The organism is Azospirillum oleiclasticum (genome assembly GCF_013423485.1).
In the GTDB taxonomy this organism is placed as follows: Bacteria; Pseudomonadota; Alphaproteobacteria; order Azospirillales; family Azospirillaceae; genus Azospirillum; species Azospirillum oleiclasticum.
The window spans coordinates 112,275-167,651 of record NZ_JABFFR010000015.1; the positions used below are offsets into that span (position 1 = coordinate 112,275).

General features: G+C 69.7%; 54 protein-coding genes and 2 pseudogenes (1 of these 56 cut by a window edge). 26 read left to right on the forward strand and 30 right to left on the reverse strand.

What is annotated here, in order from left to right:
- Window positions 1-162: 162 nt before the first annotated feature.
- The 6 genes from HL658_RS17905 to HL658_RS17930 all read right to left on the reverse strand — a co-directional run bounded on the left by HL658_RS17905 (window position 163) and on the right by HL658_RS17930 (window position 6,725).
- Window positions 163-1,134: an acetamidase/formamidase family protein gene (locus HL658_RS17905; RefSeq protein WP_180284995.1), complete on the reverse strand. Its 972-nt coding sequence runs from the start codon at window positions 1,132-1,134 to the stop codon at window positions 163-165.
- Window positions 1,135-1,164: 30 nt separating this feature from the next.
- Window positions 1,165-1,881, reverse strand: coding sequence for an urea ABC transporter ATP-binding subunit UrtE (gene urtE / locus HL658_RS17910; RefSeq protein WP_246337674.1), 717 nt, complete (start codon window positions 1,879-1,881; stop codon window positions 1,165-1,167).
- A gap of 15 nt (window positions 1,882-1,896) precedes the next feature.
- Window positions 1,897-2,646: an urea ABC transporter ATP-binding protein UrtD gene (gene urtD, locus HL658_RS17915; RefSeq protein ID WP_180284994.1), complete on the reverse strand. Its 750-nt coding sequence runs from the start codon at window positions 2,644-2,646 to the stop codon at window positions 1,897-1,899.
- Window positions 2,643-3,758, reverse strand: coding sequence for an urea ABC transporter permease subunit UrtC (gene urtC, locus HL658_RS17920; RefSeq protein ID WP_180284993.1), 1,116 nt, complete (start codon window positions 3,756-3,758; stop codon window positions 2,643-2,645). Before urtC ends, urtD begins: the two co-directional genes overlap by 4 nt.
- Entirely contained in the window at window positions 3,755-5,404 is a 1,650-nt protein-coding gene (urtB, locus tag HL658_RS17925) for an urea ABC transporter permease subunit UrtB (protein WP_180284992.1), read from the reverse strand. Before urtB ends, urtC begins: the two co-directional genes overlap by 4 nt.
- Window positions 5,405-5,474: 70 nt before the next feature.
- The gene (locus HL658_RS17930; RefSeq protein WP_180284991.1) at window positions 5,475-6,725 is read right to left on the reverse strand and encodes an urea ABC transporter substrate-binding protein; all 1,251 of its coding nucleotides are present in this window, start codon (window positions 6,723-6,725) and stop codon (window positions 5,475-5,477) included.
- A gap of 313 nt (window positions 6,726-7,038) precedes the next feature.
- On the opposite strand from HL658_RS17930, the gene HL658_RS17935 reads away from it, so the two are divergent.
- Window positions 7,039-8,289 (forward strand): ROK family transcriptional regulator, encoded by a 1,251-nt coding sequence (locus HL658_RS17935; RefSeq protein WP_180284990.1) that lies wholly within the window; start codon window positions 7,039-7,041, stop codon window positions 8,287-8,289.
- Between the two features lie 381 nt (window positions 8,290-8,670).
- On the opposite strand, the pseudogene HL658_RS37165 reads toward HL658_RS17935, so the two are convergent.
- Window positions 8,671-8,862, reverse strand: a pseudogene (locus tag HL658_RS37165) (ISKra4-like element ISAzba1 family transposase); the annotation flags it as partial.
- Here HL658_RS37165 and HL658_RS38205 point away from each other — a divergent pair.
- Entirely contained in the window at window positions 8,859-9,044 is a 186-nt protein-coding gene (locus tag HL658_RS38205; RefSeq protein ID WP_425485348.1) for a hypothetical protein, read from the forward strand. The pseudogene HL658_RS37165 and the gene HL658_RS38205 overlap by 4 nt on opposite strands.
- A gap of 177 nt (window positions 9,045-9,221) precedes the next feature.
- Here the strand turns inward: HL658_RS38205 and HL658_RS17945 are convergent, their stop codons facing one another.
- On the reverse strand, window positions 9,222-10,127 hold the full coding sequence (locus tag HL658_RS17945) for a LysR family transcriptional regulator (protein WP_180284989.1): 906 nt from the start codon (window positions 10,125-10,127) through the stop codon (window positions 9,222-9,224).
- A gap of 134 nt (window positions 10,128-10,261) precedes the next feature.
- On the opposite strand from HL658_RS17945, the gene HL658_RS17950 reads away from it, so the two are divergent.
- The 4 genes and pseudogenes from HL658_RS17950 to HL658_RS17965 all read left to right on the forward strand — a co-directional run.
- Window positions 10,262-11,608, forward strand: a complete 1,347-nt coding sequence (locus HL658_RS17950; protein WP_180284988.1) for an amidohydrolase family protein — start codon at window positions 10,262-10,264, stop codon at window positions 11,606-11,608.
- 69 nt (window positions 11,609-11,677) lie between these two features.
- Window positions 11,678-12,877: an arabinose transporter gene (locus HL658_RS17955; RefSeq protein WP_180284987.1), complete on the forward strand. Its 1,200-nt coding sequence runs from the start codon at window positions 11,678-11,680 to the stop codon at window positions 12,875-12,877.
- Between the two features lie 24 nt (window positions 12,878-12,901).
- Window positions 12,902-13,675, forward strand: coding sequence for an SDR family NAD(P)-dependent oxidoreductase (locus HL658_RS17960; RefSeq protein ID WP_180284986.1), 774 nt, complete (start codon window positions 12,902-12,904; stop codon window positions 13,673-13,675).
- Between the two features lie 133 nt (window positions 13,676-13,808).
- Window positions 13,809-13,997, forward strand: a pseudogene (locus HL658_RS17965) (IS3 family transposase); the annotation flags it as partial.
- 187 nt (window positions 13,998-14,184) lie between these two features.
- Here the strand turns inward: HL658_RS17965 and HL658_RS17970 are convergent.
- Window positions 14,185-14,778 (reverse strand): TetR/AcrR family transcriptional regulator, encoded by a 594-nt coding sequence (locus HL658_RS17970; protein WP_180284985.1) that lies wholly within the window; start codon window positions 14,776-14,778, stop codon window positions 14,185-14,187.
- A gap of 147 nt (window positions 14,779-14,925) precedes the next feature.
- Here HL658_RS17970 and HL658_RS17975 point away from each other — a divergent pair, with 147 nt between their 5' ends.
- Window positions 14,926-15,768 (forward strand): alpha/beta fold hydrolase, encoded by an 843-nt coding sequence (locus HL658_RS17975; protein WP_180284984.1) that lies wholly within the window; start codon window positions 14,926-14,928, stop codon window positions 15,766-15,768.
- Between the two features lie 24 nt (window positions 15,769-15,792).
- A complete protein-coding gene (locus HL658_RS17980; RefSeq protein ID WP_180284983.1) occupies window positions 15,793-16,713 on the forward strand; it encodes an alpha/beta fold hydrolase in 921 nt (306 codons plus the stop codon).
- Between the two features lie 16 nt (window positions 16,714-16,729).
- Here HL658_RS17980 and HL658_RS17985 read toward each other — a convergent pair whose 3' ends face one another.
- The 11 genes from HL658_RS17985 to HL658_RS18035 all read right to left on the reverse strand — a co-directional run bounded on the left by HL658_RS17985 (window position 16,730) and on the right by HL658_RS18035 (window position 26,810).
- On the reverse strand, window positions 16,730-17,542 hold the full coding sequence (locus HL658_RS17985) for a sugar phosphate isomerase/epimerase family protein (protein ID WP_180284982.1): 813 nt from the start codon (window positions 17,540-17,542) through the stop codon (window positions 16,730-16,732).
- The gene (locus tag HL658_RS17990) at window positions 17,539-18,342 is read right to left on the reverse strand and encodes a shikimate dehydrogenase family protein (RefSeq protein ID WP_180284981.1); all 804 of its coding nucleotides are present in this window, start codon (window positions 18,340-18,342) and stop codon (window positions 17,539-17,541) included. Before HL658_RS17990 ends, HL658_RS17985 begins: the two co-directional genes overlap by 4 nt.
- Window positions 18,339-19,229, reverse strand: a complete 891-nt coding sequence (locus HL658_RS17995; protein ID WP_180284980.1) for an intradiol ring-cleavage dioxygenase — start codon at window positions 19,227-19,229, stop codon at window positions 18,339-18,341. Before HL658_RS17995 ends, HL658_RS17990 begins: the two co-directional genes overlap by 4 nt.
- A gap of 17 nt (window positions 19,230-19,246) precedes the next feature.
- The gene (locus tag HL658_RS18000) at window positions 19,247-20,314 is read right to left on the reverse strand and encodes a maleylacetate reductase (protein WP_180284979.1); all 1,068 of its coding nucleotides are present in this window, start codon (window positions 20,312-20,314) and stop codon (window positions 19,247-19,249) included.
- Window positions 20,311-20,940: a nuclear transport factor 2 family protein gene (locus HL658_RS18005; RefSeq protein WP_180284978.1), complete on the reverse strand. Its 630-nt coding sequence runs from the start codon at window positions 20,938-20,940 to the stop codon at window positions 20,311-20,313. The genes HL658_RS18000 and HL658_RS18005 overlap by 4 nt, the downstream gene beginning before the upstream one ends.
- Window positions 20,941-21,001: 61 nt before the next feature.
- Window positions 21,002-21,958, reverse strand: coding sequence for an aldo/keto reductase (locus HL658_RS18010; protein WP_180284977.1), 957 nt, complete (start codon window positions 21,956-21,958; stop codon window positions 21,002-21,004).
- Window positions 21,955-22,794 (reverse strand): sugar phosphate isomerase/epimerase family protein, encoded by an 840-nt coding sequence (locus tag HL658_RS18015; protein ID WP_180284976.1) that lies wholly within the window; start codon window positions 22,792-22,794, stop codon window positions 21,955-21,957. The genes HL658_RS18010 and HL658_RS18015 overlap by 4 nt, the downstream gene beginning before the upstream one ends.
- A 123-nt stretch (window positions 22,795-22,917) precedes the next feature.
- The gene (locus HL658_RS18020; protein ID WP_180284975.1) at window positions 22,918-23,697 is read right to left on the reverse strand and encodes an IclR family transcriptional regulator; all 780 of its coding nucleotides are present in this window, start codon (window positions 23,695-23,697) and stop codon (window positions 22,918-22,920) included.
- Window positions 23,698-23,783: 86 nt separating this feature from the next.
- Window positions 23,784-25,292 carry a tripartite tricarboxylate transporter permease gene (locus HL658_RS18025; RefSeq protein WP_180284974.1) on the reverse strand — a complete coding sequence of 503 codons (1,509 nt, stop codon included), beginning with the start codon at window positions 25,290-25,292 and terminating at the stop codon, window positions 23,784-23,786.
- A 9-nt stretch (window positions 25,293-25,301) separates the two neighbouring features.
- On the reverse strand, window positions 25,302-25,772 hold the full coding sequence (locus HL658_RS18030; RefSeq protein WP_180284973.1) for a tripartite tricarboxylate transporter TctB family protein: 471 nt from the start codon (window positions 25,770-25,772) through the stop codon (window positions 25,302-25,304).
- Between the two features lie 39 nt (window positions 25,773-25,811).
- A complete protein-coding gene (locus tag HL658_RS18035; RefSeq protein ID WP_246337675.1) occupies window positions 25,812-26,810 on the reverse strand; it encodes a Bug family tripartite tricarboxylate transporter substrate binding protein in 999 nt (332 codons plus the stop codon).
- 470 nt (window positions 26,811-27,280) lie between these two features.
- Here HL658_RS18035 and HL658_RS18040 point away from each other — a divergent pair, with 470 nt between their 5' ends.
- The 11 genes from HL658_RS18040 (at window position 27,281) to HL658_RS18090 (ending at window position 38,383) form a co-directional block, all read left to right on the forward strand.
- Entirely contained in the window at window positions 27,281-28,009 is a 729-nt protein-coding gene (locus HL658_RS18040; protein WP_246337676.1) for an HpcH/HpaI aldolase family protein, read from the forward strand.
- A gap of 268 nt (window positions 28,010-28,277) precedes the next feature.
- Window positions 28,278-29,072, forward strand: a complete 795-nt coding sequence (locus HL658_RS18045; protein WP_180284971.1) for an IclR family transcriptional regulator domain-containing protein — start codon at window positions 28,278-28,280, stop codon at window positions 29,070-29,072.
- Window positions 29,069-31,147 carry a hydantoinase/oxoprolinase family protein gene (locus HL658_RS18050; RefSeq protein ID WP_180284970.1) on the forward strand — a complete coding sequence of 693 codons (2,079 nt, stop codon included), beginning with the start codon at window positions 29,069-29,071 and terminating at the stop codon, window positions 31,145-31,147. The genes HL658_RS18045 and HL658_RS18050 overlap by 4 nt, the downstream gene beginning before the upstream one ends.
- A 26-nt stretch (window positions 31,148-31,173) precedes the next feature.
- Window positions 31,174-32,721, forward strand: a complete 1,548-nt coding sequence (locus HL658_RS18055; protein ID WP_180284969.1) for a hydantoinase B/oxoprolinase family protein — start codon at window positions 31,174-31,176, stop codon at window positions 32,719-32,721.
- A gap of 56 nt (window positions 32,722-32,777) precedes the next feature.
- Window positions 32,778-33,920, forward strand: coding sequence for an ABC transporter substrate-binding protein (locus tag HL658_RS18060; RefSeq protein ID WP_180284968.1), 1,143 nt, complete (start codon window positions 32,778-32,780; stop codon window positions 33,918-33,920).
- Window positions 33,917-34,675, forward strand: a complete 759-nt coding sequence (locus tag HL658_RS18065; protein WP_180284967.1) for an ABC transporter ATP-binding protein — start codon at window positions 33,917-33,919, stop codon at window positions 34,673-34,675. The genes HL658_RS18060 and HL658_RS18065 overlap by 4 nt, the downstream gene beginning before the upstream one ends.
- Window positions 34,644-35,642, forward strand: a complete 999-nt coding sequence (locus tag HL658_RS18070) for a branched-chain amino acid ABC transporter permease (RefSeq protein WP_180284966.1) — start codon at window positions 34,644-34,646, stop codon at window positions 35,640-35,642. Before HL658_RS18065 ends, HL658_RS18070 begins: the two co-directional genes overlap by 32 nt.
- Entirely contained in the window at window positions 35,639-36,409 is a 771-nt protein-coding gene (locus HL658_RS18075) for an ABC transporter ATP-binding protein (protein ID WP_180284965.1), read from the forward strand. The genes HL658_RS18070 and HL658_RS18075 overlap by 4 nt, the downstream gene beginning before the upstream one ends.
- Window positions 36,410-36,426: 17 nt before the next feature.
- Window positions 36,427-37,302: a branched-chain amino acid ABC transporter permease gene (locus tag HL658_RS18080; protein ID WP_180284964.1), complete on the forward strand. Its 876-nt coding sequence runs from the start codon at window positions 36,427-36,429 to the stop codon at window positions 37,300-37,302.
- 29 nt (window positions 37,303-37,331) lie between these two features.
- Window positions 37,332-37,664: a cupin domain-containing protein gene (locus tag HL658_RS18085; RefSeq protein WP_180284963.1), complete on the forward strand. Its 333-nt coding sequence runs from the start codon at window positions 37,332-37,334 to the stop codon at window positions 37,662-37,664.
- A 383-nt stretch (window positions 37,665-38,047) separates the two neighbouring features.
- Window positions 38,048-38,383, forward strand: a complete 336-nt coding sequence (locus HL658_RS18090) for a hypothetical protein (RefSeq protein WP_180284962.1) — start codon at window positions 38,048-38,050, stop codon at window positions 38,381-38,383.
- Window positions 38,384-38,395: 12 nt separating this feature from the next.
- Here the strand turns inward: HL658_RS18090 and HL658_RS18095 are convergent, their stop codons facing one another.
- Window positions 38,396-39,211 (reverse strand): quinoprotein dehydrogenase-associated SoxYZ-like carrier, encoded by an 816-nt coding sequence (locus tag HL658_RS18095; protein WP_246337677.1) that lies wholly within the window; start codon window positions 39,209-39,211, stop codon window positions 38,396-38,398.
- A gap of 11 nt (window positions 39,212-39,222) precedes the next feature.
- The gene (locus HL658_RS18100) at window positions 39,223-40,131 is read right to left on the reverse strand and encodes a quinoprotein relay system zinc metallohydrolase 2 (RefSeq protein ID WP_180284960.1); all 909 of its coding nucleotides are present in this window, start codon (window positions 40,129-40,131) and stop codon (window positions 39,223-39,225) included.
- Window positions 40,132-40,360: 229 nt separating this feature from the next.
- Here HL658_RS18100 and HL658_RS18105 point away from each other — a divergent pair, with 229 nt between their 5' ends.
- Entirely contained in the window at window positions 40,361-41,365 is a 1,005-nt protein-coding gene (locus HL658_RS18105) for an ABC transporter substrate-binding protein (protein ID WP_211109781.1), read from the forward strand.
- The gene (locus HL658_RS18110; RefSeq protein WP_211109782.1) at window positions 41,362-42,102 is read left to right on the forward strand and encodes an ABC transporter permease; all 741 of its coding nucleotides are present in this window, start codon (window positions 41,362-41,364) and stop codon (window positions 42,100-42,102) included. The genes HL658_RS18105 and HL658_RS18110 overlap by 4 nt, the downstream gene beginning before the upstream one ends.
- 25 nt (window positions 42,103-42,127) lie before the next feature.
- On the opposite strand, the gene HL658_RS18115 is transcribed toward HL658_RS18110, so the two are convergent.
- Window positions 42,128-43,159 carry a hydantoinase/oxoprolinase family protein gene (locus HL658_RS18115; RefSeq protein WP_180284958.1) on the reverse strand — a complete coding sequence of 344 codons (1,032 nt, stop codon included), beginning with the start codon at window positions 43,157-43,159 and terminating at the stop codon, window positions 42,128-42,130.
- On the reverse strand, window positions 43,141-44,154 hold the full coding sequence (locus tag HL658_RS18120; protein WP_180284957.1) for an ATP-grasp domain-containing protein: 1,014 nt from the start codon (window positions 44,152-44,154) through the stop codon (window positions 43,141-43,143). Before HL658_RS18120 ends, HL658_RS18115 begins: the two co-directional genes overlap by 19 nt.
- A 22-nt stretch (window positions 44,155-44,176) precedes the next feature.
- Between HL658_RS18120 and HL658_RS18125 the strand changes: the two genes are divergently transcribed.
- The gene (locus tag HL658_RS18125) at window positions 44,177-44,884 is read left to right on the forward strand and encodes a HisA/HisF-related TIM barrel protein (protein ID WP_180284956.1); all 708 of its coding nucleotides are present in this window, start codon (window positions 44,177-44,179) and stop codon (window positions 44,882-44,884) included.
- A gap of 41 nt (window positions 44,885-44,925) precedes the next feature.
- Here the strand turns inward: HL658_RS18125 and fae are convergent, their stop codons facing one another.
- From fae to HL658_RS18155, 6 genes are read right to left on the reverse strand one after another with little or no spacing between them, the layout of a single operon-like run.
- Entirely contained in the window at window positions 44,926-46,377 is a 1,452-nt protein-coding gene (gene fae / locus HL658_RS37805; RefSeq protein ID WP_281378814.1) for a formaldehyde-activating enzyme, read from the reverse strand.
- Window positions 46,374-47,264, reverse strand: a complete 891-nt coding sequence (locus HL658_RS18135; protein ID WP_180284954.1) for a RimK family alpha-L-glutamate ligase — start codon at window positions 47,262-47,264, stop codon at window positions 46,374-46,376. The genes fae and HL658_RS18135 overlap by 4 nt, the downstream gene beginning before the upstream one ends.
- Window positions 47,265-47,269: 5 nt before the next feature.
- Entirely contained in the window at window positions 47,270-48,250 is a 981-nt protein-coding gene (gene mch, locus HL658_RS18140) for a methenyltetrahydromethanopterin cyclohydrolase (RefSeq protein WP_180284953.1), read from the reverse strand.
- Window positions 48,247-49,380 (reverse strand): ATP-grasp domain-containing protein, encoded by a 1,134-nt coding sequence (locus HL658_RS18145; protein ID WP_180284952.1) that lies wholly within the window; start codon window positions 49,378-49,380, stop codon window positions 48,247-48,249. Before HL658_RS18145 ends, mch begins: the two co-directional genes overlap by 4 nt.
- A complete protein-coding gene (locus HL658_RS18150; protein WP_180284951.1) occupies window positions 49,355-50,254 on the reverse strand; it encodes an NAD(P)-dependent methylenetetrahydromethanopterin dehydrogenase in 900 nt (299 codons plus the stop codon). The genes HL658_RS18145 and HL658_RS18150 overlap by 26 nt, the downstream gene beginning before the upstream one ends.
- A gap of 28 nt (window positions 50,255-50,282) precedes the next feature.
- Window positions 50,283-51,290: a beta-ribofuranosylaminobenzene 5'-phosphate synthase family protein gene (locus HL658_RS18155; RefSeq protein ID WP_180284950.1), complete on the reverse strand. Its 1,008-nt coding sequence runs from the start codon at window positions 51,288-51,290 to the stop codon at window positions 50,283-50,285.
- 134 nt (window positions 51,291-51,424) lie between these two features.
- Between HL658_RS18155 and HL658_RS18160 the strand changes: the two genes are divergently transcribed.
- The 4 genes in view from HL658_RS18160 to fhcD are tightly spaced (at most 10 nt apart) and all read left to right on the forward strand, a layout consistent with a single transcriptional unit that may run on beyond the window.
- Entirely contained in the window at window positions 51,425-51,802 is a 378-nt protein-coding gene (locus tag HL658_RS18160; RefSeq protein WP_180284949.1) for a 4a-hydroxytetrahydrobiopterin dehydratase, read from the forward strand.
- Window positions 51,803-51,812: 10 nt separating this feature from the next.
- Window positions 51,813-53,045 (forward strand): formylmethanofuran dehydrogenase, encoded by a 1,233-nt coding sequence (locus HL658_RS18165; RefSeq protein WP_180284948.1) that lies wholly within the window; start codon window positions 51,813-51,815, stop codon window positions 53,043-53,045.
- Window positions 53,039-54,700 carry a formylmethanofuran dehydrogenase subunit A gene (locus HL658_RS18170; protein WP_180284947.1) on the forward strand — a complete coding sequence of 554 codons (1,662 nt, stop codon included), beginning with the start codon at window positions 53,039-53,041 and terminating at the stop codon, window positions 54,698-54,700. The genes HL658_RS18165 and HL658_RS18170 overlap by 7 nt, the downstream gene beginning before the upstream one ends.
- Window positions 54,700-55,377 carry the 5' portion of a formylmethanofuran--tetrahydromethanopterin N-formyltransferase gene (gene fhcD / locus HL658_RS18175; RefSeq protein WP_180284946.1) on the forward strand. Its footprint extends 219 nt past the window's final position, so only the first 678 of its 897 coding nucleotides appear in the window; it begins with the start codon at window positions 54,700-54,702; its stop codon lies off the right edge, out of view. Before HL658_RS18170 ends, fhcD begins: the two co-directional genes overlap by 1 nt.

Below are 55,377 nucleotides of genomic sequence, written 5' to 3' on the forward strand. Positions count from 1 at the left end.
GGTGCCGGCGGACAGCGCGGCCGCACCACCGTGACGCCGAAGGCGCTCTTCAGGAAGCAGCGCCTTCAGCCTTCAGCTCGTCCAGCAGCTTCTGCCGGTCCAGCGCGTCGTCGGGAGAGGTCGGATCATTGCCGGAGCATCAACTCTCCCGGATCGCCTAGCTTACTGCAGACCGCCGAGGTAGGTCTTGGGGAAGAGCATGTGCACGCCCTTGTTGATGTCGACGAGCTGCGTCACGTGCAGGTCGGCGACCAGGCTGCACATCATGTAGGCCTCGTTCCGGGTGAGACGGGAGCGCTCGCAGACCAGCCGCACCATCTCGCGCACCGCCTGGCGGGCCGCCTCGTCGAGGTCGACATTGAGCCCGATCGACATCAGGTGGCTGGGCGTCTCGGCGAAGGGCTGGGTGATCCGCATGTCCTTGCGCACGGTCAGGCGGAAGGTGCCGTTGAGCGCCGTCTCCAGCGCGGTGATGCAGACTTCGCCGTGGCCCTGGCAGCCGTGCCCGTCGCCGGCGGAGAACAGCGCCCCCTCGTTGAAGACCGGCAGGTAGAGCGTGGTGCCCGGGCGCAGGTCCTTGTTGTCCATGTTGCCGCCGAAGGCGCGCGGCTCGGGCGAGCCGACCCGCCCCCATTCCTTGGGCGGGGCGACGCCGAGGATGCCGAAGAAGGGATCGAGCGGCACCGCGGTGCCCCAGGGCAGCACCCCCACCCGCCGCGCGCGGTCCACCATGATGTGGATGCGCTCGTAGTCCGTGAACTCCTCCGGCAGCGTGCCGAGCAGCGGCAGGATGGCGCAGAAGCCCCAGTCCTGGCGCAGTTCGACGTCCAGGATGTCGACCTGCAGGACGTCGCCGGGCATGGCGCCCTTCACGTGGATCGGGCCGGTGACCATGTGCGGCCCGACCGGACCGACCACCACCTTGGAACCGTCGCCCCCGGGGGTCAGCGTCTCGATGGCGGCGCGGTGGTCGGGGGTGACCAGCGACGCGTCGGGCGGCAGGTCCTCCGGGAAGCAGGCGGGCAGCGTGTGGATCTTCACCACCGCGCCGGACTCCACCGTCATCACCGGCGGCGTGTCGGCGTCGAAATAGCCCCAGAACACATTCTCGGGGGTGGCGAGCAACTCATGCATGGATGAATCTCCGGGTCCACGGGTGTGGGGTCAGACGGAAACGAAGGATTTGATGCGGTCGTGGTCCATCTCGGCCGAGGCGCCGCTCTCGATCACGGCGCCGCGGGACAGCACGACGTAGCGATCGGAAATGCTGCGGGCGAAGTCGAGGTACTGCTCGACCAGCAGGATGGCGATGCGCTGCTTGAGCGAGGCGATCACCTCCTCGATGCGTTGGACGATGGACGGCTGGATGCCCTCCGTCGGCTCGTCGAGGATGAGCAGCGACGGCCGCGTGGCCAGCGCCCGGGCGATGCTGAGCTGCTGCTGCTGCCCGCCCGAGAGGTCGCCGCCGCGGCGGTTGCGCATCTCCCCCAGCACGGGGAACAGCGCCACCACCTCCTCGAAGGCGGCATCGACGTCGGACCGGGCCGCCCCGGTGGCGCGCGCCGCGATCTCGACGTTCTGGCGGACGGTCAGGTTGGTGAAGATCTCCCGCCCCTGTGGCACATAACCGAGGCCGGTGCGGATGCGCCGGTGAGGCGGCAGCCCGGCGAGCTCAACCATGCCGTAGCGGATGCTGCCGGAGCTGGCCGGCAGCAGTCCCATCAGGCAGCGCAGCAGCGTCGTCTTGCCCGCACCGTTGCGGCCCAGCACCGCCAGGCACTGGCGCTCCGCCATGGCGAAGGAGACGTTGCGCAGGATGTGGCTGCTGCCGTAGTGCTGGTTGAGGGCGTCGACGGTCAGGGTCATGGCGGTCAGGGTCATGGCGGTCCCTCCTTCTCAGCGGCCGAGGTAGACGTCGCGGACGCGGGCGTCCGCCTGGACGCGCGCCATCGAACCCTCGACCAGCGTGCGCCCCTCGTGCAGCACGGTGACCACGTCGGCGATGCGCTCGACGAAGGACATGTCGTGCTCGATGACGACGATGGCGCGGTCGGGCGCGCGCAGCGACAGCACCAGCTCGGCGGTGCGGTCGGTCTCGCTGTCGCTCATGCCGGCGACCGGTTCGTCGAGCAGCAGCACCCGCGGCTCCTGGAGCAGCAGCATGCCGATCTCCAGCCACTGCTTCTCGCCGTGGGAGAGCACGCCGGCCCGCCGGGCGCCCATGCCGGCCATGCCGATGCGCTCCAGCATGGCCTCGGCGCGCGCCTCCTCCGCCGCGCCCAGGCGGTGGCCCATCTCGGCGAAGATCGAGCGGCCGGGCGCGCGGAGTGCCAGGCGCAGGTTGTCGCGCACGCTGAGCGCCTCGAAGACGCTGGGCTTCTGGAACTTGCGGCCGACGCCGGCGAGCGCGATCTGCGGCTCCGACATGGCGAGCAGGTCGAGCCCGCCGTCGAGCAGCACGGTGCCGGTGTCGGGCCGCGTCTTGCCGGTGACGATGTCGAGCAGCGTCGTCTTGCCGGCCCCGTTGGGGCCGATGATGGCGCGGATTTCGCCGCGGTTGACCAGCAGCGACAGGTTGTCGATGGCGCGCAGCGAGCCGAAGCGGACCGACAGCCCGTCGACGTAGAGGGCGGGACCGTCCGTCATGCCCGGCCCTCCCCGCCGGCGGCGCGCCGCCGCAGCCGGGCCAGGGCGCCGCCGGCGTCGAGGAAGCCGTTGGGCAGGGTGATGACCACCACCAGCACCAGGGCCGACAGCACGAAGGGCCACAGCACCGGGATCCAGGCGGTCAGCAGGAACTTCAGCGTGGTGATGACGACGGCGCCGAGGAAGGCGCCGACCAGCGTGCCGCGCCCGCCGATCGCCACCCACACGGCGATCTCCAGCGACAGCTCGGGCGACAGGACCCGCGGGTTGACGATGCCGACCTGTGGCACGTAAAGGGCGCCGGCGACCGCCGCCAGCACCGCCGAAAGGCACCACACCGCCAGCTTGATCCACAGCGTGTCGTAGCCGAGGAAGCGCAGCCGCGCCTCGTCGTCGCGCACCGCCACCAGCATGTGGCCGAAGCGCGAGCGCACCAGCCGGTCGAGCCCGAACAACGCCGCCGCGGCCGCCAGCAGGGACAGCGCGCAGAGCACGGCCACCGTGCCGCGCTCCGACAGCGGCTGGCCGGCGATGTGGGTGAAGCCGGTCATTCCGTTGTTGCCGCCGAAGCCGGTGTCGTTCCGGAAGAACAGCAGCATCGCCACATAGACGAGCGCCTGGGTGATGATCGCGAAATAGACCCCGGTCACCCGCGAGCGGAAGGACACCAGCCCGAACAGGAAGGCCACCAGCGCCGGCAGCAGCAGGATCAGCGCGGCGCTGTAGCCCAGCATGTCCATGCCCGCGTAGTAGACGGGAAGCTCCGTCCAGCCCATGAAGAGCATGAAGTCGGGCGGCGTGCCGCTGGTGTGGAAGGCGACGGTCACCAGATGCATGGCGATGAGATAGCCGCCGATGGCGAAATAGAGCCCGTGCCCCAGGCTGAGGATGCCGGCGTAGCCCCAGATCAGGTCGAGCGCCACCGCCAGCAGGCCGTAGACCGCCGCCTGACCCACCAGGTTCATCAGGTAGACCGAGGGTCCGGCATCGGTCCGCCCGGCGACGACGACCGCGACCGCGGCGGCGGCGAGGACGGCGGCCACCGGCCCGGCCAGCCCCTGCGGCACGGCAAAGCCGCGGCGCCGGACGATGGTGGGAGCGAGAGCGTTCATCGGCGCCCTTTCACGGAGAAGATGCCTTCGGGACGGAACTGGATGAACAGGATGATCATCAGCAGCACGATCACCTTGGCCGCCACCGCGCCGTAGAGCGGCTCGATGACGATGTTGATCTGACCGATGCCGAGTGCGGCGATCAGCGTCCCGGCGAGGTTGCCGACGCCGCCCAGCACCACGACCAGGAAGGAATCGACGATGAAGTTCGTGCCCATCGTCGGATTGACGTTGTAGATCGGCGTCAGCGCCAGCCCGGCGAGCCCGGCCAGCCCGGAGCCGACGCCGAAGCTCAGCAGATCGATGCGGCGGGTGGAGACGCCGACGCATTCCGCCATGTCGCGGTTCTCGGTCACCGCCCGCACGAAGAGGCCGAGCGGCGTGCGGTGCAGCACCAGCAGCGCCAGCGCCAGTATGCCGACCGCGAAGGCGATGGCGAACAGCCGGTTCCAGGTCACCATGAAGTCGGCCACCACCCGCGTGCCGCCGGCGAGGAAGGCCGGGGTGACGAACTCCAGGTTCTGGGTGCCGAACAGCACCTGCACCAGGTTGACCAGGAACAGGCTGATCGCCCAGGTCGCCAGCAGCGTCATCAGCGGCCGGCGGTAGAGGTGGCGGATCACCGTGGCCTCCATCGCCATGCCCACCGCCGCCGCCGCGGCGAAGGCGACGGGGACCGCCAGCAGCAGGTACCAGTCGAGCAGCGCCGGGGCCAGGGCGCGCAACGCCTCCTGCACCAGCCAGGTCGCATAGGCGCCGATCATGATCAGCTCGCCCTGGGCGAGGTTGATCACTCCCATCAGCCCGAAGATCACCGCCAGCCCCAGCGCCGCCATGAACAGGATGCTGGCGTAGCTGAGCCCGCTGAACAGCACCGCCCCCACCTCGCCCACCCGCAGCCAGGTGTCGATGTGGGCCATGGCGGTATCGAGCGCCGCGCGCACCGCCGGGTCGGCGGCATAGTCCGGCCGCGCCGCCAGCGCGGCCAGCAGGGTACGGTTGCGGGCGGTGGGATCGCCGGCGATGGTGGCGATCGCCGACACCCGCGCGTCTGCCGACGGCGCCTCCAGCGACTGCAGCGCGCGCACCAGCAGCAGCCGGTCGCGCAGGTCGGGCGCCGGCTGGCGCTCCACCAGGGCGGCCAGCGCCGTTTCCGGCACGATGGCGTACTGCTTCTCCAGTACCGCCACCTGCGCCGAAGCCGCCGCCCCTCCCGGCTCGGCGAACAGGGCGAGCGCGGCGGTCGCCACCTCGACCCAGGCGCGGGTGCGCAGGTTGACGAAGGGGGCGTTCGGCAGCCGGTCCGGCGCCACCGCCTCCCGCCCGGTCACCGGGTCGCGCAGGACGGCGCCGTCGCGCAGCAAGCGCGGGCCGGCGGGGGCGCACAGCAGCCGCTTGCCGTCAAGCGCGGCGACGATCCGGGCCCCCCAGGCCGCCTCCTCCCGTCCGGCGGCGACCGCCGTCAGCAGCGCGCCGATGGCCTGCGCCATCGGCTCGGACTTCGCTTCGCACAGGTGCCGCACCACCGCATCACGCCCGTAGGACTCGTCGGCACGGGCCGGGGCGGCCAGCAGCGCCGCGAGCGCCAGCAGCGCGTGGGCGAGTTGGCGCCAGGGCGGCGGGCGGTGACGTGGACGTTCGCTCATGTCGCTCCGACGGACGGCAGCGGGAAGCCGGAGCCCCGCCGCCGTCCGCTCCCAGGTCTAGCGTAGGGGGTCAGGCGTAGGGGCTGAAGGGCACCGGCTTCGGCGCGCCGTCCGACTGCCAGAGGATGTCGAAGGCCTGCTGGTCGTTGACCGAGCCGATGAAGACACCGCGCGAGACGTAGGTGTTCTCCGCCGACATGCCGATCTTGTAGCCCGACGGGCAGTCGAAGGTGAGCCCGGCGAAGGCCGCCCGCACCGCGTCGGTGTCGGTGGTGCCGGCCTTCTGGCAGGCCGCCGCCCACAGGTGCACGCCGTCGTAGGTCGACACCATCGGGTCGATGACCACGTTGTTGCGGAAGGGCAGCCGGTTGGTGTCGACGTAGCTCTTCCACGCCGCCTTGAAGCGGTCGTTGTGCGGCGAGCTGGCGTTCTGCAGATAGGCCCAGCAGTTCAGGTGCCCGACCATGGGGGCGGTGTCGAGCCCCTCCAGGTCGGCTTCCAGCACGTCGAGGCCGAGCACCGGGATGTCGGTGGCGCGGATGCCCTGGCTGATGATCTCCTTGAAGAAGGCGGGGATGGAGTCGCCCACCACCGTGAGCACGATGATCGGCTGGCCGCCCGGCTCGCTGGCGAACTTGCGGATGTCGTTGACGATGGTCTGGAAGTTGGAGAAGCCGAAGGGCACGTACTGCTCGCGCCAGCTCGTCTCCTTGAAGCCCTTGGAGGTCCAGTAGCCCTTGCAGATCTTGTTGATGGTCCGCGGCCACACGTAGTCGGAGCCCAGCATGTAGAAGCGCTTGGCCTTGCCGCCGTCGTCGCTCATCAGGTACTCCAGCGCCGGCAGCACCGAGCTGGCCGGGGGGGAGTTGAGGTAGACGACGTTCTTGGAGTTCTCCTCGCCCTCGAAGTGGAGGGGGTAGAAGAGCAGCCCGTTGTTCTGCTCGACCACCGGCAGCACCGACTTGCGCGACACCGAGGTCCAGCAGCCGAACAGGCTGGCCACCTTCTCCTGGAGCAGGAGCTGGCGGCCGAGCTGGGCGTAGAGCGGCCAGTCCGACGCCGGGTCGGTGACCGTCACCTCGACCGGTCGGCCGAGCACGCCGCCCTTGGCGTTGATCTCCTGCGCCGCCATCCGGCAGACGTGGCTCAACCGCCCCTCGATGTTTGCCATGGTCCCGGATGAGGAGAACAGGCAGCCGATCTTGACCGGCTCAGCCGCCGCCGCGCTGCGGATGATCGCCGGCATGCTGAGCGCGCCGCCCACCGCGGCCGCCGTCTTCAGCAACGTCCTGCGCCCGATCGCTGACGTGATGCGCATCATGGATGACCTCGCTTCTTGCCAATGTCCCGCGCCGACCTTATCAGCAAGCCTCGTGCCATATTTCTTACAGAGTGTAAGAATATTTAAACCACTGATTTTGAATAGTTTCTTATTCCTCATGGAAAATGGCCGCGCATGTCCACCCTGGCGCCGCCGGCGCCGGGACGCCCAAAATTCATGCAAGCGCATGCCCGATGGACAATCCGCCCACATCGTGACCATTGTTCCGGCGCGATCCGGCAGCGCCTTGACAGGCCGGGACAGTCGGCTCAGCCTTGCGCCACCCACCCGTCCTTATGATTCCGTGTCTGCGATGCCGTCGGCGACCGTTTCCCCGAATTCCCAGCAGATACGGCACCTCAACCGCTCCCGCATTCTTTCGGAGATCCGCCGCCTGCCGGGCGTCTCGCGCAGCCAGCTCGCCAAGCGAACCGGCCTGACGGAGGCGTCGCTGTCGCGCATCGCCCGCGACCTGATCGCCGACGGGCTGGTCATGGAGATGGAGCCGCCCGCCGCCCGGCCGGCGCGCGGCCGTCCCAACGTCGGGCTGTGGCTGCGCGACGACGGCGTCTATGTCCTGTGCGTGGCGCTGACCGCCTATGAACACAAGTTCTCGGTGGTCGGCTCGACCGGGCAGCGGGTGCTGGAGGGGTCCATTCCCGGCCTGCCGGGCGCCACCGCGGACGAGGTGGTGGCCTACCTGCGCCAGCAGGTGGAGGCGGTGCAGAAGCGGCCGGACGTCAAGGCGGACCGGCTGGGCGGGGTGGCGGTCTCGATCTCGGGCGATGTCGACGCCCGGCGGCGCTCGGCGGTGAGCGTGCCGGGCATCGGCTGGCACGACCGCCCACTGGGCGCGCTGGTGGAGGACGCGCTGCACGTGCCGGTGCGCCTGCAGAGCGTGTCCAACGCGCTCCATATCGCCGAGGCCCGTTACGGCGAGGGGCGGATCACGCCGCACAGCCTGCTGCTGCACGCCGGGCTCGGCATCAGCGCCAGCCTGATGAGCAACGGCCTGCTTACGGTGGGGGCCGAGCACGAGAGCGGCATCGAGGGCATCCTGGTCGGCGGCGTGGGCGGCGAGCCGTCGCGCCTGACCGACGTGGCCTCCGGCCGGGCGATCCTGCGCCAGCTGGGGCACCCCGGCGGCATCGACGGATCGCCAACCGCCGACGTCGGCCTGCACCTGGGCCTGCCGCACGCCATCCGCCAGGCCAACGCCGGCGATCCCAACGCGGTGGCGGTCTTTGCCGAGGCCGGCCATCAGCTTGCCCGATGCTTTCTCAGCGTGGTGGCGCTGGTGCATCCCGAGCAGATCATCCTGGCCGGCCCGCTGGCGGCGGCCCGCCCGTTCGTGGAGGCCATCCAGCGGGCGCTCGAGGCGTTCACCGGGCCGAGCCAGATCCCGGTGCCCGCCTTCATCGTCAGCCGCATCAGCTACCTGCGGGCCACCGAGCTGATGGGGCTGGACGCCTTCCTGTTCGCCCAGACGGTCGACGGCCGCGCCGGCCGGCCGGCCGCCGGGACCGGGGAGTGGTCGGGCGAGGAAGCGGCGGCGCTCGGGTAAAGGGAACGTGGGCGGCGGTGTTCAATGCCAATAAAGTTTGCGCATAGGGGCTGGCTAATTCTTTGTAATAACATAATAATGTCGGTGTGTGAAAAGTCGGATGTATGAAGTTTACGCCTGATTGCTGAACTTGGCGCCAAGCTGGAGCTGCATCTGTACAAAATTATCTGCACCCAGCCGTCGCACCTGTCCCTTACATCTCTCGCTTGCCACCTGCTTGTAGCCGCAGAGGTTGTCGGTGGACAGGAGCCCGCCTTCCCTTGACTTTGGCCATTCATGCTGGATGGCTTCGCGCTCGGGCTGCGTTGCAGACACCCTGCTTCACCGGGCCGGTCGAGGGCAGGATCAACCGGCTGAGAGACCGTTGAGGACCTGGAGGTGTCACGCGGCTCGGTGATGTGGAGGTCGAGCGAACGGCTCGGCAGCATGGACATCGGCGTCGAGTGTACCGTTCATCGCTGGGGTCCTCACAGTCAGCACAAGGTGCGCACCGCGGGATGACCAGCGCATCTGCTGGCCCGCCGCCACCCGTTTCCTGATCGGCACTGGCCTACCAGACCTACGGGCCGCTGCTCGGCGTCCGCCTTGACAACACCGCTCGTCTCACCGAAGGCTTCGACCTCGTCCGGTTCCGCCCCATCGCGCTGGCGGTGGAAGAACGGCTGCCGCCTCTGCTGGACACCCTGCGCGCGGTGAAGTCGGACGTCCGGTCGGTCAGCGCACCTACTCCGACTTGGCGATCCTCACGGCGCTGATGCTGCGCGCGGTGTACCGCTTGGGGAGTTGTTGAAGGAAACGCCTCCACTGCCAGAGCCGGTATCGCTGCTCTATCCGAGAAGCTGGTAGCTGTCTCCGCGTGCGCGCGTCTTTATGGATTGGGCGGCGCGTCAGTTCAGCGGCAGGGATCGGCCTGCGCCGAAGCTGGCCGCCAACTAGAGGCTCCGGGCGACATCCTCGCAAAACGAGATGAAGGCGCGGACCTTGGCCGGCGGATGCTGACGCGAGGGATGATAGGCATAAAGCGGGAAGCGCTCGCCATGCCAGTCGGGAAAGAGATCGATCAAGTCGCCGGCAGCCAGCCGCACACCGACACCCCAGCCGATGACCTGGGCGATGCCGGTCCCGGCAAGGCATTCCTCCAGCATGGATTTTGGGTCGGTGAACGTGAGAGGTCCCGTGGTCGGCACATCGATCTTCTCGTTCCCGTGGATGAACTCCCACTCGAAGGGGCGGCCTGATGCCGGATCGAGAAACTGCAGGCAGCGATGCCGGGCAAGTTCGGAGGGATGCCCCGGCCGGCCGAAACGCTCGAGATAGGCCGGGGACGCGAGCGTGAGGATCGGCGCCTCGATCAGTTTGCGTGAGATGAGCGTTGCGCCGCGCGGCTGGCCGAAGCGGATCGCGAGATCGATGCCGTCCGCGACGAGATCGCCGATATAGTCGCGTGTCAGGAACTCCACTATCAGATCGGGATAGCGCTCGCAAAACCCCCCGAGCCGCCCGGCGAGCACCAGCGGCAGAAAGAAGGGGTCGATGTCAACCCGCAGGCGCCCTCGCACGGCGGAGGCTGCTCCGGATACTGCCACGGCAGCGTCTTCAATTGCGTCGAGATGGGGCTTGGCCTCCTCGTAGAAGCGGTGGCCCTCGTCAGTCAGCGCGACCGAGCGGGTCGTGCGATCGAGCAGGCGCACGCCCAGACGAGCCTCCAACCGGCTGATCGAGCGACTGACGCCGGAATCGGTAATGCCGATCAACTCAGCCGCTTTGACGAAGCTGCCGCCCTCGACCACGGCCGCCAGCACGCTGACGCCGGACAGGATTCTTCCATCGAACGCCATGCGGACCAACACTCCAATACATCAACGTCTGATTTTTTGTCAGGAATGATCTGACACAATCGCACTTAATTCAAGGATGGAGGCGCGCGATATCGCTTGGGAGCCCAAGGTCGAAATTAAGAAAGGATTGGATCATGAGCACGCAAGGCCATACCCGCACCCTCTTCAGCGGCGGCACGATCATCACGATGGACAAGGCCGTCGCCACACCGCCGGTCGGCGACGTGCTGGTGGAGAACGGGCGGATCGCCGCCATCGGCGCGAATCTTCAGGTGGCGGATGCCGAGGTCATTGACGCCCGCGGCGGCATCGTCATGCCCGGCCTCGTCGATGCGCACCACCACATGTGGCTCGGCGTGATGCGCCGCATGATGCCGAACGTCGACGATCTCTTTGCCTATATCCACGTCGTCGTCGAGAAGCTGGGCTCCCATTATCGCCCGCTCGACATGTATCTCAGCACCAAGCTGACGGCGCTTGCCTGCCTTGATGCCGGCATCACCACGGTTATCGACGCCTGCCATTCGTCACGTAGTTCCGCGCACACTGATGCGGCGCTCGACGCGCTCGACGACAGCGGCATCCGGGCCCTGCATATGGTGGGTGCCGCGATGGACAAGCGGGCCTCGTCCGCACACATTCCTGGCGATCTGAAACGTCTGGCCGACAACTGGAACCATGGCGAAGGGCTGGTGCGGGTCGGCCTGTTCGGCCAGCTCAATGTCGACTGGTGGCGCACGGCGCGGGCGCTCGACATGCGCATTCTTACCGAGTTCATCGGCGATCTGGCAAAGCTTGGGCCGGAGTTCGATGAGCCAGGCCTGCTCGGGCCTCACAACATCTTCAACCACTGCACGCGCGTGCCGGAAGAAACCTGGAAGCGTCTCGCCGCCGCTGGCGTGAACGTGACGATCAATCCACGCTCGGATGCGCTGTTCGGCTTCGACGACGAAAGTTTTGCCTATCAGCAGGCGATCGACCATGGCCTGACGCCGGCGCTCGGTATCGATCTCGACACAGCCTTCGGCAGCGACCTGTTCGGCGAGATGCACGCACTGTTCGGCCAGCAGCGCTCGGCTATGCGCTATCGCCGGTTCCGCGGCGAGGAGAGCGTACCGGCGCCGATCTCGGTCCAGGCGGTGCTCGATGCCGCGACCGTCAACGGCGCCCGCGCCGCGGGCCTTCAGGACCGCATCGGCTCGCTCGTGGTCGGCCGGGAGGCGGACCTCATCATGGTGCGTACCGACGGTGTCGCAGTCTTCCCGGTCACCGACGCAGTAGGGACCGTCGTCCAGGCGGTGGAACGCTCAAATGTCGACATTGTCATGGTCTCGGGCGAGATCCGCAAGCGCGGCGGCAGGCTGATCGGCGTCGATCTGCCGAAGCTGCAGACTGAGGTGAATGGCTCGCTCGACTATCTGCTCGAGGTCAGCGGCTATCGGCCGGAAGGGTCCAGCGCGCGCACGAAGGCGGCCGCCTGAACTGCCATGGACGCCGCCACGCGACAGAGGCGGCGCCTTCAAATCCCAACTCGTCTCACGAAGGCTGTCATGTCAGCACTCGCCGTCAATGGTGCGGGTCAGCCCACCGCCGCACCGCAATTCCTCACCCGTCCCGCGCCGGGCATCATCGCCGCGCTCTTCTGCGGCTATCTCGCCGTCGGACTGCCGCTGCCGGTGATCCCGCTCTTTGTCCATGATAAGCTCGGCTTCAGCACGCTCGTCGTCGGTCTGGTGATCGGGATCCAGTTTCTGGCGACCGTGCTGACGCGAGGCTATGCAGGCCGTCTCACCGACCAGCATGGCGGCAAGCGCTCGGCGCTGCAGGGCGCGGCGGTCAGCGCGCTCGCAGGCCTGCTCTATTTCGTTGCGGCGATGCCCGGTCTTTCTCCCACAGCCAGCCTTGCGATCGCCGTCGTGGGCCGGCTTGCGGCCGGTCTCGGCGAGAGCCAATTCGTCACCGGCTGCGTGTCCTGGTCGATCGCCTCGGTGGGGCCCGGGCGCGCCGGCATGTCGATGTCCTGGACCGGCATCGCCATGTTCGCCGCGCTCGCCATCGGCGCACCGATCGGCATGCTGCTCTACCAGAGCTATGGCCTCGAGGTTGCGATGATCGCCTGCATCGTCGCGCCGCTTGTGGCCGCCGCCGTCGCGATACGCGAGATCTCTTACGCCACGCCCGCCGGTCCCCGGCTGCCCTTTTACAGGGTCATCGGCCAGATCTGGCGTGAGGGGCTTGGCCTGATGCTGCAGGGCGTCGGCCTCTTGGGCCTGACGGCCTTCTCCTCGCTCTATTTCGCGGCGCGACACTGGGACAATGCCGGTCTCGTCATGACCGCCTTCGGCATCGGCTTCATCTTCGTGCGGGGCGTCCTCGGACATCTGCCCGACCGGATGAGCGGCTATCGCGTCGCGCTGTGGTCGCTGGTGATCGAAGCTGTCGGCCAAGCGATGATCTGGTTCGCCCCTAATGACGTGATGGCGCTTGCCGGCGCGCTGGTCACCGGGCTCGGCTGCGCGCTCATTTTCCCGTCCCTCGGCGTCGAAGCGCTGAAGCGCGTGCTGCCGGCCAATCGCGGCAGCGCCATGGGCGCCTTCGTCGCCTTCCTCGACATCGCCTACGGCTTCTCGGGGCCGGTTGCGGGCGTCATTGCCGGGCGGTTCGGCTACGCCGCCGTCTACCTCTTCGGCGCGGGCTGCGCATTGGCAGGTGCGACGTTGGTCGTCACAGCCCGCAGTCCGCAATCCTGAAACACTCCCGAAAGGAGAAAACTCGTGTCACGCATTTTCATTTCCGGCTCTTCTGCGGGCCTCGGGCTGATGGCCGCGGAATTGCTTGTCGAGAAAGGTCACGAGGTCGTCCTCCATGCCCGCAATAGCGATCGGGCGAAGAACGCCCGCAAGGCACTGCCGGAAGCCGATGCGATCGTCACGGGTGACGTCGCGACCATCGCCGGTGCCCAGGACATAGCCGCGCAGGTCAATGCCCTCGGCAAGTTCGACGCGATCATCCACAATGCCGCCGTCGGCTACCGCGAGGCGCACCGCGTGACCGCCGATGGCCTGCCGCATGTCTTTGCGATCAACACGCTATCCGCCTACATCCTGACGGCACTGATCGAGTGCCCGAAGCGGCTCGTCTATCTGTCGTCGGCGATGCACCATCACGCCGACGCCAATCTCGACGACATCCTGTGGAAGAAGCGGCGCTGGAACGGCTCGGAAGCATATGCCGAGAGCAAGCTGCACGTTGCCATGCTGGCCTTCGCCGTCGCACGCCGTTGGCCGGACGTCTTCTCCAACTCTCTCGAGCCGGGCTGGGTACCTACAAAGATGGGCGGCCCTAGCGCTCCCGATGACATGGAGCAATCGCATCTGACGCAAGCTTGGCTCGCGGCCGGCGATGATCCCAAGGCCGACGTGACGGGCAAGTATTTCTACCACATGGAGCGCAGGGAGCCGAATCCGCAGGCGCTCGATCCGAACTTGCAGGATCGCTTGATCGAGATCTGCGCCGGGATTTCGGGCGTGGCGCTGCCCAAGGCGTAAGAAGGACGATTCCCATGAAACTCAAGAACCGCTCCTGATCCCCCGACCGCCCGTTGCCCAGGGGGGCCCACAACCAAAAGCATGGCTGGGTTTTCGAAGCCGATGGTGGTTGGTTTTTCGAGTCCGATTGACACTCTACAAGGCCGAGGTGATCCATCGGCGTGGGCCATGGCGCTCCTTCGAGGCCATCGATTACGCCACCCTGGAATGGGTTGATTGGTTCAACCACCGGCGGATCCTGGGACCCATCGGCAACATCCCGCCAGCCGAAGCCGAGGCACGTTTCCACACCATGACGGACACACCGGCATTGGTCGCCTGACTCAAACCAAACTGCCTCCGACAATCCCGGCGCGCTTCATGGGGCTGCGTGGGGCAGGGAACTGGACGACGGTCCCAACATTCGCGATACCGCGGCGCAGGATATTGATAACCCCAACTCATGTAGACGTTACCACCGCGTCAGAGACGCCTCATCGGCAGTTGATGATTCGGACTCTCGAAAAGTTTCAACCTCCGTTGATGCCGGTGCGGTTCAGTGCCGTTTCTAACCGCGGCTGAGAGCGCACGCGCAATTCGCCCGATCGGATGCGTGCCATCACACCGCCAACGACTTCTTCGACAACATGATCGAGGTCAGACCGCGTGGCGCCATCACGCGCCTGGACCGACAGTCCCTGCAGGACGGTGACCAGGAAACGCGCAAGCGGGACGGCGGCGGCGTCATCGAGCCAGCGCTTGAGCGCGCCGGTGATCGTGGCGTGCATTCCGCGCCGCCGGTCCGCCACGTCGGACGCGAGTTCCGCGTGCTCGCGCGCGCACTGGATCATGCCGGTCGAGACCATGCATCCGCCTTCTCCGCGAGGGTCGGTGACCGCGTCAACGGCGTTGCGCAAAAGGCGCGACACCGTGCCTTCGAGCGTTTCGTCGGCATCCAGATCGCTCAGCGCACCCGGAAGGCCACCATAGTGGTCGAGCGCTTCGCGATAGAGCCCCGCCTTGCTGCCGAAGGCGGCGTAGAGGCTGGGCGGCGCGATCCCGATGGCGTTCGTAAGGTCGTTGATGGAAACCCCTTCGTAGCCGTGCCGCCAGAACAGCCGCATGGCGGTCCGGATCGCCTGATCCCGGTCGAAGGTCCGCGGGCCGCGGCGGCGTGATGGAGGATGTGTGTCCATAGCGATCACTACAAACCGCTTGACAGCGGAACGCAAGCGCGTAGTTTGTAGCGATCACTACAGACAAGGACCATCATGTCGGATCCGTCATCCCGGACCGCCCGGTCGGGCGATCACTTCACGGTGTCCACGCCCGACGGGCTGACGCTCGCCGCCACCACGCACGGCCCGACCTCCGGACCGGAAATCCTGCTGGTCCATGGACTTGGGCAGAGCCGGCTGAGCTGGTCGCGCCAGACCGCCGGCACGCTCGCGGAGACCTGCCGGATCGTCAGCTACGACCTGCGCGGGCACGGCGATTCATCGAAGCCGGACGACGTCGCCGCCTATGCCGACCCCGCGCTGTGGGCGGCGGACCTGCACGCCGTCATCGAGGCTGCGGGCCTTTCCCGGCCCATCATCGTGGGATGGTCGCTCGGCGGGCTCGTCGCCGGCCATTACCTCAAGCGCTACGGACTGGATCGGATCGCCGGCCTCAACCTGGTCGGCGCCGTGACCAGGCTGGCGCCCGAGCTTCTGGGACAGGCGGCACTCGCCCATGTCGAAGCGCTGTCGTCCGCCGACTTCGCCGAGCGCGCCGACGCCATCGCGAGCTTCCTTGCCGCCTGCTTCGCCGTGCCACCGCCGGACGCGGATTTCCGGCGCATGCTGGTCTTCAACGGCATGGTGCCGCGGGCGGTGCAGTTGGCCGTGCCGACGCTCGACGACGACGGGCTCGACGATGTCTGGGCGACGGTGCCCCGCCTGCTGGTCACCTGGGGCGACGAGGAACGCCACACGCGGTTCGAAATGTCGCAGCGCGTCCTGGATCTCAATCCGGCGGCCCGCATGTCGGTCTTCGAGGGCGCCGCGCACGTGCCCTTCTACGAGCGCCCCGAGCGCTTCAACCGCGAACTCGCGGCCTTCGCGCACGCCTGACCGGGACAGCCAGGACACACCCGCATGACTCCCATCACCCACCCCGCGGCATCGCCCGCCTTCTATCCCGGTTTCCGGCGTCTAGACGCGGAAGCCGCGGGCGTCCGGTTCGCGGGCGTCGTCGGGGGCGAGGGGCCGCCGGTGCTGCTTCTGCACGGCTACCCGCAGACGCACATCGCCTGGCGCAAGGTCGCCCCCGACCTCGCGCGGTCCCACACCCTCGTGATCCCCGACCTGCCGGGCTACGGCGGCAGCCGGCCGGACACCATGCAGCCGCGCTGGACCAAGAGGCGGGTCGCGGCCTCCCTCGTCGCCCTGATGCAGAGCCTGGGGCACCAGCGCTTCGCGGTGGTCGGGCACGACCGCGGCGCCCGGGTCGGCTATCGGCTGGTGCTGGATCATCCCGATGCGGTGGTGGCCTTCTCCTCGCTGACGGTGGTGCCGACGGCGGACGCCCTGTCGGGGGTCGATCACCGCTTCTCGCGGAAGAACTTCCACTGGTTCTTCCTCGCACAGGACGCCGATCTTCCCGAGCGTCTGCTCGCCGCCGCGCCGGACGCGTTCATCGATCGCGCCCTGGCCTCGATGGCGGGCGGGCTGGAGCGGGTCGAGCCCGCGGCGCTCGACGTCTACCGTGCGGCCTTCCGCGATCCGGCCGTCCGCCATGCGATCTGCGAGGACTACCGCGCGGCGCTGACCGAGGACTTGGCGCTGGACACGGCGGACCGGGCGGCGGGCCGCAAGCTCGCCTGTCCGGTCCAGGTCCTCTGGCCCGCCGCGGAGGAGAGGCCGGACCCGGTCACGGTCTGGTCGGGCTGGGCCGACGACGTGACGGGCATGCCGACCAGCGGCGGCCACCTGCAGCCGGAGGACGCGCCCGACGAGGTCCTTGCCGCGTTGCGGCCTTTCCTGGGGACCCATGCACGAGGGCGTGCCCCGGCTTGACCGACGCCCGCCCCGGTCAGCCGGGGCGCAGGCGCCGCATCGACTCCGTAAGGTCGTCGATCGGATCGGGGGAAATCACCTCCAGGATCGCGGTGCCGGCAAAGGCCAACTCGTCCAGGGTCGCCAGGACGGCCTTGAAATCCACGGTCCCGCTCCCGACCCGGTCGTGGCGCCACGCCTTGCGGGTGCCATCGGACAGGTGGACTTGCCCGAGGCGGGACGCTGCGCTGCGCAGCGCGTCCGCCTGTGTCTCCCCGACGAATTCCGCGTTGGCGACGTCATAGGCGATGAGCAGCCGCGGATCCGCGATGCCGTCCATGAAGGCGAGCATCCCGGGCGTGGTCGGGATCGGCGTCAGCGGGTGGAGCTCGACGAGGAGGTGCTGGCCGGTGTCCTCCGTCATCCGCAGCAGCCGCTCCAGGCTGTCGCGCAGCCAGCCCAGCGTGTCGGCCGGCTTCGGCGGAAGCAGGGTGGACACGCGGCCCGGCACCACGACCACGTTGTGCACGCCCAGATCCGCGGCGAGCCGGAAGGTCTCCCGGTACAGCCGCACGGAGAAGTCGCGCACCTCGGCGACGCAGCTCGCCAGATTGACGTCCAGGGCCGGCAGGTTCAGGGAGTCGATGCGCAGTCCTTCGTCCGAAAGGCCGCGGGCGAGGTCGGCGCGGGCGGAGGGGGACAGCTCGTCGTACCAGAGATGCCCGGGTGCCAGAATGACGTCGAAGTCGTTCAGGCCCAGGGTCTGCATGGCGCGCAGAGCCGGCAGCAGCGGCCGGTCCCACATGAAGGAGAAGGTGCTGCCGCCCAGCGGCCGGTGGTGGGTCGTCATGCGTCCGCCTTTCCCGTCAGGAACGCGACCATCAGGTCGAGTTGCGCGTCGAACATGTCGATGCCGGTCTGGACCGTGGCGCCAGCGGCGTGGGCGCGGACCAGAAGTGGTGTGATCTCCGGCGCGGTGACCACGTCGCCGACGTGCATGCCGGCCGACAGCCCGGCGGCGTCCACCGGCAGCGGGTCCTCCGGCCGCATCCCTGCCGGGGTCGCGTTCACGACGATGTCGAACCCCGACGGATCGGCCGAGCCGGCGCGGGCCGCCGCGAATCCCTCCCGGCGCAGCTCGGCGACCAGGGCATCCCGGCGCCCGGCGTCGCTGTCGTGGATGGCGAGATCCGCCGGGCCGGCTCCCGCGAGCGCCAGAGCGATGGCACGGCCCGCACCCCCGGCCCCGACGTGCAGGATCCGGCGTCCGGCGGCGTCCTGCCCCGCCCGGCGCATGGCACGCAGGAAGCTCACGCCGTCGAGCATGTCGCCATGCCATGCGCCGTCGGCCCCGCGCCGCATCAGGTTGACCGCACCGAGGAAGCGGGCGCGCTCGCTGGCCGTGGCGCAATGGCGGTGCGCGGCGAACTTGTGCGGCACGGTCGCGATGATGCCATCGAGGTTCCGAACCGGCCCCAACGCGGTGATCAGGGCGTCCACGTCGTCGGCCGTGACGTGCACCGGGACGACGATGATGTCATGGCCGCGCTCGCGCAACGCGGCTGTCAGCCGGCCGGGGGCCTTCACCTGGGCGATCGGATCGCCGACGATGACGATGACGCGGGTGGCGCCGCTCAGTTCGATGGTCATGCGGGTCCTCCCGGCGGGGCAGGGCAGGGGCCGGCGGGCGCCAACCGGAAATCGTAGGAGAGCTCGACGTAAGCCTCCGGCACGACGCGGCCGTCCGGGGCGGTGCCGGGCGGGTGATCGACCAGATCGACGATGATCGAGTCCTTCACCCCGAACACGACATCGGAATCGAGGTAGGGGTCGCCGGCGATGAACAGATGCGTCACCAGCGGTTCGAAGCCGGCGGCGGTGACGATGAAATGGACGTGCGCCGGGCGGTAGGGGTGGCGTCCCTGTGCCGCCAGCATGGCACCGACGGTGCCGTCATGCGGAATCGGGTAGCTGGACGGGCGCACCGACCAGAACCGGAAACGCCCTTCGGCGTCGGTCAACAGGCGACCCCGACCGGCCCGCGCTTCCGGCGCGTGCTGCACATCGTAGAAGCCGCCCTCGTCGGCGTGCCAGACGTCGAGCACCGCTCCGCGGAGCGGACGTCCGTCGGTGCCGGCGACCATGCCGCGGACCAGCATCGGCGTGCCCGTCATGCCGCCGGAGATATCGGCGCCGTCCGCGAACTCCCGTGGGCCTTCGACGTAGAACGGGCCGAGCACGGTGGTCTCGGTCGCTCCGGCGGGCTTGCGGTGGTTGATCGCGTCGACCAGCATGGACACGCCAAGCGCATCCGACAGCAGGATGAACTCCTGCCGTGTCTGCGTGCAGAGGTGGCCGGTCCTGGTCAGGAAGCCGATCGCGGCGCTCCATTCCTCCTGCGTCGGCTCGATCTCCCGCACGAAGGCGTGCAGATGCCGGACCAGCGCCTCGCTGATGTGGCGGACGCGCGGGTCCGGCGTGGCCTGGAGCCGTTGCAGGACGGCCCCGGTGATGGTCGTTTCGCTGAAATTGCGCATGGAATGTTCCCCCGCCGTCAGTCGATCATGGGTGGGGCGCCGGCCCAGGCCCGGGCCAGGAGGGCATGCAGGGAGTCGCGATCGACGGCCCGCGGGTTCCAATAGGGCGATCGCACCGCCAGTTCGGCCGCCCGCTCGATCCCGGCTTCCGGCATGCCGAGATCGCGCAGCGCGGTCGGCGCGCCGAGGCGGCGGGCGAGGGCCTGCATCGCCGTCCCGGCATCGGCTGTCCCCATCAGCGCGCCGACACGGCCGATTGCCGATGCCGCCGCGCGGGCGTTGTAGGCGACGACGTGCGGCAGCACGACGGTGTGGGTCTCGGCGTGCGGCAGGTCGAAGGTCCCGCCCAGCACATGGCACAACTTGTGATGCAGGGCCATGCCGGCCGAACCCAGGCAGATCCCGCACAGCCACGCGCCGTACAGCGCGTCGGACCGCGCGGCGGCATCGGTCGGATTGCCGACGATGGCCGGCAGTGCCCGCAGCAGCGCGGCGATGCCCTCTTCCGCCATCATCGTGACGATGGGGTTGCCGTCCCGTGCGTACAGCGCCTCGACCGCATGGGCGATGGCGTTCATGCCCGAGGTCACCGACATCGGCACCGGCAGGCTGAGGGTGAGATCGACGTCGTACAGCACGGTGCCGGGCAGCAGGCCGGGCTCGCGCTGGGTCGTCTTGATGCCGTCCCGGGTCTGACCGAGTATGGGTGTCATCTCCGACCCGGCGTAGGTCGTCGGCACGGCTATGTGGGGCAGGCCGGTGCGCAGGACGATCGCCTTGCCCAGGCCGATGGACGAACCACCGCCCAGCGACACCAGCCCGTCGGCTCCCAGGCCCGTGGCGTGTTCGACAGCCCGCGCGGTCACCTCCACGGGCGTGTGCATGACCGCACCGGCGCACACGCCGGCCGCCCGGTTGCCGAGCCGGGCGGCCAGATCCCGTGCCTCGCGCTCCTGCTGGGCCGTCGACAGCACGAGCACGCGCCGCAGGCCGAGCCGGTCCACCTCCTCGGGCAGCCGGGCCAGGGTGCCGGTCCCGAACACCACGCGTGACGGCGTGCCCTGATAGACGAAGCCAGGGATCATTCCGCGGCCTCCAGCAACGGGTGACCCTCGAGCCAGGACCGGCCCCGCGCGTACAGCGCCTCGACCGCCGGACCGTCGAGGCCGGGCATGTCGGCCTTGACGACGTAGCCGATGGAGGTCTGCAGATAGGCGAGGTGCCGGTATCCCTCGGGAAACCGGGCGAGCAGCGCCGCGTCCAGCGTCAGCCGCGCGTCCGGGTCCACCGGGTCCAGACGGTCCTTCTCGTAGATCGGCTGGCGCAGCACCATGCCCCACCGGCCGTCGCGCTTCTCGAAGAAGTCGTAGAAGCGGCCGGTGCACACCACGTCGCAGACCACGTCGTGCACCGCGGCACGCTGCGAGATGGTCATCTTGGTCTGGGCCACCGCCCGCGGCCCGGCGATGTCGATCGACGAGCCCCCCAGGAAGTGGAGGATGCGCACGCCGCGCTCCCAGCCCTTCCGGTTGACGCTGATGAACTCGTCGAATCCGCCCTGGAACCAGGTGGCCATCATCCGTCCTTCGGGGTGCCAGACGGTGCGGAAGCGGTCCCATTCGCCGGCGTCGCGCCACACGGCCCAGTTTTCGATCAGGTCGCGCAACGCCAAATGGTCGGGCGTGCTGCCGCTTTGTGCGGAATCGGTCATGTCGGGGGTCTCCTTCGGTGCGGGATCGCGGCCGGGGACAAGGGATGACGGGATGTGCGGATCAGGCATTGGGTACCGGCGCCGCTTCGGCGATGAGGCCGCGGTGCTTCAGGGCAGCCCACACAGCCGGCGGGATCGGCCGGCGCAGATGCGCCATGTTGTCGGCGAGCTCCTGCGGGGACTGGATGCCGATGACGACGCTGCCCACGGCCGGATGGCCGTAGGGGAACTGGAGCGCCACGGCGGCCAGCGGCACGTCGTGTTCCCGGCACACCTCCTCCATGGCGGAGACGCGGGCCAGCACGTCGGGTGGCGCCTCGGCGTACATGTAGCGCGCGCCCGGCACCGCGCCGGTCGCCAGCACCCCGGTGTTGAAGGGCGAGGCGAGCAGGACGGCAATGCCGTACCGGTGGCAGTGGTCGAGCAGAGGCAGGGAATCCTGGTGCAGCAGCGTGTAGTCGCCGGCGAGCATGAATCCGTCGAAGGGCGCCGCCTCCGCCAGCCTCAGGCAGGTGCGCCAGTCCATCACGCCGGCGCCGATCCCGCGCACGGCACCGGCCGCCCGCAGGTCGTCGATGGCGCGATAGCCCTCGTCGATCGCCTGGGCGAACAGCGCCTCGAAGCGGTCGCCGTGGTACTTCGGCTCGATGTCGTGCAGCATGGCGATGTCGATGGTGTCGAGTTGCAGGCGCTCCAGGCTGCCCTCGATCGACCGGCGGATGCCGTCGTAGGAATAGTCGACGCGGATTTCACCCTCGACCACGCTGCGGCCGGCCTTGGTGGTGAGGGTGAAGTCGCCACGCGGTCGCCCGGCCAATGCCCGGCCGTAGCGGATCTCGCTCGTGCCGCCGGCGTACAGGGCCGCGGTGTCGAAGTAGCGCAGCCCGGCGTTCCAGCAGGCGTCGACCATGGCGGCGACGCCGTCGTCGCCGGCGGCGCTGAACAGGCTGCCGCCGCCGATGCCGAGGCGGGAGACCGAAGCCGGTCCGGCCGGTCGGCGCTCCGTTGGTTCAATCATGGTTGGAAATCCTCGTGTCGGAGGGAATGTTGGTGCGGAAGCGTCGCAAGGAAGCGACGGACCGCGGCGCCGGCTAGCCTGCCCTGCTCGTGGAGCGGCAATCCGGCCAGCCGTGTGCCGGGGGCTTCGAGGCTGAGCGGGATGCCCGTGGGCAGCCGCTCCAGCAGCGCATCGACCGGCAGCTCTCCCTCGCCCGGCAGCCGGCGGGCGCCGCGTGCCTCGCGCCGCAGGCCCTCCACGTCGGGCGGCGCCTGCCGTGGCGCGTCGCAGAGTTGCATGTAGGAAAACAGGTTCGGGTCGAAGGCCGACAGCGCTTCCGGCGATCCGCCCGACCGGAAGAACTGCAGCGTGTCGATCAGGACACCCGCGTCGGTGCCGCTGTCGCGGATGAGCGACAGCGCCGCGTCGGCCGTCGGGATCGTGCTGTAAGTGATGAACTCGACCATCACGCGCATCCCGCAGGAGCCCGCGAGCGCGCACAGCGCCGCCAGGTTCGCGACCAGGCGTGGGCGGTCGGAATCGAAGCCGACGACGAGCACGAAGCGCGCTCCGAGCCGGGCGCCGGTCTCGACGGCCGGGCGCAGGGCCTGCACGTCGGTGTCGGGAGCCAACCAGATCGCCTCGATGTCCAGAAGGCGGACGCCGGTGTCGCGGAGCCGGCGTTCGACCGCACGGACCGCCGTCGCATCGCCGACGATCGGCACCAGCGGATCGCCGGGGCGTGGTGCCACGAGCCGGATTCCGCAGTGATCAAACCCGCCGGCCGCGGCGGCCTCCACCAGATCGGCCGGATGGGCGTCGATCATCGTGAGGTGATGAAGAGACAAGGGGGGCATGTCCCACGTCCAGGAGGTGGTTTCGGTACGACGGGGGGAGGGCCCGCCAGCGAACCGCGGCGGGCGACAGCGTGCGCGAGCAATCGTACTATTAGCAGAACCAGTTCTCAACTATGAACTTGCTTACAGCCGCCCGCTCCGCTGGATGTGCGCCGCAAGCTTCGCGGTCGCGTTGCCCAGGGTCTCGATGATGCGCTCGCGGACGCGCGAGTTGTAGCGGACCGCCGGCATGGCGATGTTGATCGAGGCAAGCGGGTGTCCGGATTCCGACAGCACCGGCATCGCCATGCCGATGATGCCGAGCGTGAACTCCTCGAACGAGTAGGCCACGCCTTCGCGGCGAACCGTCTCCAGCTGGCGCTTCAGGTCGGCGCTGGAGGTCAGGGTGTGGGGCGTGACCGGTTCGAACACCACGCGGCCCAGATACTCCTCCCGCATCGCCTCAGGCAGGAAGGCCAGGATCACCTTGCCGCCCGACGTGGCGTACAGGGGTGCCAGGTCCCCCAGCCTCATGTGCGAGACCAGCCGCTGCGGGCTGCTCACCGTGGCCATCACCTCGGTCATGTCGCCGCGCAGCAGGTTGAAGGCCGAGGATTCGTTGGTGCTTTCGGTCACCTCGGCCAGGATGCGCTCCGCCAGACCGATCAGGTCGTGCAGCTGCGCCGTCTGGCGGGCCAGATCGGCGAAGCGGCCGCCGAGCCGGTAGGTCTTGCTGCCGGCGTCGAAGCTGATGTACCCGCGCGACGTCAACGTCTTCAGAAGCTGGCTCAGGCTGCTCTTCGGGATGTCGAGCGCCTCCGCCAGGGCGGTGTGGGACATTCCGTCCCCCCAGCGCGCCAGCAGCTCGAACATGTCGAGGACGCGGTCTGCCGATTTTACCGAAGCGCGGGGATCGTCGCTCATTGTGCCGAGGCCGTTCTCATATGTGAACGGAACGGACATATGGGGGCTCGCGTGTGTTGTCAACCGGCTCTCCATCGTCGGCAGGGTCACAGGGCGGCGACGCGGCCCGGCCGGCGCAGACGTCGCCACAGCGGGGTCTGGTTGAGGACCAGCAGCACCGCCGCCGCCGTCAGGGCGGCCGAGATCGGGTGGCTCACGAGGTCGGACAGCAGCCCGAGTGTGCTGCCTTCCTGCGACAGGATGGCCCGGCGGAAGGACACGTCCATGAGTGGTCCCAGGATCACGCCCAGGATGATCGGGCCCAGCTCGAACCGGTACACCTTGAGGAAGTAGCCGAGGATGCCGAACGCCAGCATCCAATAGACATCGACCATGCTGTTCTGGATGGAGTAGGTGCCGATGATCGACAGCAGGATGATGATTGGGATCAGGATGCCGCGCGGGCATTCGGCGACGCGGGTGAACAGGCGGATGCCGGTCAGGCCGAACACCAGCAGGAAACTGTTGGCCAGCACCAGTCCGCCGACGATGAACCAGAACAGATGCGGCGTCTCCACCATCAGCAGCGGACCGGGCTTCAGCCCGTGGATGAACAGCGCGCCGATCATGATCGCCGTCACGGCGTCGCCCGGGATGCCGAGCGTCAGCATCGGGATGTAGGTCCCGCCGACCGCGGCGTTGTTGGCGGATTCCGGGGCGACCAGCCCCTCGTACGCACCCTGGCCGAAGGGTCGGCTGGGGTTGGTGACCGTGCGCTTGGCCTGGTCATAGGCGATCAGGGCGGCGATGTCGCCGCCGGTGCCGGGCAGCGCGCCGATGATGACGCCGATGACCGAGCTGCGGATCGACAGCGGCAGGAAACGGAACACCGTGCGCCAGGCCGGCAGGATGCGCGACACGTCCTGCTTCACCCCGGCCGTGCCGAGCTGGCGGATCTGGAACAGCGCCTCGGCGACGCCGAAGAACCCGATCATGGCCGCGACGTAGGAGATGCCGTTCAGCAGGGGGACGAGGCCGAAGGTGAAGCGGCCCTCCGCGGTCAGCGGATCGAGACCCACCATGCCGATGATCACCCCGAGCGCGGCGGCGAAGAGACCCTTCGCAAGGGAGTCGCCCGACAGGCTGCCGACCAGCAGAAGGCCGATGATCGCCAGCAGAAGGTAGTCGCGCGGGGCGAACATCAGGGCGACCTCCGACACCATGGGTGCCGCGATCGCCAGCACGAGTATGCCGAGATAGCCGCCGATCACCGACACCACCGTGCTCACGCCGATCGCCTTGCCCGCCTCGCCCAGCTTCGCCAGCGGGTAGCCGTCGAAGGCGGTGGCGACCGCGGCCGGGGTGCCGGGGATGTTGAGCAGAATGGCCGATCGCGACCCGCCGTAGACTCCGCCGCAGAACACGCCGCCCATCAGCGCCAGCGCGGCGTTGACATCCCACGTGAAGGTGAAGGAGATCAGGATCGACACCGCCATGGTGACCGACAGCCCCGGCAGCGCACCGATGTAGATGCCGGCGAAGGTGCCCGCGGCGATCAGCCCCAGCAGCGAAGGGTCGGTCCACGACATCAGGAAATATTCGAGCGCTTGTGGCATCACGCGCCTCTAAGGAAGCTGGACTTGGAACAGCGTGCCGAAGACCATCTGGATGGTGAGCAGGACGCCGATGGCGACCGCCAGGAGCGTCACCGCGCTTCGGCGGTGGAGCTGCCACAGCGAGACCAGAAGGAAGACGCTGGTGGACGCCAGGAAGCCGACGTGTTCGAGGCTGACGACGTAGGCGATCAGGATCGCCATGTAGAGCGCCACCTCGCGGGGCAGAATATCGGTGCCGGTCCTCACGGATCGGGGGGCTGTCGTCGGCGGCCGTGGGCTGTGCGGCCGGCGCCGGTTCCGGTGCACGATCCCGATCGCAGAGACGAGCATCACGGCGGCGGCGGCCATCGGGAAAGCTCCGGCCGAACTTGCCGACGAGAGGCCGGAGATGCCGAACGCCAGCCAGAGGATGAGCGCGGATGCCGCAACCAGCGCATAGCCGAATCCGCGCTCACCCGGAAGGGGTGGGGAGTTGGTCATGGACGGGGTTCCTGTGTCTGATGCGCGCGCCGGGCATGGTCAGGGGCGCGGAATTCCCAGCGACGCCGGGCTGACCTTGGCGGCGCCGGCGGCGTCCAGCAGCCAGCTGGTGATCGACTGCCAGCGGGTCACGAGCGCGTCGGCCTCCGCACCGCTGACGAGGATGTGGGTCGCGCCCAAATCCTTGACGAAGCCGACGAAGCGCGGGTCGGCCGCGGCGGCCCGGTACGCGGCGGTCAGCGCCCCGACCACGTCGGGCGGTGTGTCGCGCCGGACGAACACGCCTTGGAAGGGCCCCCAGGGCAGATACTTGGCGAGTTCCGGGTAATCGGCGACCACTGGCGGAACGTCGGGCAGCGGTGCGTACGGTGTGGGATGGACGACGGTGAGAACACGCACCTTCCCGCTGCGGATGAGTTCGCTCGCCGCCGGGTAGGTGACGGGCGTGAAGTCGATGTGCCCGCCTTGCAGGGCGGTCAGGGTCGGACCCTCGCCCTCGAACGGGACATCCGCGTAGGTGACGCCGGCCGACATCTTGAGCATCGTCCCGACGATCGCCGCGGTGCCCGCCGGTCCCGTCGACCCCATGCGGATCTTCCCCGGCTCGGCCTTCATGGCGGCCACGAGGTCGGCGAGGGATTTCCACGGCGCGTCGTTGCGGACCAGCACCGTCGGCGTGGTGTCGGCGAAGATCGCCAACGCGACGAAGTCCTTGTAGCTGATGTTCGAAAGGCCGAGAACGCCATGAATCTGAGGCGATTCCGAGCCGTAGAGGATGGTGTATCCGTCGGCGGGGCGGGCGTGCACGTATTGGGCCGAGATCGCCCCGGACCCGCCGGCCTTGTTCACCAGCACGACCTTCCTGCCGAGCTTTTCCTCGACGATCGGGGTCAGCACCCGGGCCAATTTGTCGGTCGTTCCGCCGGGACCCCACATGATGATTCCCTGCAGATCGCGCGCGGGAAAGCCATCCGCGGCAGCGGGCAGGGTCGCCATGCCGATAATGCCGGCCACAACGCCGGCGATCAGACGCCGCATCGCTCGTCTCCTCCCTTGGAATGGGTTTCTGGACGCGCCTGCCGGAGCTTGATGAGTGGCATCGCGGCGCGCCGTCATTGGTACGCTAATCAGATTGTTCGGCCTCGTCAACATTATTGTTCGAGGTATTGAACTGGTTCTCATCTGAGAACAAACGCCGCCGGTTGCTCCACGTCGGCCAGGTCGGGATGCGCCTGCGCCTGCCGTGGATCGACCGCGTCGGGGTCTTGCACGACCGTTTGCGCTTTGCGTAGATTGTCAGTTGAGCGGAGCATGGATTCGGCCAAAAGTTCGCTTGGCCGAACAACAGCCCAAGAGCCGCCCAAGCCCATTCCGCCGCCGGCCGAGGTGCCCGGGTACTGGCCGCCGCCGCTCCCCCCATTCCTCCCGAAAGGTAGAGCCGAATGCCAGACCAGAGTCGTCCGTCCCCAGCGCGATCCTTTCGCCGCCGGCTGCTTGGCCGCGAGCTGTTGCTGGGCACATTCATCAAGACGCCGACCAGCCACACCGTGGAAATCTTCGGCGATCTCGGCTTCGACTTCGCCGTCATCGATGCGGAGCATGCCCCGTTCGACCGCCGGTCGATCGACATCGCCCTTCTGGCGGCCCGCGCCGCCGGGATCGCCGGCCTTGTCCGCGTGGCCGAGCCGAGCCCGGCGCAGATCCTCGCGGCGCTCGACGATGGCGCGGCCGGCGTGCTGATTCCCCATGTCGCCTCGCCCGAGGCCGCCGCGGCCGCGGTGTCGGCCTGCCGTTACCGCAGTGGACGACGCGGGTTCTCCAACTCGCCGCGGGCTGGCCGTTACGGTGGTCTTGCGATGTGGCCGCACGTCGACGCCCAGGACGAGTCCGTCGCCGTCATCGCCATGATCGAGGACCCCGATGCGCTGGAGCGTCTCGACGCGATCATGGCCACAGAAGGGCTCGACGCGGTGTTCATAGGCCGGGCCGACCTGACCGTCGCCCTCGCCGCCGCTTCCCCCGACGCGCCGGAAGTGCGGGCGGCGGTGACCCGGATCATCGAGGCGGCCCGCAAAGCCGACAAGCCTGTCTGCATGATGGCCGCCCATGTCGACGAGGCGCGCTCCCTCGCGGCCCTTGGAGCGAGCGCCTTCATGATCGGTTCGGACCAGGGTCTGATGCGTCAGGCGGCGGGTCGGGTTCTCGAGGAATTCGGCGGTCTGCGCGGGGCACGGTGATCGAGACCGGTCGCCGCCGTCCGTCTCATTCGCAGCGCTGACAATCTTTCCATCAACAGTACAGTTCACTGAAAATAGGATGTTGACAGCAAGAAACGCCGGCGCCATGATCGACACATATTGAAACGACGTTTCAATATTCAAAACGCAAGACACCCGACCGTGAAGCGCTGTCAACGATTGCCAGCCACAGCAACCGTTTGCCCAAAGACACACCAATCATATGAAACGCAATTTCAATATTTGAAACAACAACGGAGCGAGGCCGGTGCCCGAGGATCTGAAGCTGGCAGGGAAGGAGCCTGCGGGGACCAGCACCTTGGACCTCGCTCTGCGCGCGTTGGAATTCCTGGCGCATGAAAGCCAACCCCTGTCGCTGGCCCACATCGCCGAAGCGCTGTCGGCGTCGAAGGCCACGATCTACCGCCACCTCGTGACGCTCCAGCGCCACGGCCTCGTCAGCCAGGATCCGGACACCGGGCGGTACGAGGTCGGGGTCAAGCTGCTGGTGCTGGGGGAGGCGGTGCGGGCCCGTTTCGACGTGGTGGCCGCCGCGCGCGAGGAACTGATGCGGCTGAGGGACTCCATCGGCCAGGCGGTCACGATCTGCCGTGTCGTCGAAGGCGAACTCGTGGTCCTCGACCTGATCCAGGGACGCACGGTGGTTGAATTCGGGACACGGCCCGGAACCCGTTTCGACCTGCACGCCAGCGCCCACGGCAAGGTCTGGCTGGCTTTCGGACCATCGGCCCTGCTGCAACGAACGCTGGCCGGTCCACTGCCGCACTGGACGCCGAGCACCATCACCGACGCCGGCCGCCTGGCCGCCGAGGTCGAGCTCGTGCGCCGGCAGGGCTGGGCCGCCGCCGCCGACGAGATGATCACCGCCGTCAACGCCTTGGCGGCTCCCGTCTTCGATCACCGCAAACACATCGCCGGATCGATCGCGATCGTCGGCGCCACCCAGTTCATCCCTTCACCCCCGGACGCCGTGCAACTGGAGAAGCTGCTTGCCGCCGCGCAGGCCATCTCCCGTGGTCTCGGCTGGAGAGCGAACCGATGAGTTACTCCCTTGCCGTCGATATCGGTGGAACCTTCACCGACATCGTGCTGCGCAACTCCGACGGCCGGCTGACCGTCGACAAGACCCTGACCACCCACGACGACCTGCTGTCCGGCTTCTTCGGCGGCGTGCAGGCGGTTCTGAGGAAGGCCGGCGTGACGCCCGACGACGTCGATGGCGTCGTCGTCCATGCCACCACCGTCGTCACCAACGCGCTGATCGAGCGCAAGGGACCACCGACCGCGCTGGTGGTGACGGAGGGCTTCCGCGACGTGCTCGCCATCCGCAACGAGCACCGCTACGACATGTACGACCCGCAGATCGAGTTCCCGGAACCGCTGGTCCCGGAAGAGCTGACCTTCGGGCTCCGCGAACGGACGCTGGCCGACGGCACGGTGCTGACGGAACCGTCGGCGGGGGACATCGCGGCACTCGCCGACCGCATCCGCAGCAGCGGTGCCAAGGCGGTGGCGATCTGCTTCGTCAACAGCTTCACCAACCCCGCCAACGAAACGGCGGTGGCGTCGGAACTGACGCGCCAGCTCAACGGCGTCTTCATCTGCACCTCGTCCGACGTGGCACCGCAGATCCGCGAGTATCCGCGCGCCTCGACCGCGACCGTCAATGCCTACACCATGCCCATCTCGCAGCCCTATTTGCGGCGACTCAGCGACCGGCTGCGCCACGAGGGGTTCGGCAACACGCCGCTGATCATGCTGAGCTCCGGCGGCGTCGTCGGCGCCGAGACCGCCGGCCGCAACCCGGTGCGCATGATCGAGAGCGGCCCGGCGGCCGGCGCGCTGGCCGCCTGCCACTACGCCGAGATCCTGGGCATCGACCGGCTCATGTCCTTCGACATGGGGGGCACCACCGCCAAGGCCTGCCTGATCGAGAACCGCACGCCGCTGGTCACCGGCCTGTTCGAGGTGGACCGCCGCTACCGCTTCAAGGAAGGCAGCGGATTGCCGGTGACCGTGCCCTCGATCGACCTGATCGAGATCGGCGCCGGCGGCGGCAGCATCGCCCATGTGGACGCGCTCGGCCTGCTGAAGGTCGGTCCGGAAAGCGCCGGGTCCAACCCCGGCCCCGCCTGCTACGGCCGCGGCGGCTGCAACGCCACCGTCACCGACGCCGACCTGATGCTGGGCCTGATCGACGCCGACAACTTCCTGGGCGGCGAGATGAGGCTGGACCGCGCGGCCGCCGACGCCGCGTTCGCCGAACTGGCGGGCGCGCTCGGCGGCACGCCGGTGCAGGCGGCGCGCGGCATCTACCGCGTGGTGACCGAGGCGATGGCCTCGGCGGCGCGCTCCCACGCCACCGATCGCGGCGTCGATTACCGCGGCCTGCCACTGTTCGCCTTCGGGGGGGCCGGCCCGCTGCACGCCTGCGGCGTGGCGGAGCTGCTGCAAAGCTCCTCCGTCATCGTGCCGCCGCAGTCCAGCGTCCTGTCCGCCTTCGGGACGCTGGTCACGCCCGTGCGCCTCGACCTGGTTCGCAGCGACCTGATGCGGCTGAACGGTGTCGATTGGGATCGGGTCGGGCGCATCCTCGCCGACCTCGAGAAGGAAGGCCGCAGCGCGCTCGCCGAGGCGGGCTGCGCGCCCGCCGACGTCCGCGTCGCCATCGGCGCGGACATGCGCTACACCGGCCAGCAGAACGAGGTCACGGTCATGTTCGACCGCGACCCGCGCGAGGCGCGCGACATCGACGCCCTCGTCGCCCAGTTCGCCGAGGTCTACCGCACGCTGTACGGCATGAACCCGTCGCACGTCCCGGCCGAGATCGTCACGTGGCGCGTCACCGTGCAGGGGCCGGCCATCCGCTTCCATTCCGCCGGCCGGCCGGCGAGCGAGCCCGGCCGGCCCAAGGGCATGCGCCCGGTCCATGCCTGGCAGGACGGCCAAATGGTCCCGGTCTACGACCGCGGCGGCCTCGCGGTCGGCCAGACGGTCGCCGGCCCTGCGATCATCGAGGAGCGGGAGACCACCACCGCCATCCCGCCGGGCTGGATCGCCACCATCGATTCCGTCGGCTGCATCGTCGCCACCGCGGCACCCGCCGCCCACGCCTGACCACACTCACCGACGGGAGCCGCAACATGGACGGCGTCGAACTCGAAATCCTCTGGTCCAACCTGATCGGCGTGGTGACGGAGCGCGCCAAGGCGCTGCAGCGCATCGCCTTCAGTCCGATCGTCCGCGAGGCCGGTGACCTTGCCGTCGCGCTGTTCGACCAGCGCGGGCGCATGGTCGCCCAGGCCAACACCGGTACGCCGGGCCACATCAACTCCCTCGCCTTCGCCGGCGCCCACCTCGTCCGCGAGTTCGCCGGGCGCTGCGACCCGGGCGACGTCCTGATCACCAACGACCCGTGGCTGTCCGCCGGCCACTTCTTCGACATCACCACCCTGACGCCGATCTTCAACGGCGACCGGCTGATCGCCTACATCGGCTCCACCATCCACCACACCGACATCGGCGGCTACGGCATCGGCGCCGGCGCCCGCGACGTGCACGAGGAAGGGCTGTGGATCCCGCCCCTGAAGCTGTACGAGCGGGGGACGCCGAACCCGGTGCTGCACGCCATGATCCGGCGGAACGTGCGCACCCCAGACGCGGTGTTCGGCGACCTGGCGGCCCAGGTGTCGAGCGGCCGGTCGGCGGCCGAACACCTGATCGCCCTGTGCGCGCGGCACGGGCTCGACGACATCGAGGCCCTGTCCGACGAGATCATCGACCGGTCGGAGGACGCCACCCGCGCCGCCATCCGCCAGCTCCGTCCGGGCACCTACCACGGCCAGTCCGTGTTCGACGTGCCGGGCGGCGAGGAGATTACGCTGAAGGCGGCGCTGACCATCGACGCCGACACCGGCACCATCACCGTGGACTTCACCGGCAGCTCGATGCAGACCTCCACCGGCATCAACGTGGTGCTGAACTACACCCACGCCTACGCCACCTTCGCCATCCGGAGCTGCCTGAACCACGATCTTCCCAACAACACCGGCAGCCTCGCCCCCATCCAGGTGAAGGCGCCGGAGGGATCGATCGTCAACTGCCGCTACCCGGCTCCTGTCAACGCCCGCCACGTCGTCGGCATGTATGTGCCGATGCCGATCCTGAAGGCGCTCTACCAGGTCTTCCCAGAGAAGGTGTTGGCCGAGGGCTCCGGCGCGGTGTGGACCATCCAGATCGAGGGACGCAAGGCCGACGGCCAGCCCTTCACCTCGTCGATGTTCAACTATTCGGGCGGCATGGGCGCGCGCGCCGAGAAGCATGGCCCCAGCGCCACCTGCTACCCGACCGGCGTCGCCGCCGTGCCGATCGAGATCCTGGAGGCGGCGATGCCGATCGTCTTCGACCGCAAGGAACTGCGGCGGGGGTCGGGCGGGGCGGGGCGTACGCACGGTGGCGACGGCCAGATCATCGCCTTCCACATGAACACCCGCGACCCCTGGCTTCTGAACGCCGTGCCGAGCCGTCTCGGCTTGGGACCGGAGGGGCTGGGCGGCGGCGACCCGGGACAGCCGGGCCGCTTCCTGGTCAATGGCGAGCCGGTCAGCCAGGCCCGCAAGCTCAGCATGAAGCCGGGCGACGCAGTGATTCTGGAAACTCCGGGCGGCGGCGGCTTCGGCCCGCCCGCCTGACGGTCCCTTGGGACGTTCGCGCGAAATTCCAACCAACGAAACGGGGAGGGAAGGTCATGTCCTTGCAGCGGAGCACCATGTTTGCGGCGCTGGCCACGGCGCTGCTGGCCGGCGCGCAGCCGGCCCAGGCGGCGGAGGTCCTGAAGATCGGCATTTCCGCCGGACTGACCGGCTATGCCGCCACCGTCGATCGCGCCTGGCGCGACGGGGTGCAGCTCGCCGCCGACGAGCTGAACGCCAAGGGCGGGGTGATGGGCCGGAAGGTCGAGGTGGTGGTCGAAGACAACCGTTCCGAACCGCAGGAGGCCGTGACCGCCTACCGCAAGATGCTGTCGTCGGACGGGGTCGATGTGTTCATCAGCGGCTGTGTGTCGGCCGGCAACTTCGCCGCCGCCACCATGGTGGCGAAGGCCGAGAAGCCGATGATGCTGTGCTCGATCCTGCCCCAACAGGCCTCCCAGGTGAAATGGGCCTTCACCACCCTGCCGCCGGCCGGGTTCGAGGTGGAGAAGCGCTTCGAGTACCTGCGGGACAAGACGCAGATCCGCAAGGTCGGCGTGCTGCACGACCCGACACCCTACGCCCTCCTGCAGAAGTCCGTCGCCGAGAAGGTCGCCGGCAAGTACGGGCTGGAGGTGGTGGACGTCGAATCCTACAAGCAGGACGACGCCGACCTCAGCGTCCAGATCAACAAGATCCAGGCCGCCGGGGCTGGCGCGGTGATCAAGATCGGGCTGGGCGGCACCACCCTGACCGCCGCCAAGAACATGAAGCAGCTCGGCTCCACCATGCTGCTGCTGACCAGCCTGGAGGATCTGGCCGTCTTCAAGCCCGTGGCCGAAGTGCTGGGCGACCGCTTCTTCTTCGTCGCCTCGCCGTCCCAGGTGTTCGAATCGCTTCCCGACAGCGGCATGAAGACGGAGATCGCCCGGTTCCTCGATCCCTGGCGGGCGAAGTACGGCGACCGCGACCCCAACTGGGCGTCGCGGGGCTGGGACGGCGTCATGCTGACGGTCGCCGCCATCCAGGCGGGCAAGTCGGCGGCCGGCCCGTCGGTGCGCGACCAGATCGAGAAGATCGACGGGTTCCAGGGCACCACCGGCGCTTACCGATTCAGCGCCGACAACCACCAGGGCATCACGCAGAATCCCTTCGTGCTGGCCACGATCGCCGGCAACCAGGTCAAGATCGTCCAATGACGGCGGCCGCATCCGGCGCGCCCGCCGGGGCGGTTCCCGTCCCGGCCGATCCCGTCCTCGCCGCGCGGGGGCTGAGCGCCCGGTATGGAGAGGTCCAGGCGCTGGCGCCGCTCGATTTCGTGGTCGGCCCCGGTGAACTGGTGGCGGTGCTCGGTCCCAACGGTGCCGGCAAGTCCACCCTGCTGCGCGCCATCCTGGGGCTGGTCGCCACTGGCGGCGAGGTCAGCTTCATGGGGAGCAGCCTGCCCCGGCGCAACCCGGCGGCCGTCGCCAACCGTGGCGTGGTGCTGGTGCCGGAGGGGCGCGGCATCTTCGGCCCGATGACGGTGGCGGAGAACCTGGAGCTCGGCTCGTGGCGGCTGGGGCGCGACGCGCGGGAACGCCAGCGCCGGATGGGCCGCGTGTTCGAGCTGTTTCCCCGGCTGAAGGAACGGTTGGGGCAGGCCGCCGGATCGATGTCCGGCGGTGAGCAGCAGATGCTGGCCATCGGCCGTGCCCTGATGGCCGATCCGAAGATCCTGCTGCTCGACGAACCATCGCTCGGCCTCGCCCCGCGGGTGATGGAGGAGATTCTGGAGACGCTGGGCGTTCTCAACCGCGCCGGCCTTCCCGTGGTGCTGGTGGAGCAGCGGGCGCCCTCGGCGCTCAAGCTGGCGCACCGCGCCTACCTGCTGTCGCTCGGCCGGCTTGCCGCCGTCATCGACCCCCGCGAGGTGCAATCGCATGACCAGCTCGCCCAGTACTATTTTGCGTAAGGCGTTCCCGGTGCCGGCGCAGCCGGCGCCACGCGGTCGCCTCGCCGCCGTCGCACCCTGGCTTGTGGCCGCGTGCATCGTCGGTTACGCGCTGGTGGCCGGCGGCTATCCGGCCACCGTCGTCGGTTTCGCCCTGATCTACGCCGTCTTCGTATCGGGGCTGAACATCTTCATGGGGCTGACCGCCCAGGTGTCCTTCGGGCAGAGCGCCTTCGCGGCGATCGGCGGCTACGCGTCGGCCATCCTGACCACCCAGCACGAGTGGGGATGGCTGCCCGCCATGGTCGCCGGACTGGCGGCGGCGCTGGCCGCGGCGCTCGCCATCGGCTACCCGACCCTGCGCCTGAAGGGCCACTACCTGTCGATGGCGACGCTGGCCATCGGGTTGATCGTCCACGAGATCGCGGTGGAATGGGAGAGCGTCACGCTGGGCTATCTCGGCATTTCCGGCGTGCCGCCCATCGACATCGCCGGCTACGAGGTCTCGAGCGACCGCGCCGTGCTGATCATGCTGAGCGCCTGCGTCGTGGCGACGGCGCTGGCGGTGGCGCGCATCCGCAGCTCCCGCCTGGGCCGTGCCTTTGCCGGCATCGCCGGCAGCGAGGATGCGGCCCGCGCGCTGGGCATCAACGTCGCCCGCTACAAGTTGGTGTCTTTCCTGCTGGCCGCCGCCTTCGCCTCGCTCTCCGGCTCGCTGTTCGTCCACGTCGTCGGCTATGTCAGCCCCGAGGTGTTCAGCCTGCACATGGTGATCCTGTCCTTCACCATGCTGTATGTCGGCGGCATCGGCACCGTGGCTGGCCCGGTCATCGGCGCCCTGGTGGTCAGCGTGTTGCCGGAAACCTTCCGCTCGTTCCGCGACTACCAGGACCTGGCCTACGGCGCGGCGCTGATCCTGTTGCTGATCTACGCGCCGCGCGGGCTGGCCGGCCTGTTCGCCGCCCTCGACACGCGGAGGAAGCCATGACCGCCACTGCCGGATCCGTCTGTCTGGAGGTCCGCGACGCGACCCGCAGCTTTGGCGGCCTCGTCGCGGTGAACGCCGTCAGCTTCCAGGTGGCGCGGCACAGCGTCACCGCGGTGATCGGGCCGAACGGGGCCGGCAAGACGACGCTGTTCAACCTGATCTCCGGCGCCGTTCCACCCAGTTCCGGGCGCGTCCTGTTCGAGGGCACCGACGTCACGCACGAGGCGCCGGAAGCCAAGGCGGCGCGCGGCCTGATCCGCACCTTCCAGCTCGTGAAGCTGTTTCCGGAGCTGAGCGCTGTGGAGAACGTGAAGGTCGGCTTCCACCTGCGCAGCCGCGGCGGGTTGCTGGCGGCGCTGCTGCGGCCGCGCGCGATCCGCGACATGGAAGCGGCGATCGAGGACCGCGCCCGCGCCCTTCTCCACCTCGTCGGGCTCGGCTCCGCGGCGGATTTGCCGGCCGCCGCGCTCAGCTACGGCCAGGGCCGGCTGCTGGAGGTCGCCCGCGCGCTCGCCGCGCAGCCGAAGCTGCTGATGCTGGACGAGCCGGCGGCGGGGCTGAACGGTGACGAGACCGCAAGGCTCGCCTCCCTGATCCGCGACATCGCGGAGGACGGCACCGCCGTGCTGCTGATCGAGCACGACATGCATCTGGTGATGAACACGGCCGACGAGGTCGTGGTCGTCGATTTCGGCAGGAAGATCGCCCAGGGCGCGCCCGATCGCATTCGCCAGGATCCGGCCGTCATCGCCGCCTATCTCGGCTGACGGGGGGGAAGGGGACCATGGATGTGACGCTCATCGGCCAGAGCCTGGTCAGTGGCCTCGGCATCGGTTGTGTGTACGGGTTGATCGGGATCGGCTTCTGCGTGATCTACAACGCCAGCGGTATCGTGAACTTCGCCCAGGGCGCCTTCGTGATGCTTGGCGGCATGATCACGCACGTGCTGCTGGTGCGGGGCGAGCTGCCTTACGGCCTGGCGATCCTGCTGGCGGTGCTGGCCGTCGCCCTGCTGGGGGTGGTCATCGAACGGGTGGTGGTGCGGCCGCTGTGGAACCGCAACGCCCCGATGTTCGTGATGATCCTGGCCACACTCGCCGCCCAGATCGTCATCGAACGGCTGACCTATCTGGCCGTGGACGACCAGCCCAAGACGCTGCCGGTCTTCACCGACCTGCCGCCGGTCATGGTGCGCGGCATCGCCGTCAACATGCAGGCGCTGTGGATCGTCGCCGGCTCGCTCGCCATCGTGGGGCTGCTCGCCCTGTTCTTCCGCACGACGCGGACCGGCAAGGCGATGCGCGCCTGCGCCATCAACCGCGAGGCGGCGGCCCTGCAAGGCATCCCCGTCCATTCGATGCTGGCGCTGGCCTTCGCGCTCAGCGCCGGGCTGGGGGCCATCGCCGGGATCATGCTGACGCCGACGCAATACACGGCGTTCGACGTCGGCGTGCCGTTCGCGATCTCCGGTTTCATCGCCGCCATCATCGGCGGGTTCGGCCGCCCCTTCGGTGCTTTTCTCGGCGGGCTGATGCTGGGGGTCGTGCAGGCGGTCGCCATCCTGTTCTTCGGGGCGGGGCTGAAGACCGTCGTCGCCCTGTCGATCCTGCTGCTCTTCCTCTTCGTCCGCCCATCCGGAATCCTCGGGCTCGCCAAGTGACGGCCGCCCCACAGCTGGAGACACCGATCATGACGATTCCTTCCGTGGACTGGAACACGCTGCCCTGGACCCCTGTGCGGCCGGGCGTCGAACGCAAGGTCTTCACCGGCGAGGGCGCCACGCTGGCGCTGCACCGCCTGATGCCCGGCCACGAGCCGCGCCCGCACAGCCATGTGCACGAACAGATCGTCTACATCCTGGCCGGTACCATCCGCTTCCATGTCGGGAGCGAGGAGCATCTGGTCGGCCCGAACGGCCTTCTGCTCATCCCGTCAGGGGTGGAGCATTGGGGCGAGGTCGTCGGCGACGAGCCGGTCCTGAATCTGGACGTGTTCACCCCGAAGCGGCCAGAATACACATGAGCGTAGGGTTTGCGGGCCGGCGCCCTGTCGGTCGGCGGCCCCGCGCTTGGTCGACGTTCTGCTGCTGGAACAGCAAGACGAGTGGGCGGTCTGCCGACGCTGTACGACCGTGGAAAGCCTCGCCGGGGCGTGCCAGTCTCCTTCCGCTGCCCTTCCCGCGGAGTAGGACGGCGGCCTCGGCCCGCCGGAAAACACCTCGGTCCTGTCGGACACCACGCCAGAGGACGGGATCGGCATCATCTTGTTGCGCTCGACCGGCAGTCGTGCGCGGCGGGTTGTGCAAGAGGAGGGTGGTTCACTGCCCTCTCCGAAAGGGGGGCTTGAGGGGAAAGGGGCGCTGGCCGCAGGATGGATGACCGACGACGATGCTCCGGAACGGTCGCATGCTCAAACCGCTTGCCCTGACGGTGTTTCTCCTGGCGGGTCTGCACGAGGCGCGGGCCGAGGAGGGGTATCCCACCCACGTGCGGGTCGATTACGTGATTGGCTGCATGGCGGCCAATGGCAACGACCAGATCACCATGCGCAAGTGCTCGTGCAGCGTGGACGAGATCGCGGCCCACTTTCCCTACGACAAGTACGTGACGCTCGAGACGGCGCGGGTGATGCAGGACGCGCCGGGCGAGCGCGCCGCGCTGGTGCGTGGCACTGGCTGGGTCAAGGATCTGCAGGACGAGTTCCGCCAGATCCAGGTCGCCGCCGACCTGAAGTGCTTCTGAGCAGTTCCGGGCTCATGAACCCGGCGTCGTGCGGATCGGCCAACTTTCCTTGAAGATCCTGCCCTTGGTGTCCTCCGCCACGACCTCCAACGTGCCCTCCTTCTCCGGGACGATGGTGAAATGGAGGCTGGGATCCTCGCTCATCGAAATGTCGGCTTCCACGTCCAGCACCGGCTCCCCGTTGTAGCGCACGCCGATCGTTTTCACGTAGTGGGCCGGTATGTAATAATGGTTCAATTGGTCGTACTGGAACCCCGTGTAGTTCGGGTGGCTGATGAGGAGCTGCGCGGTCGCCGGTTTCCCCGTGCTTACCGTCTCCGGCAGGTTCAGCTTCATCTTGCCCAGGCGTAGCGCCGCGAGCTGCGCGTTCTTCGGAGACGGCGCGGAGCAGCCGCCCGCCGCCTTCACGAAGCGTGCGGTCTTCAGCAACCGGCCGTCCGCGGTCTCGGCGACGGCGGTGATGTTGGTGTAGGCGTCCACGCGCAGCCGCGTATCCACCGCGTGGGGACGGGTGCCGTCGGGGAAGCGCAGGACCATGGCCAGCGGCACCGGGTTGTTGTCGACGATCAGGTGGACGGCGGTGACCGCAACGCCCGGCGCCGGCGCGGTGGCGACCCGGATGGGCACCAGGGCGGCGTCATGGGCGCGGGTCGGCGCCTCGAGGCTGACGACGGGCCCCGCCTCCTCGACCGTACGACCGGCAAAATAGAGATCCTGGAGGACCTGCCAGCGCGTCTCCTCCGCCGGGCCCGCGACGGCGCCCCCGGCGGCAAGACAGATCATGCCGGCGCAGGCCGCCGCGAGTCCGATTCCGTGCCAAGGGCGCATGTTTCCCCCCTTCATTCCCATTCGAGTTCGGCGAAGACCGCGGTGACGTTGCGCGGGTGGTAGTTTTCGATCAGCCGCCACGCGGTTCCGCCGGTCGGCGGAACGGTGGCGACGGCCTGCTGGATGGTGCCGCCCGCCTTCTGCACCGCGCGGACGTCGGCGACGAGGCCTTTCAGGTAGCGGCGGAGATCCGCCGCGGCATCGGGCCAGGGCGACGCGGGCGGCCCGTGTCCTGGGATCGCGAGCTGTGCCGGCACCCGGGCCAGGGTGTCGAGCACCGCGATCCAGCCCAGCGCGCTGCCGTCCACGGCGGGTGCCCGTTCCTGGAAGACCAGGTCGCCGGTCCACAGGGTGGCGGCGCCGTGGTCGAGGACGGTGAGGTCGTGGTCGGTGTGCGCGACCGGGTGCGCCACCAGCTCCAGGACCCGCCCGCCGAGGTCGATGTCCATGCGGTCGCTCACGGTAACGGTCGGCGCCACCGGGCTTCGGTCGGCGGCCGGCCGGCCCGTCGCCTCCTCGTAGGCGCGGCGGTCGTGGTCGCGCCGTGCCGCCAGCGCCGCCGGCAGGTTCGCATGCCCCACGAAGGCCGGCCCGTCGGGCAGGAACGCCTCGTTCCCCCCCACATGGTCGGGGTGGGCGTGGGTGTTGACGACGTAGAGGATCGGCCGGCCGGTGCGGGCGAGAATCGCCTCGCGCAACCTCCGGCCGACGGACGGGCTGCCGCCGGTGTCGATCACCGCGACGGCGTCCGTCCCCACCACGAACCCGCAGTTGGCAATGTCCCCGTCGTTGGCCGCGTCCGTTTCGGCGTGCGCGCCGGCGTGGACGAAGACGCCGGGCGCCACCTCCGTCACCGGCAACGGCTCGCTCCAGGCCGGCGCCAACGGCACAAGCCAAGCGCCAGCCGCCGTTGCAGCCATGGAAACCCAATGTCGGGCGCTCGGCAATGGCGGCTCCCGAAAACGACTTCGCCTATCCTGACAATAATGCTCAATGAAACGGAAGCGCAATGTTCCGAAAGTATTTGTGCATTGCACCATGCCGCGCCGGCGGAGTGCTGCCTGACGAAGCATCATGCCAAAGAATTCGCAAATCCGGTACGGTGGTGCTCTACATTGGACGGTGTCTCACAAGGATGGGATGGGTTCGATGCTTCGCAGCCGGATGCGCGCGGCCATGGCCGCGTTGACCTTCCTGACCGTGCTGTGGTCGGGCGTGGCGACGGGCGACACGCCGATGCCCCTGCGCCTGGGCCTCGTGAAGTTCGGGACCGTCGCGTGGGAGATCGACACCATCAAGCGCCAGGGGTTCGACACGGCGGCCGGGCTGGACCTGCGGGTGGTCGACCTCGCGAACCCGGAAGCCGGGAAGATCGCGTTGCAGGCCGGCGCCGTCGACATGATCGTCAGCGACTGGATTTGGGTGAGCCGCCAGCGCGGCGAGGACGAGCGCATTGCCTTCATCCCCTTCTCCGCGTCCGTCGGTGCGGTGATGGTGCCCGCGGATTCGGCCGCGAGCTCGCTCGCGGACCTGAAGGGCAAGCGGATCGGGGTGGCCGGCGGGCCATTGGACAAGAGCTGGCTGCTGGTCCGCGCGCTCGCCATGAAGGAGCACGGGTTCGACCCGGCGCGGGACTCGCGGCCGGTGTTCGCGGCGGCACCCCTGCTGAACCAGCAGATGCAGGCCGGGCAGCTCGACGCCGTGCTCAACTACTGGCCGTTCGCGGCGCGGCTCGACGCGCTTGGCTTCCGCCGGCTGCTCGACGTCAACGGGATCGCGGCCCGGCTCGGGGTGGGCGCGGAGATGCCGGCGATCGGTTACGTGTTCCGGGAGGACTGGGGGCGGCGCAACGCGGAGGCCGTCGGCGCCTTTTTCCGCGCGACGCTGAGGGCCAAAGAGGTGCTGCGCACCACCGACGCGGCGTGGGAGCCGCTGCGTCCGCTGATGCGTGCGGAGGACGAGGCCACCTTCGCCGCACTCCGGGCCGGATACCGCGCCGGCATTCCAAGCCGTTGGGGAGCCGCGGAGAAGGAGGCGGCGGACCGTCTCTTCGCGGTTGTTGCGGAGCTCGGCGGGGCGGAGCTGGTGGGGCGGGGCGGCCGTCTCGCCGACGGCACCTTCTGGCCCGGCGTCTCCATCCCGGACGGGCCATGACCGACATGGCGCAGCGGGCGCTGTCCCTGCTGCTGTTCCTGGCGCTCTGGCATGTTGCCGCGGATGCCGCCGCCAGCCGCCTGCTGCCGCCGCCGCTGGACGTGCTGGCGGCCATCCACCGGGAGGTCGCGAGCGGCGAGCTGGTTGGCCATCTCGCGGCGACGCTGGCGCGGGTCGTGGCCAGCTTCATGCTCTCCATGCTGCTGGGGGCGGCGATCGGCATCGTGCTCGGCCGGTCGGCCCTGCTGGACCGGCTGTTCGACGGCTGGCTGGTGCTGTTCCTGAACCTGCCGGCGCTGGTGGTGATCATCCTCTGCTACGTCTGGTTCGGCATGGTCGAGTTGGCGGCGGTGCTGGCCGTGTCCATCAACAAGATTCCCAACGTGGCGGTGATCGTGCGCGAGGGCGCCCGGGCGCTCGATCGCGACTATCTGGAGGTGGCGGAGGTCTATCGGTTCGGGCCCTGGCGCACCTTGCGCCATGTGGTCCTGCCGCAGCTCGCCCCCTATGTCCTGGCGGCCGCCCGATCGGGGCTCGCGCTGATCTGGAAGATCGTGCTGGTGGTCGAGCTGCTGGGGCGCAGCAACGGGGTCGGCTTTCAGATCGGGGTGTATTTCCAGCTCTTCGACGTCACGGCGATCCTCGCCTACACCGTCGCCTTCGTCGCCGTGGTGATGGCGATCGAAGCCGGCGTGATGCAGCCGCTGGAGCGGCGCCTGTCGCGGTGGCGGCGGTAGACGGTCTGTACCAGCCGCCGGCGTGTCAGCCGGTCCGCGCCAGCCAGCCCACGCTGACCGCGGGTGCGAACCAGCCGGCACGCTCGCGAAGATCGGGGGGGATCGGCAGATGCGCCTCGAAATCCCGGTAGGGCACAGCGCGCCGCGCCGCCAGGCGGCACACCAGGAATCGGCCGACGCCGGCTCCGACCAGGGGCAGCCCGTCACCGGCGCCACCCGACACGACCAGATCCAGCGCGTCCTCGATCCGGCGCAACTGGCGTTCCGCCAGATGCCGGGCCAACCGATGCGCCGCGGCGCGGCTGTCCGGCCGCAAATCCTCGCCCACCATGCGCAGCAGGCGCCGCGCGCTGGCGTCGATGCCGCGATCGCGGCCGTCGGCGGTCGGGTGCTGGTCGGCTCCCTCCGGCAGGTCGTCGGTCAGGCGGTGCGCGTCGGCCATGGTCGCGAACAGCTCCGCCATCAGCGCGCGGCGCCGGCCGCCGAAGGGGACGGCATCGGCGACGGCCATCACCGCGGTGCGGGTGACGCCGGTGTAGACCAGCTCGCCGCTGTCCAGCCGTTCGGCATCGGTGTAGCCGGACTGCCGCGGCGCGCCGCCGACGAGCGGCACGATGTCGGTCGTGGTGCTGCCGACGTCGATCAGGACGCCGTCGCCGGCCATGGCCGCCACCCGTGCGGTGGCGAACCAGTTGGCCGACGCGACGGCGTCCACATGGTCCGCAGCGGCGTCGGCGCCGACCAGCCCCAGCGGGCCGGCGAAGACGCGCAGGTCCGTCGCGGGGAGCGCCGCCGCCGTGGCCGCCACGATGCGGCGGACGCCGTCGGCGCGGTCGTCGAACAGGTCGGCCAGCTCCCCCGTCATGGTGGCGGCCACGCGCCGCGGCTCCCCCCGGCGGTGGCGCACCTCCGCCAGCGCGGCGTCCAGCCGGTCCATGCCCTGCCACAGCGGGCAGGGGAACTGGGCAAGGTCCAGCAGCGCGCCGTCGTTGCCGAACCACGCCGCCTTCAGGTGGGCGCCCCCGATGTCCAACCCGATCAGCCCGTCATTCGGCATGGTTCCTCCTCCAGCTCGATGCGCACCGGTACGACGCGGGCGGGGGTGGGCGGGAGTGGGTGGCGGTCGTCGATCAGGTCCAGCACCGCGGCGGCGACGTTGATCCCGGTGGCGCGGCGCAGGCCGACCATCGAGGTGGTCGGGCGGGGGTTGACCTCCAGCACCCGCGGCCCGCGATCGGTATCGACGAGATCGATGCCGACGTAACCGAACAGGCCCGGCAAGGCGGCGGCGACGGCGCGCGCCAGCTCCGTCATGGCCGGCGTCGCAGCCCCGCCGCCAACCACTCCGCCGCGGTAGACAAAGCGGGAGCCGCGGAGTTTGATGAACAGGCGGTTGACGGTCAGCACCGTCGCCTCTCCGTCCCGGCAAAGCAGGGACAGGCTGGCTGGCACCCCCTCCACGAAGGGTTGCACGACGAAGCCGGACCGGTCGGCTCCCGCGCGCCAACGCAGCCAGTCCGAGCGGTCGCGCAGCAGTCCGGTGTCCAGGCACCCGGCCCCGTCGTCGGGTTTCACCACCCAGGGGCCCCGTCCCGGCGGATCATCCAGCCCATCGACGGGCCATGCCGGCACGGCGGGAATGCCCGCGGCGATCAGGGCGTCCGCCGTCGCGGATTTGCGTGCCGCCACCGCCACCGCCTCGGGTCGGCTGTTGAGCAGCCGGCTCCCCGCGTTGACCACCAGACGGCTCAGCCGCTCCAGGGCGCCGCCGGTTTCCGGGGCGACGGGCCAGACCGCGTCCGCTGACCGGGCCTCCTCCTCCCAAAGAACCCAGGCCCGTTGGGGGTCATCGACGGTTATACTGCGCACCGGCGGCGGGAGCGGGGACAGGCGGCCGTCGCGGGTGACGGTCACCGCGGTGCCGGGGATCTCCAGCAGCCCGTCCACCAGGGCCCGCAGCATCAGCTCGCCCTCGCGGGCGAAGCTGGCGGGGATCGGCTCTTCGGCGGGCATGCCGCCGCCCGTCACGAACTCGCAGAGCAGGATGCGCATGGCGGCTTTCCCGGAGGGTGGGATGTTCGAGGTCATTCCCGTGCTCGACCTGCGCGGTGGCGGCGTGGTGCACGCCCGCCGCGGCGAGCGTGGCCGGTACCGGCCCCTGCGCAGCACACTCTGCGAGGGCAGCGGGCCGATGGAGGTGGTGCGGGGGCTGCTCGGCCTGCACCACTTCGGGACGGTCTATGTGGCCGATCTCGACGCCATCGAAGGCACCGGCGACAACCGCGCCGTGGTCACCACGCTGGCGGCGAATTTCTCCGAACTGCGTTTCTGGGTCGATGCCGGATTCCGGGAGGCGGCGGCGGTGCGCCAATTCCTGGAGCGCAGTCCCGGCGACGCGGTGCTGGGGAGCGAGAGCCTTGCCGGGATCGGCGAACTGGAGGCGCTGCGGGACGGCGGGGCGTGGCCGCGGGTCGTCCTGTCGCTCGATTTCCGCGACGGGTTCCTGGGGCCGCCCGATCTTCCGGCGCGCGCCGACCTGTGGCCGGAGCGGGTGATCGCCATGACGCTGGCGCGGGTCGGGTCGGGCGACGGGCCGGACTTCTGGCGTCTTGCCGAGATCGGCCGGACGCACCCGCACACGCGGCTCTTCGCCGCCGGCGGAGTGCGCGACCAGGGCGATCTGCTGGACCTCGCCGCACGGGGCGTGGCCGGCGCGCTGGTGGCCACGGCGTTGCACGACGGCCGCATCGGACCGGGGGATCTGCCGGTGCGGGGTGGCTGACGCGGGGCCGTCGGCCACCCCGCCCGTCACCCCGCCCCCGGTCACGCCGCGAACGGGTGTTTCACCCGGTCCTTCTGGGCAAGCAGATCCTGGACGCTGGGGAAGCCACTGACGGCGCGTTCGATCGCCTCCTTGGTCGCCCGGTAATTGTATTCCTGGATCTTGGCGTTGTCCTTTGCCTCCCAATGGATGAAGACGCCGACGCAGATGAAGACATTGTCGACCTCGGCCTGCGGGATGGTGCCGTCGGCCACGCAGTCGGCCACGGCCTTGGCCACCCCGTGCTGGGCAGGGCCGAACATCTGCACCGCCTGTTCGGCCCCCTTTATGGTGACCTTGTTGAACAGGATGGTGGAAGGTTTGCACTGTAGGTTCGGGGCGACCACCGCCAGCAGGCTGGTGAAGCCATCCTTGTTGTTGGTCAGCGCGTTGCAGAACGCCGTCTCCGCCGCGCTGCCGCGCGGCCCCATGATCAGATCGATGTGCGCGACCTCGTTCCCGTCGCCGACGAGCGATTCGCCGACAAGAACGCGATTGATCTTCGTGGAGGATCCTCCCCAAACGGACATGGCGTTGCTCCCTTCCTTGCCGAAGCCGGGATCGGTCGGCCGGCGTGCTTTGTGGGATTCTAAAATCAGGCGCATCAACCAGAGGGAAAATAGACTGCCGACAACCATGTCGGCGGTGGTCCCCGGGTTAATGCCATTGTATTTGAGATTGAGGTCGAAATCAGCCAAGTGCATTCGTAGTAAGCTGCCCGGAATATTTGTGCGGTGCATCGCGACCAATTGCGAAGCATGTCGGCGTGTTTGTTCGGCTCTGTCTACTCCATACTTTCGGATGATATGGCTGTCGGGAAACTGGGCGAGTAGTTCGAGGAAAAGCCGTTCGGTGGCCTCTTCGCAACCGGCACCCCGCTGCATCAGCGCCGCCAGCCGCGGGACTGCGGTGTCGAAGATGTCGGCGTAGGCGGTGGCGTACTGGCGGGCGATGCGGTCGCGGTCCTGCGCCCGCCGCATGGCGTCCAGCAGGGTCACGGTGGCTGGGCCGCGCACGTCCTGCTCCTCGACGTGGCCGAGCCCGGCCGGCTCCGCCAGCGCGATGGCGCGGAACGCCCACTCGGCGTCGGCCACGGTGAGGCCGGCGAGCACCGCGGACAGCCTGTCGCGCAGCGCACCCCTGCCGGACAGCGCAGCCTGTGCCAGCGGTGCGGCGAGCAGCAGGATGCCGAGATTCGTGTTGCAGCCGACGGCCGCGCGGGTCGTCGCCACGGCGCGGTGGATCCGTTCGCCGACGGTCAGGCCGGGTTCGGCCAGGATGGGCGCGGTAACCTCGGCGCTGGTCAGGAACTGCCGCACCGTCATGCCGTGCCCGGCGGCGTGGACATGCACGTTGCCGGGCTTGAGCGCGCGCAGCTCCGTCTGGCAGGCGGCCAGATAGGCGCCGGCGACGCCGGTGGCGGGATCGGGCGGGCAGCGGAGCCAGTCCGTCATCCGGCCCCCACCCGCTCCGCGAACCGTTCCGCCAGCGCGTCGGCGATGTCCACCAAGGCGACCCGCTGGAGCCCCTGCCAAGCCGGCATGCTGTTGACCTCCAGCACCAGCCAGCGGCCCTGCGGCTCCTGGATCAGGTCGACACCCGCGTAATCGGCGCCGACCGCCCGGACGGCGCGGACGGCGAGCGCCGCCGGGCCGTCGTCGGTGGGGGCAGCCTCGCAGCGCCCGCCCTGGTGGACGTTGGTGATCCAGGAGCGGCCGTGCCGCGTCATGGCCGCGACCGCGCGGTCGCCGACCACGAACACCCGGCGGTCCTGCCAGCCGTCGGCGCGGCGCGGCGGGATGAAGGGCTGGAGGTAGTAGACACCGGCGACCTCCTCCGTCTCCGGCAGGTCGTCCGGGCCGGCGAGGCGCTTCAGCCCGCGGCCCTGGGCGCCGAACAGGGGCTTCAGCACCTGATCGGGGTGGCGGGCGAGCGACCGCCGCGCCACGGCGGCGCTGCGGGTGGCCAGCGTCGGCGGGGTCGGCAGGCCGGCGCGGGCCAGCAGGAAGCTGGTCGTGCTCTTATCGACGCAGCGCTCGATCGCCCGCGCGTCGTTGACGACGGGGACGCCCAGTTCCCGCAGCGCGTGGAGCACGCCAAGGCCCAGCGTCACCTCTTCGAAGCTGCCGTGCCCGACCGCGCGCACGAAGACGCCGGCCGGCGGCCGGTCCTCGAAGCCGGGGATCAGCAGCCCGGTCGCCGTGTGGCCGGCGGCGATCCCGCAGGCCCTCAGGGGCACGCAGCGACAGGGCAGCCCGCGCTCCTCCACCGCACGGACGAGGCGCGGCGTGTGCCAGTCCGGCCGTTCGGTCAGGATCAGGGCGGGGGCATCGGCGGGCATGGCGTTCAGCGAACCTCGGTGAAGGACCGTTCCACCAGCTCCGGCGCCAGCGCCCCGCCGTGGAAGCTCCGCCCGCTGTCCAGCGCCGTGACGGTCACCCGGGCCGGGCTGAACAGCAGGGAGTCGATGGCGTAGAAATCCCCCTTCACCGCGGCGAAGATCTCCGCGAAGGGTCGGCCGTGGTCGCGCGAGGCGGAGGAGGGCAGGCGGCTTGCCAGGTCCTCCGCCGCGTCGTCGGGGCCGGTGACGTGGAGTTGCACGGTGCCGCCGTAGAGGATCGCGTCATTGGTGCGCCCCATGGCGGTCATGAAGCCGCCGCCGACCGGCGGCAGCGGCGCCATGCCGATGCCATCCACCACGCGATCGAGGGGGAAGCCCAGCGCGTGGACCTTGTGCAGCGCCACCTCCAAAACGCGGGCGACCACCTGGACCGTGCCGGCGAGGCTGTGGGTCGGTGTCAGCATCAGGGTCAGCCGCTCCGGCGCGATGCCGCAGGTGGCCGCGATGCGGGCCACCAGCTCCGCCGGGGGCGGTTTGTCCACCTCCAGCACGAAGACGGCGTGGTCGGCCGCGTCGCGGTAGCCCAGCTCGTCGAACAGGCTCTCCTGCCGGGCGAGCGCCCGGCCGGGGCCGGAGCCGAGCGCGAAGAAGGCGCCCTTGCCCTCCCCATGGGCGAGGCTCCAGCCCGCATACTGGCTGCCGAGGCAGGCGAGCACGGGCTGGGCGCTGTGCACGGTGATGCCGAAGGGCCAGGACGGAGGTGCGCCGGGCGCGGGGCCCAGGGTCACCCGGCCGAGCCCGCCCATGCACAGCTCGGCGATGCGCCGCCCCGCCTCCAGCCCGCCGGGATGGCGGATGCCCGCATCGACGACCATCGCACCCCCGATGCGGTCGATCCCCAGGCGGAGCGCCGGCGCCCCGGCGACCAGCCGTTCCGTCAGAGGGGCGGCCAGGGCGGCCAGGCTCGGGCGTTCGTCGCGGGTCATGCCGTCGTCTCCAGGCTCAGGGCGGCCGTCAGCTCGTCCAGACGGCGGACCGCGGCCCGCCGTGCCGACGCCGTGGCGGCGCCGTCCGCGAGCACCGTCGCGACCGGATGCCCGGCCGCGATGCGCGCCGGACCATGCGGCCGGTCGGCGGTCCAGTCCGGCCAGCGGAACGCAGGGCCGACCCCGAGGGGTGCGGCCGCGTACAGCACCGCCGTCGCCCGGCAGCCGGCGAGGGCGGGCAGCCGGTCCGGAAGGCGGCCGGCGCAGGCCTTCAGATGCAAGGCGAACAGGGGCGGCAGCGGCGGCCGGTCGAACAGGTCGAGCGAGGCGCCCGGCCGCGGGTTCACCTCCAGCAGGTGGAAGGCCCCGCCGTCCACCATCAGGTCGGCGCTGTTGAGCCCGACGAGCCCGAGCCCGCCCGCCAGGGCGTCGGCAACGTCCCGGAGGATGGTCTCGAGCCCGCGTGGCAGCCGCGCCGGACCCGCGATGCCACCGTGGCGGTACGGGGCGCCCGGAGCCGCCGAGACCCACGGCCGGGCGAAGCCGAGCACCGCCGACCGCCGTCCGTTCCCCAGGAACTGGATGGACACCGGCGTCCCCCCGACCCGGCGCTGGAAATAGAATCCAGACGGCGCGCGGGTACCGCGGGCGGGTCCGACGTGGTCCCCGCCGCTGCCGCCGGCCCGCTTCAGCAGCCACCCTTCGGCCGGCTCTTCCACCGCCGCCGCGACCGCCGGATGCGGAATGCCGAGGTGGTCGAGCGTCTCGGCGAACAGGAAGGGGTTCTTGCAGCGGGCTACCGTCAGCGGGGCGTTGCCGAGCAGCGGGCGGTCGAGCGCGACGCGCGCGAGCCGCACCGGGTCGTCCTCGAAGCCGGCGCCGTAGACCAGCGGCAGGCCCCGCAACGCCGGCTGGTCCAGCGCCTCCAGCAGCTTTCCGGTGTCGATCCCGAGGCCGGTTGCGGGCAGCCGCAGGCAGGGGTGGGCGAGGGCGCGGGTGTCGGTGTCCGCGAACAGGTCGATGGCGGCGGGGCGACGGCCGGCCCGCCGCGCCGAGGCGGCGAGCGCGCGGGCGGAGACCGCGACCACGACGACGTCCGGCCCGTCAGCCGGCGATCCGGACGGCGGCATCGTAGGCCTCGCGGATTCCGAGATGGACGGCGGCATCGGCCTCGGCCATGCGTTTCAGGAGGGCGTGCTGGACGCGGAACTTGACGTTGCCCACGGCCAGGGCGCCGATCCCGACGCCCCGGCCATCGGGCAGCGGCGCGCCGTCGTCCTTCGCCGCCACCCCTTCGATGCCGGGCGGCGGCACCGCGTTCACGTCCGCCGCCGCCAGCAGTCGGCCTGCCGCGGCGAGGTGGCGTGCGGACAGGATTTGCAGGCCGGCGCGGCCACAGGCCAGCACCACCTCCGCATCCGGGAGCAGCGCCGCCTTGCCGGCGTCGTCCGGCGCGTCGGCGCAGGCGAGCTCGACCTGGAAGCGCTCGCGGAAGGCATCGGCCTTGCTTCGCACCGGCTCCAACCCGCGATGGCCGACCAGCGTGACGCGGGCCCCGGCGAAGGCGGCCATTACCCCGGCGATTCCGCCCACCACGCCGGTCGCGCCATAGACCTGCACCGCCCGCCCCTTCAGCCCGTCGGCGGCTCCGGCGCGGCGCAGCGCGCGCTCCACCACCGCCACCATGGCGGCGGCCGTGGTGAAGGCGCCGGACGGGTCCACCATCACCGAGATGGTGAAGGGCGGGAACATGGCCGCCCGTGCCGTGTCCATCATCTCCAGCGCCAGGAGCGCGTCGCGTCCGCCGATGAACAGCCCGGTCCGTGCCGCGTTGGCCGGATCGCGGGAGAACATGGCGTCCTGGGTGAGGGACGCGACCTCCCCGGCTTCCACCCCCGTGTGGGGGAAGAGGACGGTCAGGCCGGCATCGGCCGCCATGTTGACGTCGAAGGGGCTGACGTGCTTCAGCGGCGTCAGCATGTGCAGGATGTAGGGTGCGCGCATCGGGAGCCTCCCGCGGCCGGTGGGCGGGTCAGTCGTTCGTGGCGTTCACGTGGCCGAAGGCTGGTTGGACGGCCGGTTCGATGTCCGCGCCGCGGTTGCGGCCGCGGCACAGGCGGAAGGTCAGCGGCGATCCGCGCCAGCGCCGCCGCGCCGTGTCCAGCAGCGCCTCCGCCCGGTCGGGGTCGCCGACGATGGCGAAGCCGGTGGGGCCCCAGGAGCTCTGCCCGACACCGGGAATGCCCTGCGATTCCAGCCACCCCAGCACCGCGGCCACGTCGGGGCTGGTGAAGCGGCCGCCCTGGAAGGGCGCGAAGTGGTCGCCGACCGTGCGTTGCAGTTCGCCGACCGCGCGGCCGAAGCCGTCCGCATCCCCTTCGGCGAGCGCCGGCAGGGCCGACATGACCGTGAGCCGGCAGAGATGCGCCGCGGCCGCGGCCGGGAAGGGCGGAAGGTCGCGGAAGGCCGCGGCCTCGGCGCTGCCGTGCAGCCCCTGCCCGTCGCGGTGCAGGATCAGCAGGACGCGCCAGCTTTCGGGGAAGGGGAGCCGGGCGATCACCGGGGGCGGCTCCGGTCCCGGGCCGCGCCCGCCGTCCAGGATCACACCGCCATCCCGGAACGCACCGATGCCGATGCCCGAGCGCGCGCCGCGCTCCAGCACCCCGGCGATGTCCTGGATGCGGGCCGGTTCGCCCCGCAACCGCCCCAGCGCCGCCCCGACGGCGAGCCCGAGCTGCGTGCCTGAGCCGAGACCGACATGCTGCGGGATGGCCTGGTCCACCGTCAGCGCCGCGGTCGTCGACAGCCCCAGGCGCTCGCCCAGCAGACGGGCGGCGGCAAGCGCGCGGTCGGCCATGGGACCGGCCGCGGTCAGCCGGTCGGACGGGTGCGCGCGGACGGTCGTGGCGATCCCGTCGAGCGTCAGGCCGAGACTGCCGAAACGACGGCCGAGACCACCGTGCATATCGACGAAGCCCAGATGCAGACGCGCGGGTGCGGTGACCCGAACCTCCCCATAATCGTCGACGCCTCGAGGCATGAGAACCTCATCCGTTGAAGGTAAGTTGCGTCGCTTTTTCAGTCATGATAGTGTTCAAACAAAAAATTGCCCCGTTCCAATAGTATATACCTCTTTCGATATCCGGGACTGGCCGCATTTTCTGGGAGGAAGACATGGCCGATGCGCAGGAACGAGCGTATTCCGAGGCGGAAATCGAAGATCAGTTGCAGAGAATACTACCGCATTGGCGGCTCAAAGACGGCTGGATTCGGCGAAAGTACAAGACGAACAGTTGGAAGGGCACCTTGATGGTGGTCAACGCGGTCGGCCATCTGGCGGAGGCTGCTTGGCACCACCCCGACCTCACCGTCTCCTACGCCTGGGTCGAGGTGCGGCTGATGACCCATTCCGCCAAGGGCATCACCGACAAGGACTTCCAGCTCGCGTCCAAGATCGAGGAGGTGATCCAGTGGCAGCCCGCCCGCGACGGCGGCGCCCTGGAAGGCACGCCGCGCGACGACCCGCGCTTCGCCTACATCAAGTATGATTGAAAGCCGCGCCATGGCGACCCACAGGGACGTCGTGTGTCCGTTCTGCGGCCTCGGCTGCGACGATCTGGCGATCGATGAGGCGCCGGGCGGCGGACTGACGGTGACCTCCACCGACTGCCCGATCGCGCGGGACGCGTTTGGCCGCACGGTCTCCTCCAGCATGGCAGCCGAACCGCCGCGGGTGGCCGGAGTGGCCGCGACGCCGGAGGAAGCGGTGCGGGCGGCCGTCCGGGCGCTGGCTGACAGCCGGGCGCCGCTGGTGGCCGGGCTTGCGGCCGACGTGAACGGCATACGCGCGGCGCTGGCGCTCGCCGAGCGCCTGGGCGCCGTGGTCGACCATGTCCATTCCGAGGGCCTGTACCGCAACCTGTCGGTGATGCAACGGACGGGCTGGATCACAACGACGCTGGCGGAGCTGCGCAACCGCTGCGACCTGCTGGTGGTGGTCGGCCCCGATCCGGCCGCCTTCCACCCACGCCTGTACGAGCGCTGGGTGTTGCCGGCCCCGGCCTTCCAGCCGGCCGTACGCGAGGTCGTGTTCCTCGGCGGCGAGCCGATGGCGGAGACGCGTACGCTTCTCGCCGGCTGGCCGGTGACGGTGGTGCCGGGCGACGCCGCATCGCTGGCGTCTGCCCTGGAGGACCCGGCGGGCGCTGAGTCGGAGATGGGAGCCCTGGCGGAGCGGGTGCGCGGTGCCCGCTACGCCGTGGTGGCCTGGGCCGCCGCCGGTTTCACCGGGTCGCACGCCGACCTTGCGGTCGAGCGGATTGTGCATCTCGTGACGGCCGTCAACCGGCACACCCGCTGCGCCGGGCTGCCGCTGACCGGGCACGACAATCTTGTCGGTGCCAACCAGGTCTGCACCTGGCAGTTCGGCGTGCCGCTGCGCGTCTCCCTGGCCGGGGGCGAGCCGCTGCACGATCCCCACCGCTTCGCCTGGGCGCGCTTTGCCGAGACTGCCGACGTGATCCTCTGGGTGTCCGCCTTCGGGACGGCGGTGCCGGCCTTTCCGCCGGGGTGCGGGGTGATCGTGCTGGCGCCGCCGGGCACAGCCGTGGCCGCCGAGCCGGCGGTGTGGCTCCCCGTCGGCACGCCCGGCATCGACCATGCCGCGCACATCTTCCGCACCGATACGGTCGTCGCCCTGCGCGCCGGCCGCCTCATCGACCGCGGGCTGCCCACGGCGGCGTCTGTGCTGCGGTCCATCGCCGCCGCCCTCCAGCCGGAGACCGCCGCATGCTGACGAAGCTGTCGGGGGGCCGCGTCTACGACCCCGCCAACGGGCGCGACGGCGTCGTCATGGACCTGTATGTGCGGGACGGCCGCATCGTCGGCGACCCCGGCCGCGGTGCGGCGCCGGACGAGACCGTCGATCTGGCCGGCAAGATGGTGATGGCCGGAGCCATCGACATCCACAGCCACATCGCCGGCGGCAAGGTCAACATCGCCCGCCTGCTGATGGCGGAGGAGCACCGGGCGACGGCGGTGGCCGCGGACGGGTTGTGCCGTTGCGGCGGCGGGGTCGCCAGCCCGTCCGCCCACGTCACCGGCTGCCGCTACGCGCGCATGGGCTACACCGCCGCCTTCGAACCGGCCATGCTGCCCAGCAACGCCCGCCACGCGCATCTGGAGATGGCGGACATCCCGCTGATCGACACCGGCGCCTACGTCGTGCTGGGCAACGACGATCTTCTGCTGGAGATGCTGGCGTCGGGCGCGGGGGAGGAGGAGATCGCCGACTATGTCGGCTGGGCCGTCAACGCCACCCGCAGCCTCGCCGTCAAGGCGGTGAACCCAGGCGGCATCAACGCCTTCAAGTACAACCAGCGCCGGCTGGAGGTGGACGAGCCCGGTCCCTTCCACGCCGTGACCCCGCGCCGCGTCCTCACGGCGCTGGCGGCGGCGGTGCGGCGGCTCGGCATCCCGCATCCGCTGCACCTGCACGGCTTCAACCTCGGCGTTCCCGGCAACGTGGAGTCCACGCTGGACAGCATCGGGGCGGCGGACGGGCTGCGGCTGCATCTGGCCCACGTGCAGTTCCACAGCTACGGTTTGGAGGGCGACCGGCGCTTTTCCTCCGCCGCGGCGCGGCTGGCGGAGGTGGTGAACGCGCGGCCCAACATCTCCGTCGATGTCGGACAAGTGATGTTCGGGCAGACGGTCACCGCGTCCGCCGACACCATGGCGCAGATGTCCAACACGCGCCTCGCCCACCCGAAGAAGTGGGCTGTCATGGACATCGAATGCGACGCCGGCTGCGGCGTCGTGCCCTTCCGCTACCGCGACAAGGCCTTCGTCAACGCGCTGCAATGGGCGATCGGGCTGGAGCTGTTCCTGCTGATCGGCGATCCCTGGCGGGTCTTTCTGACCACCGACCACCCAAACGGCGGCCCCTTCACCAGCTATCCGGAGCTGATCCGGCTGCTGATGGACCGCGATTACCGCCTCGCCAAGCTGGCCGAGCTGCACCCGGAGGTGCCGAAGCACACCATCCTCGGCTCGTTGAGGCGCGAGTACTCGCTGGGCGAGATCGCCACGATGACCCGTGCGGCACCCGCCCGCATCCTGGGCCTCGCCGACCGCGGGCATCTCGGACCGGGAGCGGCGGCCGACATCGTCGTCTACACCGACGATGCCGACCGCCGCCGGATGTTCGAGACGCCGGATCTCGTGTTCAAGGACGGGCGGCTGATCGTCCGCCGCGGCGAGGTGGTGGCGATGGCGGAGGGCCGCACCCATGTGGTCGAGCCCGCCTACGACCCCGCCATCGAGCGGCGCGTCGCCCGCCATTTCGAGGAGCGGATGGGGCTGAAGGCCGTGCATTTCCGCATCGGCGAGGACGAGATCCGCGGCGGGAACGGGTTGGTCCGCCATCTCTGCCGACCGGGGGTCTTCTGATGCGGCTCAACGGTGTCCTGATCGAGGAGACCTTCGCCGAGGCCTTCCCCATGCTGGGCACGCGGCTGATCGTCACCGCCGACAGTCCGGCCTGGGTGCAGGCGGCGGCCGTGAGCATGACCGGCTTCGCCACCTCGGTCATCGGCTGCGGTTGCGAGGCGGCGGTGGAGCGGCTGCTGCCGCCGGAGGAGACGCCGGACGGCCGGCCGGGAGCCGCCGTGCTGCTCTTCTCCGTCTCCAGGGAGGAGCTGGCGAAGCAGGTGGTGCGCCGCGTCGGCCAATGCGTCATGACCTCCCCAGGATCGGCCTGCTACGCGGGTCTGCGCGACGGGCCGCCGATCCCGCTCGGAAACAGCCTGCGCTACTTCGGCGACGGCTGGCAGATCGCCAAGCGCATCGGTGGCCGACGCTACTGGCGCATCCCGGTCATGGACGGGGAATTCCTGTGCGAGGCGACCACCGCGGTGGTCGAGGGCGTCGGCGGCGGCAACTTCATCATCCTGGCGGCCGACCGTCACGCCGCTCTGGTGGCGGCGCAGGCGGCGGTGATGGCGATCCGCGAGGTGCCGGGGGCCATCCTTCCCTTCCCCGGCGGGGTTGTCCGCTCCGGCTCCAAGATCGGGTCCAAGTACAAGGGGCTGATCGCCTCCACCAACACCGCCTTCTGCCCGACGCTG

Bases quoted from the DNA above. Each gene is read 5' to 3' on its own strand.
- HL658_RS18120 (WP_180284957.1), bottom strand. From the start codon at position 44,154: ATGCGCATCCTGCTCTGCGAGTTCGTGACGGGCGGCGGCATGCCCGCC.
- HL658_RS18095 (WP_246337677.1), bottom strand. From the start codon at position 39,211: ATGCGCCCTTGGCACGGAATCGGACTCGCGGCGGCCTGCGCCGGCATG.
- HL658_RS17945 (WP_180284989.1), bottom strand. From the start codon at position 10,127: ATGGCGTTCGATGGAAGAATCCTGTCCGGCGTCAGCGTGCTGGCGGCC.
- HL658_RS18060 (WP_180284968.1), top strand. From the start codon at position 32,778: ATGTCCTTGCAGCGGAGCACCATGTTTGCGGCGCTGGCCACGGCGCTG.
- HL658_RS18160 (WP_180284949.1), top strand. From the start codon at position 51,425: ATGGCCGATGCGCAGGAACGAGCGTATTCCGAGGCGGAAATCGAAGAT.
- HL658_RS17950 (WP_180284988.1), top strand. From the start codon at position 10,262: ATGAGCACGCAAGGCCATACCCGCACCCTCTTCAGCGGCGGCACGATC.
- HL658_RS18000 (WP_180284979.1), bottom strand. From the start codon at position 20,314: ATGATCCCTGGCTTCGTCTATCAGGGCACGCCGTCACGCGTGGTGTTC.
- urtC (WP_180284993.1), bottom strand. From the start codon at position 3,758: ATGAACGCTCTCGCTCCCACCATCGTCCGGCGCCGCGGCTTTGCCGTG.
- HL658_RS18155 (WP_180284950.1), bottom strand. From the start codon at position 51,290: ATGCCTCGAGGCGTCGACGATTATGGGGAGGTTCGGGTCACCGCACCC.
- HL658_RS18125 (WP_180284956.1), top strand. From the start codon at position 44,177: ATGTTCGAGGTCATTCCCGTGCTCGACCTGCGCGGTGGCGGCGTGGTG.
- HL658_RS18145 (WP_180284952.1), bottom strand. From the start codon at position 49,380: ATGCCGCCGTCCGGATCGCCGGCTGACGGGCCGGACGTCGTCGTGGTC.
- HL658_RS17980 (WP_180284983.1), top strand. From the start codon at position 15,793: ATGACTCCCATCACCCACCCCGCGGCATCGCCCGCCTTCTATCCCGGT.
- HL658_RS18055 (WP_180284969.1), top strand. From the start codon at position 31,174: ATGGACGGCGTCGAACTCGAAATCCTCTGGTCCAACCTGATCGGCGTG.
- HL658_RS18170 (WP_180284947.1), top strand. From the start codon at position 53,039: ATGCTGACGAAGCTGTCGGGGGGCCGCGTCTACGACCCCGCCAACGGG.
- HL658_RS18005 (WP_180284978.1), bottom strand. From the start codon at position 20,940: ATGACCGATTCCGCACAAAGCGGCAGCACGCCCGACCATTTGGCGTTG.
- HL658_RS18050 (WP_180284970.1), top strand. From the start codon at position 29,069: ATGAGTTACTCCCTTGCCGTCGATATCGGTGGAACCTTCACCGACATC.
- HL658_RS18080 (WP_180284964.1), top strand. From the start codon at position 36,427: ATGGATGTGACGCTCATCGGCCAGAGCCTGGTCAGTGGCCTCGGCATC.
- HL658_RS17985 (WP_180284982.1), bottom strand. From the start codon at position 17,542: ATGACGACCCACCACCGGCCGCTGGGCGGCAGCACCTTCTCCTTCATG.
- HL658_RS18010 (WP_180284977.1), bottom strand. From the start codon at position 21,958: ATGATTGAACCAACGGAGCGCCGACCGGCCGGACCGGCTTCGGTCTCC.
- urtE (WP_246337674.1), bottom strand. From the start codon at position 1,881: ATGACCCTGACCGCCATGACCCTGACCGTCGACGCCCTCAACCAGCAC.
- HL658_RS18165 (WP_180284948.1), top strand. From the start codon at position 51,813: ATGGCGACCCACAGGGACGTCGTGTGTCCGTTCTGCGGCCTCGGCTGC.
- HL658_RS17905 (WP_180284995.1), bottom strand. From the start codon at position 1,134: ATGCATGAGTTGCTCGCCACCCCCGAGAATGTGTTCTGGGGCTATTTC.
- HL658_RS18105 (WP_211109781.1), top strand. From the start codon at position 40,361: ATGCTTCGCAGCCGGATGCGCGCGGCCATGGCCGCGTTGACCTTCCTG.
- HL658_RS17975 (WP_180284984.1), top strand. From the start codon at position 14,926: ATGTCGGATCCGTCATCCCGGACCGCCCGGTCGGGCGATCACTTCACG.
- HL658_RS18035 (WP_246337675.1), bottom strand. From the start codon at position 26,810: ATGCGGCGTCTGATCGCCGGCGTTGTGGCCGGCATTATCGGCATGGCG.
- HL658_RS18150 (WP_180284951.1), bottom strand. From the start codon at position 50,254: ATGCGCGCACCCTACATCCTGCACATGCTGACGCCGCTGAAGCACGTC.
- mch (WP_180284953.1), bottom strand. From the start codon at position 48,250: ATGACCCGCGACGAACGCCCGAGCCTGGCCGCCCTGGCCGCCCCTCTG.
- HL658_RS17970 (WP_180284985.1), bottom strand. From the start codon at position 14,778: ATGCGGCTGTTCTGGCGGCACGGCTACGAAGGGGTTTCCATCAACGAC.
- HL658_RS18085 (WP_180284963.1), top strand. From the start codon at position 37,332: ATGACGATTCCTTCCGTGGACTGGAACACGCTGCCCTGGACCCCTGTG.
- HL658_RS18020 (WP_180284975.1), bottom strand. From the start codon at position 23,697: ATGAGCGACGATCCCCGCGCTTCGGTAAAATCGGCAGACCGCGTCCTC.
- HL658_RS18100 (WP_180284960.1), bottom strand. From the start codon at position 40,131: ATGGCTGCAACGGCGGCTGGCGCTTGGCTTGTGCCGTTGGCGCCGGCC.
- HL658_RS17935 (WP_180284990.1), top strand. From the start codon at position 7,039: ATGCCGTCGGCGACCGTTTCCCCGAATTCCCAGCAGATACGGCACCTC.
- HL658_RS18025 (WP_180284974.1), bottom strand. From the start codon at position 25,292: ATGCCACAAGCGCTCGAATATTTCCTGATGTCGTGGACCGACCCTTCG.
- HL658_RS17990 (WP_180284981.1), bottom strand. From the start codon at position 18,342: ATGACCATCGAACTGAGCGGCGCCACCCGCGTCATCGTCATCGTCGGC.
- fae (WP_281378814.1), bottom strand. From the start codon at position 46,377: ATGACGGACTGGCTCCGCTGCCCGCCCGATCCCGCCACCGGCGTCGCC.
- urtB (WP_180284992.1), bottom strand. From the start codon at position 5,404: ATGAGCGAACGTCCACGTCACCGCCCGCCGCCCTGGCGCCAACTCGCC.
- HL658_RS18070 (WP_180284966.1), top strand. From the start codon at position 34,644: ATGACCAGCTCGCCCAGTACTATTTTGCGTAAGGCGTTCCCGGTGCCG.
- HL658_RS18110 (WP_211109782.1), top strand. From the start codon at position 41,362: ATGACCGACATGGCGCAGCGGGCGCTGTCCCTGCTGCTGTTCCTGGCG.
- HL658_RS18015 (WP_180284976.1), bottom strand. From the start codon at position 22,794: ATGCCCCCCTTGTCTCTTCATCACCTCACGATGATCGACGCCCATCCG.
- HL658_RS17995 (WP_180284980.1), bottom strand. From the start codon at position 19,229: ATGCGCAATTTCAGCGAAACGACCATCACCGGGGCCGTCCTGCAACGG.
- HL658_RS18115 (WP_180284958.1), bottom strand. From the start codon at position 43,159: ATGCCGAATGACGGGCTGATCGGGTTGGACATCGGGGGCGCCCACCTG.
- HL658_RS17955 (WP_180284987.1), top strand. From the start codon at position 11,678: ATGTCAGCACTCGCCGTCAATGGTGCGGGTCAGCCCACCGCCGCACCG.
- HL658_RS18065 (WP_180284967.1), top strand. From the start codon at position 33,917: ATGACGGCGGCCGCATCCGGCGCGCCCGCCGGGGCGGTTCCCGTCCCG.
- HL658_RS18090 (WP_180284962.1), top strand. From the start codon at position 38,048: ATGCTCAAACCGCTTGCCCTGACGGTGTTTCTCCTGGCGGGTCTGCAC.
- HL658_RS18075 (WP_180284965.1), top strand. From the start codon at position 35,639: ATGACCGCCACTGCCGGATCCGTCTGTCTGGAGGTCCGCGACGCGACC.
- HL658_RS17930 (WP_180284991.1), bottom strand. From the start codon at position 6,725: ATGATGCGCATCACGTCAGCGATCGGGCGCAGGACGTTGCTGAAGACG.
- HL658_RS18030 (WP_180284973.1), bottom strand. From the start codon at position 25,772: ATGACCAACTCCCCACCCCTTCCGGGTGAGCGCGGATTCGGCTATGCG.
- urtD (WP_180284994.1), bottom strand. From the start codon at position 2,646: ATGACGGACGGTCCCGCCCTCTACGTCGACGGGCTGTCGGTCCGCTTC.
- HL658_RS18135 (WP_180284954.1), bottom strand. From the start codon at position 47,264: ATGCCCGCCGATGCCCCCGCCCTGATCCTGACCGAACGGCCGGACTGG.